44 protein-coding genes and 2 pseudogenes (1 of these 46 running past the window's edge) are annotated in these 57,671 nt (G+C 71.6%); 23 read left to right on the top strand and 23 right to left on the bottom strand.

The genetic code is table 11. The features are described from left to right. Window positions 1–31 carry the 5' portion of a carboxylate--amine ligase gene (locus IE262_RS22165; RefSeq protein WP_189875935.1) on the bottom strand. The gene continues 1,208 nt to the left of window position 1, outside the view, so only the first 31 of its 1,239 coding nucleotides appear in the window; its start codon is at window positions 29–31; its stop codon lies off the left edge, out of view. A gap of 203 nt (window positions 32–234) precedes the next feature. Between IE262_RS22165 and IE262_RS22160 the strand changes: the two genes are divergently transcribed. Continuing rightward, window positions 235–1,593, top strand: coding sequence for a glycoside hydrolase family 26 protein (locus IE262_RS22160; protein WP_189875933.1), 1,359 nt, complete (start codon window positions 235–237; stop codon window positions 1,591–1,593). 15 nt (window positions 1,594–1,608) lie between these two features. On the opposite strand, the pseudogene IE262_RS22155 reads toward IE262_RS22160, so the two are convergent. From IE262_RS22155 to IE262_RS22115, 9 genes and pseudogenes are all read right to left on the bottom strand, one after another. Further along, window positions 1,609–2,700: pseudogene (locus tag IE262_RS22155) on the bottom strand (GNAT family N-acetyltransferase); the annotation flags it as partial. Window positions 2,701–2,750: 50 nt separating this feature from the next. Then, the gene (locus IE262_RS22150) at window positions 2,751–3,353 is read right to left on the bottom strand and encodes a YveK family protein (RefSeq protein ID WP_189876222.1); all 603 of its coding nucleotides are present in this window, start codon (window positions 3,351–3,353) and stop codon (window positions 2,751–2,753) included. A 74-nt stretch (window positions 3,354–3,427) separates the two neighbouring features. Next, on the bottom strand, window positions 3,428–4,618 hold the full coding sequence (locus tag IE262_RS22145) for a glycosyltransferase (RefSeq protein WP_189875930.1): 1,191 nt from the start codon (window positions 4,616–4,618) through the stop codon (window positions 3,428–3,430). Between the two features lie 4 nt (window positions 4,619–4,622). Then, a complete protein-coding gene (locus tag IE262_RS22140; RefSeq protein WP_134044067.1) occupies window positions 4,623–5,315 on the bottom strand; it encodes a polysaccharide deacetylase family protein in 693 nt (230 codons plus the stop codon). Between the two features lie 58 nt (window positions 5,316–5,373). Next, entirely contained in the window at window positions 5,374–7,032 is a 1,659-nt protein-coding gene (gene murJ, locus IE262_RS22135; RefSeq protein ID WP_189875928.1) for a murein biosynthesis integral membrane protein MurJ, read from the bottom strand. Beyond that, window positions 7,029–8,330, bottom strand: a complete 1,302-nt coding sequence (locus tag IE262_RS22130) for an O-antigen ligase family protein (protein ID WP_134044070.1) — start codon at window positions 8,328–8,330, stop codon at window positions 7,029–7,031. Before IE262_RS22130 ends, murJ begins: the two co-directional genes overlap by 4 nt. A gap of 99 nt (window positions 8,331–8,429) precedes the next feature. Next, a complete protein-coding gene (locus IE262_RS22125) occupies window positions 8,430–9,872 on the bottom strand; it encodes an exopolysaccharide biosynthesis polyprenyl glycosylphosphotransferase (protein ID WP_189875926.1) in 1,443 nt (480 codons plus the stop codon). Beyond that, entirely contained in the window at window positions 9,869–11,113 is a 1,245-nt protein-coding gene (locus IE262_RS22120) for a glycosyltransferase (protein WP_189875920.1), read from the bottom strand. Before IE262_RS22120 ends, IE262_RS22125 begins: the two co-directional genes overlap by 4 nt. Before the next feature lie 41 nt (window positions 11,114–11,154). Further along, the gene (locus IE262_RS22115; protein ID WP_189875918.1) at window positions 11,155–12,246 is read right to left on the bottom strand and encodes a DUF3344 domain-containing protein; all 1,092 of its coding nucleotides are present in this window, start codon (window positions 12,244–12,246) and stop codon (window positions 11,155–11,157) included. A gap of 398 nt (window positions 12,247–12,644) precedes the next feature. On the opposite strand from IE262_RS22115, the gene IE262_RS22110 reads away from it, so the two are divergent. Next, on the top strand, window positions 12,645–13,298 hold the full coding sequence (locus tag IE262_RS22110; RefSeq protein WP_189875916.1) for a hypothetical protein: 654 nt from the start codon (window positions 12,645–12,647) through the stop codon (window positions 13,296–13,298). A 777-nt stretch (window positions 13,299–14,075) separates the two neighbouring features. Continuing rightward, entirely contained in the window at window positions 14,076–14,198 is a 123-nt protein-coding gene (locus IE262_RS40210) for a hypothetical protein (RefSeq protein WP_268249577.1), read from the top strand. 145 nt (window positions 14,199–14,343) lie between these two features. On the opposite strand, the gene IE262_RS22105 is transcribed toward IE262_RS40210, so the two are convergent. After that, window positions 14,344–14,649 (bottom strand): chaplin, encoded by a 306-nt coding sequence (locus IE262_RS22105; RefSeq protein WP_134043055.1) that lies wholly within the window; start codon window positions 14,647–14,649, stop codon window positions 14,344–14,346. A 284-nt stretch (window positions 14,650–14,933) separates the two neighbouring features. Here IE262_RS22105 and IE262_RS22100 point away from each other — a divergent pair, with 284 nt between their 5' ends. From IE262_RS22100 to IE262_RS22075, 6 genes are all read left to right on the top strand, one after another. Continuing rightward, window positions 14,934–15,200 (top strand): hypothetical protein, encoded by a 267-nt coding sequence (locus IE262_RS22100; RefSeq protein ID WP_189876262.1) that lies wholly within the window; start codon window positions 14,934–14,936, stop codon window positions 15,198–15,200. Window positions 15,201–15,391: 191 nt separating this feature from the next. After that, window positions 15,392–15,658 (top strand): hypothetical protein, encoded by a 267-nt coding sequence (locus IE262_RS22095; protein WP_189875914.1) that lies wholly within the window; start codon window positions 15,392–15,394, stop codon window positions 15,656–15,658. A 370-nt stretch (window positions 15,659–16,028) separates the two neighbouring features. Next, entirely contained in the window at window positions 16,029–16,295 is a 267-nt protein-coding gene (locus IE262_RS22090; RefSeq protein ID WP_189875912.1) for a hypothetical protein, read from the top strand. A gap of 209 nt (window positions 16,296–16,504) precedes the next feature. Continuing rightward, window positions 16,505–16,780, top strand: coding sequence for a hypothetical protein (locus tag IE262_RS22085; protein ID WP_189875910.1), 276 nt, complete (start codon window positions 16,505–16,507; stop codon window positions 16,778–16,780). A 92-nt stretch (window positions 16,781–16,872) separates the two neighbouring features. Beyond that, entirely contained in the window at window positions 16,873–17,148 is a 276-nt protein-coding gene (locus IE262_RS22080) for a hypothetical protein (protein ID WP_189875908.1), read from the top strand. 299 nt (window positions 17,149–17,447) lie between these two features. Then, entirely contained in the window at window positions 17,448–17,696 is a 249-nt protein-coding gene (locus IE262_RS22075; protein ID WP_134043073.1) for a hypothetical protein, read from the top strand. Window positions 17,697–17,776: 80 nt separating this feature from the next. On the opposite strand, the gene IE262_RS22070 is transcribed toward IE262_RS22075, so the two are convergent. The 7 genes from IE262_RS22070 to IE262_RS22040 form a co-directional block, all read right to left on the bottom strand. After that, window positions 17,777–18,790, bottom strand: coding sequence for an IPT/TIG domain-containing protein (locus IE262_RS22070; protein WP_189875906.1), 1,014 nt, complete (start codon window positions 18,788–18,790; stop codon window positions 17,777–17,779). A 152-nt stretch (window positions 18,791–18,942) separates the two neighbouring features. Then, window positions 18,943–19,743, bottom strand: a complete 801-nt coding sequence (locus tag IE262_RS22065; protein ID WP_189875904.1) for an IPT/TIG domain-containing protein — start codon at window positions 19,741–19,743, stop codon at window positions 18,943–18,945. 489 nt (window positions 19,744–20,232) lie between these two features. After that, window positions 20,233–21,339: a right-handed parallel beta-helix repeat-containing protein gene (locus IE262_RS22060; RefSeq protein WP_189875902.1), complete on the bottom strand. Its 1,107-nt coding sequence runs from the start codon at window positions 21,337–21,339 to the stop codon at window positions 20,233–20,235. 140 nt (window positions 21,340–21,479) lie between these two features. Next, on the bottom strand, window positions 21,480–22,721 hold the full coding sequence (locus tag IE262_RS22055) for a glycosyltransferase (RefSeq protein WP_189875900.1): 1,242 nt from the start codon (window positions 22,719–22,721) through the stop codon (window positions 21,480–21,482). A gap of 2 nt (window positions 22,722–22,723) precedes the next feature. Then, on the bottom strand, window positions 22,724–23,764 hold the full coding sequence (locus tag IE262_RS22050; RefSeq protein ID WP_189875898.1) for an alpha/beta hydrolase: 1,041 nt from the start codon (window positions 23,762–23,764) through the stop codon (window positions 22,724–22,726). 91 nt (window positions 23,765–23,855) lie between these two features. After that, window positions 23,856–30,572 carry a type I polyketide synthase gene (locus tag IE262_RS22045; RefSeq protein WP_189875896.1) on the bottom strand — a complete coding sequence of 2,239 codons (6,717 nt, stop codon included), beginning with the start codon at window positions 30,570–30,572 and terminating at the stop codon, window positions 23,856–23,858. Continuing rightward, the gene (locus IE262_RS22040) at window positions 30,569–32,377 is read right to left on the bottom strand and encodes a fatty acyl-AMP ligase (protein WP_189875894.1); all 1,809 of its coding nucleotides are present in this window, start codon (window positions 32,375–32,377) and stop codon (window positions 30,569–30,571) included. The genes IE262_RS22045 and IE262_RS22040 overlap by 4 nt, the downstream gene beginning before the upstream one ends. 213 nt (window positions 32,378–32,590) lie before the next feature. On the opposite strand from IE262_RS22040, the gene IE262_RS22035 reads away from it, so the two are divergent. Beyond that, on the top strand, window positions 32,591–34,012 hold the full coding sequence (locus tag IE262_RS22035) for an MFS transporter (protein ID WP_189875892.1): 1,422 nt from the start codon (window positions 32,591–32,593) through the stop codon (window positions 34,010–34,012). 85 nt (window positions 34,013–34,097) lie between these two features. Here IE262_RS22035 and IE262_RS22030 read toward each other — a convergent pair whose 3' ends face one another. Continuing rightward, window positions 34,098–35,534: a condensation domain-containing protein gene (locus IE262_RS22030; RefSeq protein WP_189875890.1), complete on the bottom strand. Its 1,437-nt coding sequence runs from the start codon at window positions 35,532–35,534 to the stop codon at window positions 34,098–34,100. Between the two features lie 283 nt (window positions 35,535–35,817). Between IE262_RS22030 and IE262_RS22025 the strand changes: the two genes are divergently transcribed. The 13 genes from IE262_RS22025 (at window position 35,818) to IE262_RS21965 (ending at window position 52,512) form a co-directional block, all read left to right on the top strand. After that, a complete protein-coding gene (locus tag IE262_RS22025) occupies window positions 35,818–37,779 on the top strand; it encodes an HAD-IIIC family phosphatase (RefSeq protein WP_189875888.1) in 1,962 nt (653 codons plus the stop codon). Window positions 37,780–37,792: 13 nt separating this feature from the next. Then, window positions 37,793–38,158 (top strand): DUF6059 family protein, encoded by a 366-nt coding sequence (locus tag IE262_RS22020; protein ID WP_229877388.1) that lies wholly within the window; start codon window positions 37,793–37,795, stop codon window positions 38,156–38,158. A gap of 536 nt (window positions 38,159–38,694) precedes the next feature. Further along, entirely contained in the window at window positions 38,695–40,491 is a 1,797-nt protein-coding gene (locus IE262_RS22015) for a fatty acyl-AMP ligase (protein ID WP_373305098.1), read from the top strand. A gap of 3 nt (window positions 40,492–40,494) precedes the next feature. Beyond that, window positions 40,495–42,411, top strand: a complete 1,917-nt coding sequence (locus tag IE262_RS22010; RefSeq protein WP_189875885.1) for an acyl-CoA dehydrogenase family protein — start codon at window positions 40,495–40,497, stop codon at window positions 42,409–42,411. Further along, a complete protein-coding gene (locus tag IE262_RS22005) occupies window positions 42,405–44,159 on the top strand; it encodes an acyl-CoA dehydrogenase family protein (RefSeq protein WP_189875883.1) in 1,755 nt (584 codons plus the stop codon). Before IE262_RS22010 ends, IE262_RS22005 begins: the two co-directional genes overlap by 7 nt. A gap of 46 nt (window positions 44,160–44,205) precedes the next feature. Continuing rightward, entirely contained in the window at window positions 44,206–44,514 is a 309-nt protein-coding gene (locus IE262_RS22000; RefSeq protein WP_134043115.1) for an acyl carrier protein, read from the top strand. Further along, window positions 44,511–47,564, top strand: a complete 3,054-nt coding sequence (locus IE262_RS21995; RefSeq protein ID WP_189875881.1) for a type I polyketide synthase — start codon at window positions 44,511–44,513, stop codon at window positions 47,562–47,564. The genes IE262_RS22000 and IE262_RS21995 overlap by 4 nt, the downstream gene beginning before the upstream one ends. Window positions 47,565–47,651: 87 nt before the next feature. Beyond that, window positions 47,652–48,695 (top strand): 3-oxoacyl-ACP synthase III family protein, encoded by a 1,044-nt coding sequence (locus tag IE262_RS21990; RefSeq protein ID WP_189875879.1) that lies wholly within the window; start codon window positions 47,652–47,654, stop codon window positions 48,693–48,695. A 117-nt stretch (window positions 48,696–48,812) separates the two neighbouring features. Continuing rightward, on the top strand, window positions 48,813–49,040 hold the full coding sequence (locus IE262_RS21985; RefSeq protein WP_134043124.1) for an acyl carrier protein: 228 nt from the start codon (window positions 48,813–48,815) through the stop codon (window positions 49,038–49,040). Between the two features lie 41 nt (window positions 49,041–49,081). Beyond that, window positions 49,082–49,903 carry a 2-oxo acid dehydrogenase subunit E2 gene (locus IE262_RS21980; RefSeq protein WP_229877387.1) on the top strand — a complete coding sequence of 274 codons (822 nt, stop codon included), beginning with the start codon at window positions 49,082–49,084 and terminating at the stop codon, window positions 49,901–49,903. Beyond that, a complete protein-coding gene (locus IE262_RS21975) occupies window positions 49,884–50,789 on the top strand; it encodes a 4'-phosphopantetheinyl transferase family protein (RefSeq protein WP_189875875.1) in 906 nt (301 codons plus the stop codon). Before IE262_RS21980 ends, IE262_RS21975 begins: the two co-directional genes overlap by 20 nt. Window positions 50,790–51,040: 251 nt before the next feature. Beyond that, complete coding sequence (locus IE262_RS21970) at window positions 51,041–52,114, top strand: alpha/beta fold hydrolase (protein WP_189875874.1); 1,074 nt, start codon at window positions 51,041–51,043, stop codon at window positions 52,112–52,114. A 77-nt stretch (window positions 52,115–52,191) separates the two neighbouring features. Further along, window positions 52,192–52,512 (top strand): hypothetical protein, encoded by a 321-nt coding sequence (locus IE262_RS21965; protein WP_229877386.1) that lies wholly within the window; start codon window positions 52,192–52,194, stop codon window positions 52,510–52,512. A gap of 43 nt (window positions 52,513–52,555) precedes the next feature. Here IE262_RS21965 and IE262_RS21960 read toward each other — a convergent pair whose 3' ends face one another. The 4 genes and pseudogenes from IE262_RS21960 to IE262_RS21945 form a co-directional block, all read right to left on the bottom strand. Next, window positions 52,556–55,660, bottom strand: coding sequence for an AfsR/SARP family transcriptional regulator (locus tag IE262_RS21960; protein WP_373305107.1), 3,105 nt, complete (start codon window positions 55,658–55,660; stop codon window positions 52,556–52,558). Window positions 55,661–55,698: 38 nt separating this feature from the next. Then, entirely contained in the window at window positions 55,699–56,733 is a 1,035-nt protein-coding gene (locus tag IE262_RS21955; protein WP_134043139.1) for an AfsA-related hotdog domain-containing protein, read from the bottom strand. Window positions 56,734–56,944: 211 nt separating this feature from the next. Further along, a complete protein-coding gene (gene fdxA / locus IE262_RS21950) occupies window positions 56,945–57,265 on the bottom strand; it encodes a ferredoxin (protein ID WP_134043142.1) in 321 nt (106 codons plus the stop codon). Between the two features lie 124 nt (window positions 57,266–57,389). Further along, a pseudogene (locus tag IE262_RS21945) lies at window positions 57,390–57,671 on the bottom strand (2-oxoacid:ferredoxin oxidoreductase subunit beta); the annotation flags it as partial.

The following is a 57,671-nucleotide window of genomic DNA, read 5'->3' as shown; positions in this document are numbered from 1 at the left end:
CGGCGGGGACGCGGATGTCGAGCAGGGACACGGACGACTTCCTTTCGGGTCGTTCGGGACGGACCATCTGAGCGGGTGTGGGGACCACCCGTGGGCCGGAGCCCCGGCTGGCGGAGTCCGGCTGGCGGAGTCCGTCTTCATATGACTGGGTGTCAGTAGGACAACGGTGAGAAGCGAAGCGGCGGAAGCGAACAGCAGCAGGCGACAGCCCAGGAGCTGCGGAGAGGAGCGTGCATGGGCCCACAGCGACGGCGACCCCGAAGCGGACGGCTGGCGTGCGTCGCCGGTGTCGCCGCGTCGGTCGTGCTCGTCTCGGGACCCGGGAGCGCCGTCGGCGCCGGGCCCGTGCCGGGCGGCGGCCCCGCGGCATCCGTCCCGACCGTGCCGGTGCCCCCGGCGGGCCAGACGCAGCCGGGCCGGCGGCAGCCGGTCGAGGTGACGCCCCACGTGCCGGAGTCATCCGCTCCGGTCACCCGGGCCGTGCCGCCCGTGCCGCCCTGGCCGCCTGCCCCGGCTGTCCCGCTGTTCCCGCCGGTTGTGCCGTTCCCGGCCGCCCCGATGGTGCCGAACAACCCCGACCGGCGGTTCCCCGCCTTCGGCGCCTATCTCGACTACGGCCCCCGCGGCGTGGAGGCCATCGACCGGTTCAGCGACTGGCTGGGCGGGACCGAACTGCGCGTGGGGCACACGTATCTGCCGGGCGACCGGTGGAGCAACATCGAGGGCGCGCCCGGCTTCCTGGACGTGTGGGCCGAGTGGCGCCGGCAGAAGGCCGACCGGATGTTCGTCCTCAACGTGCCCATGATGGAGCGCAACGAGGAGGGCGTCCCCGACGACGAGGTCCGCCGGCTGCTGCGGCGCGGGGTGGCCGGGGAGTTCGACCACCACTTCCGCAGACTGGCCGAACGGCTCGTCGAGCTGAGGGCACTGGACACCGTCATCGTGCTCGGCTGGGAAATGAACGGCAATGTGTACACCCATCGCTGCGGGCCGGACCCGGAGAACTGGAAGCGGTACTGGAAGCGGATCGTCACGACGATGCGGTCCGTGCCGGGGCAGAGGTTCAGATTCGACTGGGCGCCCAACCGCGGCCGGGACACTGTTCCCTGGACCCAGTGCTATCCGGGGGACGACACGGTCGACATCATCGGCATGGACTCGTACGACCAGCCGAGCGGAATGTCGTTCGACGAGCAGGTGAGGGAGCCCTACGGGCTCCAGGCACACGTGGAGTTCGCCAAGGCCCGCGGAAAGCCCTTCTCGTACCCCGAATGGGGGCTGTTCCGCAACGGTGACAACCCGGAGTACATGAGGGGCATGCTCGGCTGGATGCACCGGCACAAGCCGCTGTACCAGACGATCACCGACTACTGCCCGCACGGTGTGTGGCAGTGCACGGCCAACCCGAAGGCATCCCAGGTCTACCGCTCCATGCTCTCCGGCCGCACCGACCCCATGCCGGAACTGCCGCCCGTCACCCCCACCCCGGTGCGCCCGCCCCACTGCACGCCGGTGGACCTGGGCGACTGGATCGAGAACTGGCTCGGCGACAAGCTCTGCCTGCGCGCCGGCTGGTGGCCGCGCGACGACTGACCCGGAGGCGGCGGGCCGGTCACGGCCCGCCGCCCGCTGCCTGCGACGGCGGACCAGCTTCCTGCCCCAGCCGCGCGCGGCCGCCGCGCAGACGACCGCCGACAGCAGCGGTGCCGTACGCCGCCGGGCGAGCAGGAGCCGCTGGTTGACCACGGTTTCCGGGCGCCAGTGAAGCTTGTACGGCTCGGCCCCGCGCAGCATGCTCAGCACCTGGTGGCCGCCGCCGCTCGCGTGCTCGGCGCAGGCCCGCAGCAGCATCGTGGCGACGTCCGCCTTCCGCTCCCGCAGCCGGGGATGGGCGCCGTACAGATAGCCGCACGCCAACTGCCGCGACAGCAGGGTCACGTCGACGGCCAGGACATCACCGCCGAGCCGGAACTCGGTCACCACGGCGTCCCCGGACCTGACCATCGGGCCGAGCGAGCGCACCAGGTGCTCATGGAACCGGGGCCGGAGATGCTCGGCGGTCACCGTACGGCCCTGCCACTGCAACCGGTGCAGGTCCAGCATCGTGCGCAGGGCCGTGGCCACCTCGTCGTGCGGTACGGCACGCGCCTCGACGCCGAGAAGGGCGAGCTTGCGGAGCTTGGCCCGGACACGCTGGGCGCGGGCGGCCGGCAGCCGCGTCAGCAACTCCTCCATCGGCCGGGCGGGCAACTCCAGGCACACCGAGTCGGCGACCCGCCGCCGGGGACCGCGCCACAGGTCGTACACGCGTTCCACGGCGGCACCGGGCCGCACCTCGCGGAAGTCGATCAGCGCGGTACGGGCCAGGGCGGACAGCCGCGCGGTCAGTGCACCGGCCGCGAGGTCGGCCCGCTCGTCGTCGATGAGGACGTCCGCGTGGTCGGAGATCGCGCCGCCCAGGGGGACCAGGGCGGGCAGCGGCGACCGTACGAGCGTGAGGGGAGCGGCGGCGAGCAGTTCGCCGCCCTCACGCACCAGCACGATCCTCAGCCGCCCGCGCCTGCCGTACGACAGCCACCACGAGTGCAGCCAGGCGTGGCTCTGGAACGGTGTGGCGGCGGAGCACCGCCCGTGCAGGCGGGCCCAGGCAGGGCCCAGACCGGCGAACTCGCGCTCGTCGGTGCAGAGTTCCGCGTACAGGGCACCACGAGGGCGATCGGTGCCCTCGTCCACGGCCCGGAGCGTGCCGGTCACAGCTTTCGCTGCGCGTCGGCGGCGGTGGCCGGGCCCGGCACGGACGCGGCCGGACCGGCGTCGGCCGCGCGCCGGGGGCGGACCAGCAGGAGCAGGCCCCCGAGCAGCCCGCCCACGCTGGCCCCCACCGGGCCCGTCACCGCCGCCGAGGCCGAGGACGCCTCCATGGGCCGGGTGGCACGCGCGAACTGATGGAGCGTGACGTGCGTGCTGTCCTCGGCGTGGTTCGCGTGCCGCGTCAGGGCACGCGAGACGGCGTTGGCCATGTCGGCGGCCAGGTCGCGGCGCGTGGAGGTGGCCGAGACGGAGACCATGGGCGCGCTCGGCGAGGTCGCCGTCCGTACGCTGTCCCGCAGCGTCCCGACCGGCACTCCGGCCCACACCTGCGCGTCCCCGAGCACCGCGAGCTGCGTGGCCACACGCCCGTAGGCCTGCGCGAAGCCCAGCGCGGCCTGGGTGTCCGACTGTTTCGCGGGCACGGCGACGACATAGCTCGTGGCCGTGTACGCCGGAGGCCGGACGGCGCCGTACGCGCCCCCGGCCACCCCGCCGATCACCACGCCGGCCACCAGGAGGCACCAGGAAGGCAGGGCCTTCATACGGGCGAGGGCGGCGGTCGCCTGGGAGGTCACGGGCGTACGTTCGGTCTTGTCTGTGATGTCGGCGGTGTCGGTCATGCGGAACTCACTCCCAAAGACGGGCTTGCGGAAGGCGGGCTGAGCGGCTGCGGGGGCGTGCCTGAACTTCCCCGGGGTCGCTTGGAGACGGCGGCCGCGTACACGTCCATGAGCTGGGCGGCGCTGCGGGTGATGCAGTAGTGCCGGGCGGCGGCGGGGACGGCCCGGGACCGTGAGCCCTCGGCGCGGGCGTCCAGGAGGGCGCGTACGAAAGAGTCCGCGTCGCCCGCCACGCGCCGGGAGCCGGGCGCCGCGGACGGGGCCAGGTCCTCGACCGCGGGGCAGGAGACGTAGAGCACGGGCAGCCCGGCCGCCATGGCCTCCACGACGGCCAGCCCGAAGGCCTCCTCCGCGCTGGGCGAGGCGAGGACGTCCATGGCGGACAGCAGCGACGGCAGGTCGGCGCCCGGGCTGCCGCCGGCCGGCCGTTCGCCGGTGAGCAGCACCCGGCCGGCGGTCCCCGCCTGATGGGCGGCCCGCCGCAGCACGCTCTCCTGCGGGCCGCCACCGACCAGCAACAGCCAGACATCCTCGGGGAGCCGGGCCAGTGCCCGGACGAGGACGTCGAAGCGTTTGCCCGCCGTGAGCCGTCCGACGCCCCCGACGACGTACGCGCCCTCCGGCAGCCCGAGCCGTCTGCGGGTGCGTTCGCGCAGCGCGGGGTCGAAGCGGAAGCGGGCCAGATCGATGCCGTTCGGTACGACCTCGATGCGCGGGCCCGGCACGCCCCACCGCCTCAGCCGGTCGGCGACCGTGGGGGAGACGGCGACGGTGGCGTGGCCCAGACGCTCACTGGCGAGATACAGGGCGCGGACCCCGGCGGAGAGCCGGCGGCCCTCCATCTGCGAGGTGCCCAGGGAGTGTTCGGTGGCGACGACGGCCCGCACACCGGCCAGACGGGCGGCGAGCCTGCCGTACACGCAGGCCCGGTACAGGTGTGTGTGGACGAGGTCGTAGCGGCCCGCGCGGATCAGCCGCACCAGGCGCGGCAGGGCCGTGAGGTCGCGGTTGCCGTTCATGCCGAGATGGGTGACGCGCACCCCGTCCGCGGTGAGGCCGGCGGCGACCGGGCCCGGGGCGGTGAGCGTCACCACATCGCAGTCGACCGGCAGATGGCGCAGCAGCAGCCGGAGTTGCTGCTCCGCGCCGCCGACACCGAGGCCGGTGATGATGTGCAGGGCCTTCACGTCGTCAGGCCCCCTTGACGGGGCGGCGGCGCAGCCGGTGCAGCCGGTGCTTGAGGAAGAGGCGTACGGAGGTGTCGTTCTCCCCGATGTGGATGCGGGGCAGGGCGTGCACGCCGTTCAGCGGGCCGGGGTCGACGGCGCAGGCGTAGCGGTACCCGGCGTCCCGTACGGCGTCCATGACGCGCTGGTCGAGGTACCCGTACGGATAGCAGAAGCCCTGGATGTCGGTGCCCGTCAGCTCGGAGAGCAGCGCCCTGCTGTCGGCGACCTCGGCGCGCAGCGTCTCGGCGTCGGCCCGGGTGAGGTCGATGTGTGTGAGCCCGTGCGAGCCGACCTCGATGCCGTCCGTGGCGGCGGCCACCCGGATGCCCTGCTTGCCGAGGAGGCGTTTGCGCGGGCCGAGAGCGTCCCAGGCGTTCTCGCCGTCCAGCCGCCCGGGGAGGACGAACACGGTGGCCCCGAAGCCGTGCCGGCGCAGCAGCGGCACGGCCAGGTCGACGAAGTCCGTGTACCCGTCGTCGAAGGTGAGCCCCACCAGGTTCCGCCCCCCGCCACGGGCGCGGGCGGCGAGCAGGTCGGCCATGCTCACCCCGCGCAGCCCCCGGCGGCGCAGCCAGCCCAGCTGCCGGGCGAGGCGGCCGGGGGAGACGGTGAGGCGGTAGGGGTCGTCGGTGGTGTCGCCCACGGAGTGGTACATCGCCACCCACAGGCAGGTGCCGAAAGCGGGTCTGGTGCGGGCGGTGGGCTCGGTCGGATCAGCGATGACGGGCATGTGGGAGCCTTCGTGTGACGGAACGGAGTGCGGGTGTGATGCCGCCGGCCCCAGTCCAGGCCAGCGCGACGAAGACGAGGGACACGACCGCGCAGCCCACGGCGAGCCCGAGCACGGGTGAGTCCACGGTGCTCGCGCAGATCAGCCCCGCCGCGCCGGCGAGCACGGCCGCCCGCACGGGCCTGCCGATACCGGCCACCACCTGCCGGACCCGGATGGGCACTCCCCGGCCGCGGGCGCCGTGCAGCAGCAGCGACGCCGTGACGGTGATCCCGGCGGCGTTGGCGGCGGCGAGCCCGCACACGCCCCAGCTGCCGGCGGTGAGGGCCCCGATCACGGAGGTCACGAGGATCCCGGCGGCCATCGCGGCGAGCGGATACCAGGTGGGCCGCCGGGACGAGAAGTACGAGCGGATGAGCGCGCCCACCATCGAGTGGCCCAGCAGCCCGAGGGCGTACACGCGCATCACGGCGGCGGTGGCGGCGGTGTCCTGGGCGGTGAACGCACCGCGCTGGAAGAGGAGTTCGGTGATCTGCGGGGCACACGCGACGATCGCCGCCGCGCCGAGCAGCACGATGGAGGCGACCAGCGTCAGGTCCTTCTCCACCCTCTTGCGCGCCCGTTCGGTGTCGCCCTCGGCCAGCGCCTGCGCCACCACCGGGAAGGTGACGGTGCACAGCATCAGCGAGAACGTCATCGGGATCTGGGCCACCTTCTGCGCGTAGTTGAGGTGCGAGATGGCCCCGGCCGGGAGCGTGGAGCCGAGGAAGCGCTCGATGAGCACCTGGGACTGACGGCACAGCGCGAAGAGGAGGACCGTGCTGACGAGGGCGAGGCCGAGCGGGCGCTCCGGCTGGGCCACCGCCGCCGCGGACGCGGACGACTTGTGCCTCAACTCCCGCAGCAGGGAGGGAAGCTGGGCCAGGATCATCAGTGCGCCGCCCACCGCGACCCCGACCGCGGCCGCACGCACTCCCCAGGTCTCGCCGAGGGCGAACATCGCCGTGATGATCCCCGCGTTGTACGCCACGTAGATCGCCGCGGGTGCCGTGAACCGGCGGTGGGCCCGCAGCGCGGCGCTGCAGTAACCGGCGAGACCGAAGGTGAACACACAGGTGGCGGTCAGCCGGGTGCAGTGCACGGCGAGCCCGGGATCGGACAGCCCCGGCGCGAGCACCGCCACCACGTACGGTGCTCCGGCGATCAGCAGGGCGGCCACCGCCGCGAAGGCCAGCGAAAGCCGGGGCAGTGTGGTGGCGACCAGCGAGCGCACCGGATCACCGGGGGCGCCCTGTGCGCGGCGGGCCACGGCCACACTGAGCATGGGCACCAGGACGATGGCCATCCCGTCCTCGATGAGCAGGGTGGCCGCGAACTCCGGGATGGTCCAGGCCACCAGGAAGGCGTCCGTCTCCGAGCCCGCTCCGAACAGATACGACAGCGCCTGGTCGCGGCCGAGGCCCAGCATCGACCCGAGGGCCGTGAGCACGGCGGTGACGAGGGTCGCCCGGGCGAGGAACCGGCGGCTCGGCGGGGCGGCAGCCGCGGACTCGGCGGCGGTCCGGGCGGCGGGCACCGGTACGGACCCGGGCTCGGGTGCCGGTGCCGCACTGTCGGTCACCGGGGGAGGCGTCGAGGTCATGACGCTGCCGCCCCCTCCGGCTCGGGGGCGGCGACCGGCTCCTGACCGGTCGTGCGTGAGGAGAGCGCCGTGTCCGCGAGGGCCCACCACGCCACGAGACCCAGGACCACACCGGTCAGCACGGTCGAGGGCCCGCCGATGTCGGCGTACGCGAAGTCGACGAGCTGCCATACGATCAGGCCGCACGCGACGAGGGCGCAGTCGAGCCCCCCGGACCCGTCCGGGGTCCCGCCGCCCGCGCGCCGTGCCCGTGCCAGCCGCAGCAGGGCGCAGACCAGCAGCGCCAGCCAGCTCCCCGCCAGCCCCAGCAACCCGATGAGCCCCTGCTCGCTCAGCACGAGCAGGTACATGTTGTGCGGCGACAGCAGCGGCTGCTTCCGGTACGCGACCCCGGCACCCGCGGTCTCGCTGCCGGAGGACAGCGCCAGCGAGGCGCGCCCGTCCCGGTACTCGGGGAAGGACTTCAACCCCACGCCGGTCAGCGGCTGTTCGCGCCACATGTCGACGGCCGCCGCCCACATCGTGTACCGGTCGTTGACCGACTGGTCGGGGGCGTCCGTGACCTGCGTGATGCTGCTCATCCGCTCCTGGAGCAGCGCCGAGCCGACGCCGAGCCCGCCCACGAGGATCACCCCGACGGCGGCCACCGCCGCGAAGACCCCCACGGCCCGCCGCAGCCCCGCCAGCACCACCTGGAGTCCGCACGCGAGCGCCGTGGCGATCCAGGCTCCCCGGCTGAACGACAGCGCGAGCGGCGCCACCAGCGCCACCGCGCACAGCGCGGCGGCCGTCCGCTGCCGCACGGTGCCATGACCGAGTGCCAGCCCCACCGCGCACACCAGCCCGAACGCCACGACCGTCGCCATTCCCATGACGTCCGTGGCCCCGAAGGTGCCCACCGCCCGGATGTCCTCACCCACGTAACTGGCCCCGGTCCCGGTGACGTACTGGTGCACGCCGACGGCCCCCTGCCACAGCGCCAGCCCGACGAACGACCAGGCCAGCAACCGGAAGTCCGCCCGGCCCCGCACGCTCAGCAGGACCGCCGCCGGCACCAGCACGAAGATCTGCAGGTACCGGACGAGCCCGGTGAGCCCGGTCCCGGGCGTCACGGCCCCGACCGTCCCCACCGCGAGCCCCACGACGGGCAGCCCCAGCACCACCGCGGCCGTCCGGGTCAGCGGCCGCCGGCGGTCCCGTACGAGACGGACCCCGCACCACAGCACCAGCAGCCCCGACACGGCGTCGGCCGCGTTCGCCCCGCCCTCACCGCCGGGGGCGACGGGCAGCGCCAGCATGGCGATCACCGCCACCGCAGGCAGGGCGGGCGACGCGGCAACACGAGGGAGGTACCACCCCGGCCGTACGGGGCCGAGAGCTTGGGGGAGGGCCACGGCTCAGCTCCCCGTGGGACGGACGAGCGCGACCGCCGTGCGCAGCAGGATGCAGACGTCCTGCCACAGCGACCAGTCGTCGATGTACGCGTTGTCGAACCGCGAACGGTCCTCGATGGAGGTGTCGCCGCGCAGCCCGTGGACCTGGGCGAGGCCCGTGATGCCGGTCCGCATCCGGTGGCGCTGCGCGTAACCCGGGTGGATGTCGCTGAACTTGCCGACGAAGTAAGGCCGTTCGGGACGCGGCCCGACCAGGCTCATATCGCCCCGCAGGACGTTCCACAGCTGGAGCAGCTCGTCCAGGGACGTCCTGCGCAGGAAGCGGCAGAACCAGCGCATCTCGTGCTCGTTCGCCACGCTCCACCGGGTCGCGGCCTCGTGCGCGTCGACGGGGCGGTGCGTGCGGAACTTCAGCAGCGTGAACGGCCGCCCGCCCTTGCCGATCCGCTCCTGCCGGAACACCACGCCGGGCCCCTCGCTCAGCCGCAGCACCACCGCGGTGGTGAGCAGCAGCGGGCTGACCAGAAGCAGCAGGGTCCCGGAGACAACGATGTCCAGCGCCCGCTTGTGCACACCCTCACGACGTGCCGTCAGCTCCAGGCGACGGCACGTGAACCCGGCGAGGCGCTCACCTGCCCGGTCGTAGGACGGCGACTCCGCGTCCACCTGCCACAGCGCGCACCCCGCGGCGGCCAGCGCCGTCAGCAGCGGCCCGTGGCCGGTGCGGGGGCCCACGACGAGGACGGCCTGGACACCGTTCTGGACGATCGCCCGCCGCACCTCCTCGTCGGTGGTGAGCACCGGCAGCCCCTCGTCCCCGGCCGGCTGGCCGGCGACCACGCCCACCGGCCGCAGCCCGCAGCCGGGGTGGCGCAGGAACGCGGCGGCCACGCGTTGCGCGGTCGCCGCGGGCCCGACCACCAGAGCCGCGCAGGGCCTGCGCACCAGCGCCCGGCGCCGCTGCCAGTGCACCGCGCCCCGGCCCGCGCAGCTCGCCGCCGACTGCAGGGCGCAGCCGAGGGCGAGGGTGCCGGCGGACAGCACATGGTCCGGGGAGTACGCCGCGACCGCCGCCGCGAGCACGGCCCAGCCGACGGCGATCCGCGCGCAGACGGCGGGCAGTTCGTCCAGCACGGCGGGCACGGCGGGCGGCCGGTACAGCAGTGCCCGCGCGTTCAGGCACACGACGGCCAGCAGCATCCCGGCCACCAGCAGCGGGCGCCACGGTGTCCGGGCGTCGGTGAGCGCGAGGGCGACGAGGAGCGCCGCACCCGCGTCCACCGTGAGCAGTGCCAGCCGCGCGACGTGCCGGTGCAGGGCGGGACGTCGCGCGGCCGGGAACCCGGTGCCACCGGTGGTCCCGCGCGGAGCGATGACCGAGACAGTCGAGGATCCGTACTCCCTGGACTCTGTGCCGGGGGAGGGAACGGTGCTTTCCGCAGTCACGAGTGGATGGACTCCCTGTACTCGGTGGATTCCCCGCAGGGGGTGTGCTCGACGGACGTGGCGCGCGGCGCGCGACCGGAGCGGGCCGCGCCTTCGCCTCCCGCACCGCTTCCGTCACCCAGCAGTTCGAGGTAGACGTCCGTCACGGCACCTGCCGTGTGCCGCACGTCGTGGTGGGTCAGAACGTGACGGCGCCCCAGGTGGCCCAGGGACTCGCGCAGCGGCGGATCGAGCAGCAGCCGGGTCACCGTGCGGGCCAGCGCCGTCGGATCCTCGGCGGGCACGGGTTCCTGACCGGACGGAAGGCTCTCGCGGGCCCCGTCCACATCGGTCGTCACGACGGGACGGCCGCACGCCATGGCCTCCAGCGGCGCCAGCGCCATGCCCTCCCAGCGGGACGGCAGGACCACGAGATCGGCGGCCTGGTACCAGGGCACGGCATCGCGGGCGGCGCCGGCGAACAGCACGCCGTCGGGCGCGAGTGCCCGCAGCGCCTCGGCGTCCGGCCCGTCACCGACCAGCACGAGCCGGGCCCCCGGCACCTGCCGGACCACCGACCGCCACGCCGTCAGCAGGATGTCCTGCCCCTTCTGCCGGCACAGCCGCCCCACGCACACGACGAGCGGCGTGTCCGTGCCGAGCCCGGCGAGCAGCGGAATCCCGGCCCGTACGGCACCGAGTGCCGCGGGACGGAAGCGCCCCGGATCGACTCCGTTCGCGATCACCCGCCACGGGGCCCGTACCCCGGCCCGCTCCCCGGTGACCCGCTCCGCCTCGCTCACGCACACCACCCGGTCGGCCCAGCGGGCGCCCCACCGTTCCCACCTGAGGGCGAGTGAGGCGGTGACCCCGCCGACGGCCTCGAACGACCAGGCGTGCGGCTGGAACACGGTGGGAATCCGCCCGCGTACGGCGAGCCGCGCGGCCAGCCCCGCCTTGGCGCTGTGGGCGTGGACCAGGTCGGGCCGTACGTCGGCGAGGACGCGCCGCAGGTTCCGTACTTCCCGCGCGAGCGTCGGCCCCGGCGAACGCGTCGCGTGCCAGTGCCGGACGTCCGCGCCGAGGGCCGTCAGGGCGGAGCCGAGACCACCGTCGGGGCAGGCGACGGTGACGTGCAGTCCGTCGTCGAGCTGGGCCCGCGTCAGGTCCGTCACGACGCGGGCCACCCCGCCGTCCACGGGCTGGGTGATGTGCAGGATGCGCAAAGGACGCGAAGGAGCGACCGACGGTGACAGGTTCACGGAGGTTCCTTGTTCATGGACACGGTGCGGGACGGCGTGCGTCACGGCCTGGCGTCCACGGCGACGAAGAGGGCTCCGACCCAGGCGGGGGACCGCCGCGAGGCGACCCGGAACGTCAGGCGGTCACCGCCGCGCCGGATTCCCTCCCGCAGGTCGAGGACGTCGGAGTCGTAGCCGAACGTGTTCGGATGGGCGGGCGCACGATCCGGGCCGGCCTCGCCGAACTCGCTGATCGTCGAGTTCAGCACGTCGTCCTGGGGGTTGGCCCCGTCGCCCAGCGCGCTCGCGCCCTGGTCGCCCGCGGCCACGGAGAACGCGTCGCCCGGAGAGCCGCGGTCCCCGTTGTAGGCGACCAGACCGACCCGCCCGCCCGCGCCCTCCGGGAACGGCATCTCCGCCATCCGGACCTCCAGGTCCCGGTCGGCCGTGAGGGCGTCGAAGCCGTCCCAGATCCCCAGGTGCCGCAGCGGCTCCGACTCCTTCTCGTACGCCACCACCAGCGTCCAGCCGCCCCAGGAGCCCACGGCGGAGCGGCCCCTGGCCACGTTGACCTGCGCCACGGTGTAGAGCCCCGGACCGGTGGACCGCACCAGCGACGTGACGTCCGCGGAGGCCTGGAAGGCATCCGCGCCGTGCTCCGCCTGGTGCCCGACGACCGAGTCCGCGAGCACTTCCTTGTACGCGCCGCCGGACTCCGCGATCAGCACCCGCCCGTTGTCCTCCGGCGGCTTCTGCTCCCCGACCCGCAGGTTGCCGCCCCAGTACAGGCGCGCGTACGTCACGCGTGCCTCCTTGGGCAGACGGAGCTCGCCGTGGCTGGAGTTGTAGGTGTTCGGGTCGCTGTCCACGTCGACGTACGTCATCTCGAAGTCGCCGTTCGCCGCCGCACGGCTGCCGTCGCGGGCGCCGCCACAGGACGACGCGGCCGTTTCGCAGGTGACGGAGGAGTTGGCCGCGCGCACGATCCCGCCGTGCTGCACCGCGCGGTAGCGCTGGGTGAACGGGACGCTGCGGGACTCCGGTGCGGGCGGTGCGGTCGGCGCGGCAGCGGAGCTGCCGGGTGCCCACATCGCGGTAAGGGCGAGGACGCCCACGGCCGCACGGGGAAGCAGCGGACCCAAGGAATGGCGCATGACCGGCGGTGCCCTTTCGAACGGGTGACGGTGGCAGCAGCGGCACGCGTAAGGGGTGTCCGTGCTGAGGAGTGCGTTGGGCGGTTCGCAACTCTAGTCACCAACCGGACAAACACGGTGATATTCGATGAAAGCTGATAAGTGTGTCGGAATCATTCAATCTGAACGCCCGGGAGTTCCCTGGCGGAGAAGCGGCCGATGAAGCGGCCGATGAAGCGGCCGAGGGTGTTCCCTCGAACGGGGGCCGGGGTGCTGCAACCTTGACTTATCGTCTGATCAGGCAGGACGCGGCGGCAGAGGGCAACGCGGGATCACGGAGAAGTACGTGATCGGTTGCGGGACGGCGTGGGCGCTTTCACGGTGGGCTCAAGACTCAGCGCCCGCCGAAGGGAAGACCCATGCCTGCTCTGTCCGCACGGCACATCGCGTCCAGCGCGCTGTGCGCCGCCCTCCTGGTCGGGATCACCGGCCCCGCCGCCGTGGCGGCCGACTCGGCCCGCGAGACCAGCCCCGCGGCGTCGGCCGATGCGCGGCCGGTGCGCGCGGACGTGCTTCTCGCAAAGGTCAGGACCATCAACGGGGGCGAACTCGCCCCGGTCGCCGACCTGCTGGACGCCGTACTCAAGGCGGACAACGGCCGGCTGTCCCCCGACGAGACCAGGACACTGGGAGATGCCGCGAAGCGCGCCCTGGCCGACGTGTCCGACACGGACGAGGTGGCGGACGCGCTGGACGACGCAGTGGACGACGTGCTGGACGACACGGAGGACGTGCTGGACGACGTTGAAGAGGACGTCGACAGCCTCCTGGAGGCGCTCACCTCCGACGCCGGCGACACGCTTCCGGAAGCCGACGACCTGCTGGCGTCGCTGGAAAGCCTCGTCAAGGCGCTGCTCGGCATCGGTGCGAACGAGGCGATCACGTCCGATGCGGCGGTCCCGTCCGACGCGGTGGCGTCCAGCACGCAGACAACGACCGTCGTGCCCTCGGCGCCGCCCGTCACAGTTCCCGTGATCGCTCCGCTGCTGCAGGGGCTGATGTCGATCCTGTGAGCGTCGTACAGTACGCCCGCGCTCGTCCAGTCGTGGTGCCGCCCTCCAAGGGCGGCACCACGACTGCTGTTCTTCCCGCGCTCCTCCCGGATCCTTTCCCTTCCCCGGGCCCGGTTTTCGGAGATCTCATATGAGGAATTCGTAATTTCCGGCACTCCGGTTTCCGCCCCGGCCAGGGCTCGTTAGGCACGGCGACAGAATTCTGCTCCGGCGACCTGCGTTGCCGAAGAAAGGAACACGATGAAGTCCCTGAAGGCTGCTGCCGCCGTCGTTACCGGGTCCCTGCTCGCCGCCGGTGCCGCCACACCCGCGTTGGCGGCCACCGCACCCGAGCAGTCGCCCACCTACAGTGCTCCCGACCAGGCGCCGGCTGGCTTCAGTGCTCCGGCTCAGACGCCGGCTGCGAATGCTGCTCCTGCTCAGGCCGCCACTGCTGCTCCGGCTCAGGCGAGTGCTCCGGCTCAGGCCCCGGCCGCTGACCCTGCTCCGGCTCAGGCCGCCCCTGCTGCTCCGGCTGCCAACGCTGCTCCGGCTCAGGCGAGTGCTCCGGCTCAGGCTCCGGCTCAGGCTCCGGCCGCTGACCCTGCTCCGGCTCAGGCTCCGGCTGCCCATGCTGCTCCGGCTCCGGCTCCGGCCGCCAACCCTGCTCCGGCTCCGGCTCAGGCTCCGGCTGCGAATGCTGCTCCGGCTCAGGCGCCCGCCGCTAACGCTGCCCCGGCTCAGGCGCCTGTCGGCAACGCTGTCCCCGACCTGGCGTCCACGGACCTCAGCGGCGGCATGACCACCAGGATCCCCAGCGGCGTGACCGGCGGGGCCAAGGGCTCGCTGATCCCCACGGTGAAGGAGACCGCGGCCGCACTGAACGAGGTCAAGCCGGTGCACGGCAACCTGTGGATGTAGAACGGAGCTCATCCGTACAGAGGGACGGCCCTCGGTGAAATCCGAGGGCCGTCCCTCTGTCTGTGTACCGGGTCAATGACATCCGGTTCATGAGGAGAGCCCCGGCGTTCGAGAACGTCGGGGCTCCGCGGCAGGACGAAAGACGTCAGAGGCCGTACCGGTGGTGGGCCTTCTTGCCGCTCTTGACGCTCTTTTTGGCGTCCTTCTTGTCGGCGCCGTTCTTGCAGGCGTTGCCGAGGGCGGGGTTGAGACCGCCGAGCCCGGTGACGGTGTTTCCGCACAGGTTGATGGGCACGTGGATCGGGAGCTGGACCACATTGCCGGACGCGATGCCCTGCGAGCCGACCGCAACGGCCTTCGCGCCGGCGTCCGCCCCGGCGAGACCGGACCCGCTGAGCACCACGGCGCCCGTGCCGAGAGCGACAGCGCCAACTTTCGCGATGCGAGACATCAAACGTTCTCCTTGCTGACTCGGGGAGTGCGGAAGCAGAACACGCGGCCGCACTTCCCCTTCAACGCGACGCCTGCCAACCGGTCACGGCGAACATCTCCGGATCACCCGTGCCACCCCGATTCGGCCACCCGGCGTATGCACAACACTGCTGAGCCATGCATTTGTCAGAAAATCTTCTTGGTTGGGCGTTGCTCATAGCAAAAGCCGGAAAGATCACCTACGTTGAAGCAGTCGGTGACCGGGCCATCACGGTCTGTGTCGACACGAGAAACGGAGAGGTAATGCGTAAGTACCAGAGGGCCGCGGTCGTCGTGGCCATGCTTGGCAGCGTTGGTTTCCTGGGTGCTGGCGTCGGTCAGGCTCACGAGGGCGGAGGGTTCGATCTCGACAGCGCCCAGCGCCAGCAGTGCTCGGCGAACGAATTCAACCTCACGGGCACTCTGACGGCCCCCGCCTTCGCTCCCGTGAACGGCGCCGGCCTCCAGATCATCGACCAGAGCGACCGCCACGTGGCGGACTGCGACCAGGTCGCCATCTTCGGCAAGTGATCGCCGGATAGGTGATTCAGGCGGGCCCCGGGGCTCGGACCACGCGTCCGGGCCCCGGGGCCCGCCGTTCTTTTTGAGAAACCTGCACTCTTTGGCGTTTCGTTCGCCAAAAGTCGTAAACGTCCCCTACGGTAAGCAACTGTCAGTGACCGGGCCGTCGCGGTCCGTGTTGGCATGAGAACGGAGAGGTAATGCGCAAGTACCAGAAGGCCGCGGTCGTCGTGGCCATGCTTGGCAGTGTTGGTTTCCTGGGCGCCGGCGTCGGCCACGCCGACGGGGACGCGAAGGTCAAGCTCAGCAACAAGCAGAGCCAGGAGTGCTCGGCGGACGAGACCAACATCACGGGCAGCGAGGTGCTTGGTGCCTTCGCTCCGATCAACGGTGCCGGCCTCCAGTACGTCGACCAGAGCGAGCGCAAGTCGGTGAAGTGCGACCAGCTCTTCCTGCTTGGGAAGTGATCACCAGTTAGGTGATTCAGGTATGCCCCGGGGCTCGAATCCGAGCCCCGGGGCAGCTGTTTGTGCGCCCTTGCGGCGGCCCGTGTGAGTTGTCTCCCCGGCGGGAGCCGCTCGGCCATTCGGCGGAGCCTTCGGGCGGTATCAGGTCCACCGGTCGCCGCCGTCCGGGCCTTGCGGACCAGGGCAGTTGGGAAGTCCTCGCGCGGTTCCGGTCGTGCTGGGTCACGAAGAGAGTTGGTCAACGTGCAGTTTTTACTGATGTGTGCATAGTTGGGCGTTTCTCGTAGCAAAAGTCCGAAAGATCACCTAAGTTGAACATGTCAGTGACCAGGCCGTAGCGGTCTGTGTTGACGTGAGAAACGGAGAGGTAATGCGCAAGTACCAGAAGGCCGCAGTCGTCGTGGCCATGCTTGGCAGTGTCAGCTTCCTGGGCGCTGGCGCCGGTCACGCCGACGGGGGCGCGAAGGTCAAGCTCGACAACCAGCAGAGCCAGGGGTGCTCGGCGGACGAAACCACCATCATGGGTAGTGAGACGGGCAGTGTCTTCGCTCCGGTCAACGGTGCTGGCCTCCAGGGCATCGACCAGAGCGAGCGCACGTCGGTGGCCTGCACTCAGCTCTTCGGCATCGGTAAGTGATCACCGGTTAGGTGATTCAGGTGTGCCCCGGGGCTCGAACCGAGCCCCGGGGCAACCTTTTTGTGTGAATAAGTACTGGATCATAGTTTTTTTAAGACATTTACGCGTCTGGGTGTTTCATCCACCAATCGCCGCAAACATCACCTACAGTTGGCGACTGTCGGTGGCCAGCCCGTTATGAGCTGTGTCAACGCGAGAACGGAGAGGTAATGCGCAAGTACCAGAAGGCCGCAGTCGCCGTGGCCATGCTCGGCAGCGTCAGTTTGCTGGGTGCCGGCGTTGGCCACGCTGCGGGCGGCGACCCGAAGCCCAAGGCCGACACCCCCCAGCAGAACCAGAAGTGCTCGGCGGACGAGGTGAATTGGGGCGTTATCAACATCGGCGACATCAATCTCGCGGTCAACGTCCTCGGCATCCAGGTCCAAGACCAGAGCGAGCACAAGACCGTGAAGTGCACTCAGGTCGCCGCCCCCGCCGCCAAGTAAGCGCTCATCAGGCGTAGACGGCCCTCAAGGCTCGACGCATCCGGAACGACTCCGCAGTCAAGTCACGGGGCCGACTGTAAAGGAAAAGACAGATGCTCAATTCGAAGAAGATCGTCGCGGCTGTGGGCGTCCTGGGGAGCTTTGCTCTGATCGGTGCCGGCGCCGTCCAGGCGTTCGCCGGTGATGCCGGCAGGTGCGCCGACGACGGCAACGGCACCACGCGCTGCTCCCAGGTGCGTGAGCGCCAGGTCACCACCGACAAGCAGGGAAACATCACCATCATCAACGACACGACGCAGGACTGCCCGACTTCGGGCGGTCAGGTCAACTGCGTCAGCACCTTCACCGTTCCAGGCAAGGCGTCCTGACTACCGACCGAGACGGCCGAGGCGCCCGTGTGCCGTCGGCGCCCGTCGTGTAAGTCCACCCGCGCGTACAGGATGGCCGGGACCCGATATCGGGTCCCGGCCATCCTGTACGCGTGAGTGGAAGGAGTTGCCGTCATGACGGCAACAGGTCCTTTCGTATGAGTTCCTGGCGCTGGGCCTGGGAGGAGTTTCCAAGCCGATTGGCTGTCGTTAGCCACGGCGAAGTGCGGCCGGGCATGCGATGCCTGGAAACCGAATTCCCCTCTGGTGACCATGTGTTGCCGAAGAAAGGAGCCCTCATGAAGCAGCTGAAGGTTGCCGCTGTCCTCGCCGGGTCCGTTGTCGTCGCCGGTGCAGCTTCGCCCGCTTTCGCTGCTCAGTCCGCGGACCGGGGGTCGCTGCTCGACGGCCTCGGCGACGTCACCGCCCGGACGCAGAAAGGCGTTGGCGCCCACCCGGTCGGCCGGACGAAGCACGGCAAGGGCACGGCCAACCTGACTCAGACGGTGTCCCGCGGAGTCCTGAAGGGGCTCGGAGCCGTCAAGTAGCGATTCGCTCCCGTCACGCAATCAGGGCCCCGCACTGAGCGGGGCCCTCGGTCTGTGGGTGCGAGGCTTCTCGCAAGGGGTCAGGACGGGTCGTAGGTGAAGAGGAGGGTGTTGCTGTTCCCGGCAGGGGTGTGGAGCTGGACGTTGACCGTTCCGGCCGCGTGGGCCGGAGTCGTCGCGACGACCACGGTGTCCGAGACCACGGTGAAGGAAGCCGCGACTCCCCCGAAGGTCACGGAGTCGGTGTACGTGAGGTTGGAGCCGTCGATCGTGATGGAGTCACCGCCGGAGGCCAGGCCGTGGTTCGGAACAAGCGTCGTGATCACGGGGGCACCCAGATAGGTGTAGTACGGGTTCCCGAGGCCCACTGTGCTGGTGCCGCCCGGTGTGGTCACGGTGACCACGACCGTGCCGGTTCCGGGAGGGGCGGTCACCGTCAACTGGCTGTCGGAGACCACCGTGAGGGCGGTGGCGAGGTTGGGGCCGAAGTGGACGGCGCTGGCCAGGGACAGGTTGCTGCCGGTGATGGTGACGGTGTTACCGCCGGAGCTCGGACCGAACTGCGGGCTCACACCGCTGACGGTCGGGGCGGTGACGTAGACGTACGGCAGGGGGTTGCTGATGCCGCCCGGCGTGGTGACGGTCACGTTCACCGCGGACGGCGGCCCTGCCGGGGCGGTGACGGTGATTTGAGTGCCGGTGTTGCTGATGATGGTGGCGGGATTGCAGCCGAAGAGAACCTGGGTGGCGCCGGTGAGGTTGGTGCCGTTGATGATGACGCTGTTGCCGCCCGAGGTGGGTCCGCCGGCCGGGACCAGGCTGGTGATGGTGGGGGCGGTGACGGTGGTGTAGGTGAAGAACACGTTGTCCGTGCTGGTCCCCGATGGCCCCGTGACCGTGACCTTGACGGTGCCGCTGCCTGAGGGAGTCTTGGCCGTGATCTGCGTGTCGCTCACCACCACCACGTTGGTGGCGAGGTTGGAGCCGAACCTGACCGCGACGGCACCGGTGAAACCGGAACCGGTGATCGTGACGGGGGTGCCCCCCGCCGGAGTGCCCTGGGTGGGACTGACGCTCGTCACTACAGGGGCCATGACGCTTTTCTCCTTCTCGTGCCGTGAGGGCGACCGCGCCCTGACCGGTGACTGCCGGTCAGGGCGCGGGGAGGGGAGCCGCCGCCGGCCGCGTCACATGACGCGGTCGGCGACGGCCGTGGGTCGTGCCATCGGTCACCCGTCGGGCTCTGTCAGGTGGTGATGGTGAACGGGGTGGTGGTCGAGCCGCCGCAGGTGGTGACGGTGATGGTGCCCGGGGTCGCGTTGTCCGGGACCAGCGTGTTGTCGGGCACGGTGCTGAGCACGAAGGTGCCGAAGCTGGCGGCGGTGGTGTCGGTCTCCGTGTTCCCCGTCGAGTCGGTGTACGTCACCGAGATGAGGTTGTCGAAGCACGAGCCGTTGATCGTGACCGAGGTTCCGATGGGGCCCGAGGCCGGAGAAGTGCCGGTGATGGTCGGCGCCTTCTGGTAGGTGACGAACGCGGTGCCCGTCGTGCCGGTGCCGCCGGGTGTGGTGACCGTGATCGGCTGGGAGTCCGAGCAGCCGGTCGGGGTGTGAGCCGGAGCGGTGACGGTGAGCGTGGTGTTGCTGCCGCCGGCGGCGAACGTCACCGGAGTGAGCGTGCCCACGTTGACCTGACCACCGGACGCGAATCCGGTGCCCGTGATCGTCAGCGCGCCCCCGGTGGTGGGCAGGCACGTCGGGCTCGCCGTGGCGGTGCTGGGCGAGGAGACGATGAAGAACGGCAGCGCGTTGCTCTTGGTTCCGTTGGAGAGGTTGACGCTGACCTGGACCTGGCCCGCGCAGGGGGCCGTGGAGGGGATCACGAAGGTGACCAGAGTGGCGGAGACGGACGTCGGGGTGACGGTGGTCCCGCCGAAGTTCACCGAGGTGGTGGTGCCCAGCGCGGTGCCGTTGATGTTGACGGTGTCGCCGACCTTGCCCTGGTTGGTGGTGGTCGTCGTGTCCACCAGCGAGGTGATGGTTGCCATGAGCTTTCTCCTGTCGATCGGGTTGTGCTGCGGAGGGGGCGCGGGGAGCGGACGGACTGAGGCCCGCGGCCGCTGACGCGCCGGTTCCCGTGGGTGCGGAGAGGAGGGAGTGGCATCGCGGGGTGGGAGGACGTGGACCCTTTCGGGCCCGGGTCGCCACGGCGCTCAGCGAAAACCGCGTGAGGGGGTGGCGACTTGAGAGGACTCGTTGCCTCGGGGCCGGCTGCAGGAGGGCGAGTCGTGCGTGGAACGGGAGGGGCACCTAACCCATCGTGGTGCCGGATCCCTCGCTCTATTCGAGTGAACCAAAAGGGTGATAAGTGCGGTAGTGGCGAAAAGGTATTTCAGGGAGCTTGTGTGACCATATGTAAAAGCTTCTCCTGCATGTCCTGTACGCCGGAGTGCGCCGGACAAACGCCCGAGCCCCTGGAAGGTCATTCCAGGGGCTCGGGGGGAGAGGGAGGCGGGCTCAGGCAGTTACACCGCGGCTCACCCGGTGCAGCCGGCGAGCGTCGGGACGCAGTTGTTCGGGGTGTTCGCGGTGACCGTGGTCCCGCTGAGCGACACCGTTCCGCCGTCGGAGAAGATTCCGCCGCCCTGGCCGCCGTTGGCCGTGTTTCCGGTGACGCTGCCTCCGATCAGTTGCGTGGTGCCCGCGTGGCTGAACAGGCCGCCGCCGTTGAGTGTGGCGGTGTTTCCCGACACGGAGGTGGTCTGCACCTGCAGAGTGCTTCCGAGATTCGCGATACCGCCGCCGAAACTCCCCGCCTTGTTGCCGGTGACCTGGCTCGCGTTGACGGTGAGGTTCCCGGCTCCGCCGAAGACACCGCCGCCCTCGAAGTTGGTCGTCGTGTTGTTCTGGATCGTGGCGCTGCTCAGCAGCGTCGTTCCGTAGCTCGCCACACCGCCGCCCGTACTGTCCCCGGTATTGCCGGAGATCGTGCCGGAGTTGTAGGTGACCGAGGCGGACGTGTTGACGTGGAGGGCGCCGCCGTCCCCCGCCGTGTTCTGGGTGAGACCGGTGGTCGAGAAGGTCGCCGTGCCGCCCGGGGCGACCGCGACGCCGCCGCCGTCGTTGCTCGCGGTGTTGCCGGTGACGGTGGACTGGCTCATGTTGAGTGTGCCCAGGTCGAGGATGCCGCCGCCGTCGGTGCCCGCCGTCGGGGTCGTCGCCCGGCCGCCGGACAGGGTGACCCCGCTGACCGTGAGAGTTCCGCCCGGGGCGACCTCCGCGATCCGGAAGTCCGCTGCCGTGGCACTGCGGTTGATGGTGGATCGGATACCGCTGAGGGTCACGTTGCCGGTGATGATCGGCAGTCCGTCGGGGCCGTGGGAGCCGGTCGCGGCCGCGGAGGTCAGCGTGTACGTGCACCCCGTGGCCAGTGAGACGGTCCCGCCTCCCGGGGTGGTGTTGGCGGTGCTGATCGCCGTGACCAGTGCGGCCGAGTCCCCGCAGGGCACGGAGGCCGCGGCGGACTTCTTGCCGCCGCCCCGCTTCTGGTGCTCGTCGGCCAACGCGGGAAGGGAGAACGCCCCCGTGGATACGGCCAGCGCCATCACGGGGACAAAACCGCGCATCGCAGTCGCGAGTCGCACGAAGTACCTCCTTGAGTCTGATCCTGGAGAGAAGCCAGGATCAGACTCTGCGGCGGGACAGCGATCGGCATCCGCAGAGGCGCTGGACGAGTGACGGAGTTCGCGGAACGAGGAGTCACCACCGGTGACCCGTCCGGGTGTTACCCGACAAGCTGGTTCAGGACGTGGCAGGCACGCGCGGCACCGTCCTCGGCCGTCAGCGCGCGGCCCAGCCGACGGGCCGCCTCGGTATGACCTTCGTCCCCGGTGACGGCTCGCAGCCGGTCGGCGAGAGCGGGGACGGTGAGCTGCCGGGACGGCAAGGGCTCCGGTCCCGCCCCGAGGCTGTGCACCCGGTCCGCCCAGTAGGGCTGGTCACCGAAGAACGGGCAGACCAGGGACGGGACTCCGGCACGCAGTGCGGAGGCGGTGGTGCCCGCACCTCCGTGGTGGACCACCGCGGCCATGCGGGGGAACAGCCAGCTGTGAGGGGTGTCCCCGACCACGAACATGTCGGCGTCACTCGTGGCGGGGTCTCCGGCCAGCACTCCGCGCAGTCCCGCGCGCCGCAGCGCGGCTCGTACGACGCGGTCGGTGGCCTCGGGGTCGCCGGTCTTCATGCTGCCGAAGCCCACGTATACGGGCGGAGGTCCGTCGTCCAGGAAGTCGAGCAAACGCCGCGGCGGTTTCCACAGTGGCTGTTCGTGGTGCCAGAAACCGGTCATGTGGACGTGGGGTCCCCAGTCGGGCGGCCGGGGTACGACCGCCTCGCTGAACGCGCACAGCACGGGGGCCCGGCGGACGCGGCGCAAGGGGGCGAGCGGGGAGAGGGCGGGAACGCCGAGTCCCTCCCTGCGCCAGGTGTTGATGAACCGACGGCACATCAGCCACGATCCCAGGTCCACCGCCTCGAAGCTGAGGCGGTTTCCGAAGGCCCCGAGGAACCGCGCGGCCGGCGCGAACGGGTGGGGGAACGCACCGGTGGGCTGACTGGGCTGGAAGTGGATGATCGCGTGCGGGACGCGCAGATACTGGCTGAGGTGGACGCCGAGGAAGCCGAAGGTGGGCGCCAGGACGAGATCGGCTCCCTCGGCACCCGCCTGGGTCTCCGCGAGCAAGCGGGAGAACAGGGGCCGCACGATCCGGTCGATGCCGCGGATGAACGCCACCGGATTGCGCTTCCCGGCCAGCAGTTCCTGTCCTTCGGGCGAGTCGATGATCGCACTGGGGTCCGCCGGGAGGGCGTGGAACTGGAGCCCCGCCGCGGTGATCAGTTGCTCGTAGCGGCTGCTGGCCAGCAGCCGGACGGCGTCGCCCTGGCGGGTCAGTGCCCTGCCCAGCGCCAGGCACGGCTGGACGTCCCCACGCGACCCCGCGGCGAAGATCACTACCGTGCGGCCCATCGCTACCTGAGTACCTTCATCACCGTGGGCCAGATGCGGTGCAGTTCACGGTCCCAGTAGGGCCAGGAATGCGTCCCGGGTTTGTAGAAGTCCGTCGAGACGGTGACACCCGCCTCACGGAGCGATTCAGCGAATTTCCTCAGCGAAGCCGGAAGCATTCTTTCGGCCAGCATGCCTGCCGCGATCACACGGGTCTCATGGGCCGCGTCCAGTGGTCCGGGTGTTCCGTTTCCCGAGGAGAGGTGGACCCTCGTTCCCCGGAAGGCGCCCGGTCGGGCGGCCGGGTTGTGGGCCTGCCAGTTGTCGTCGTCTTGTTCCGGGTCGCCCCAGACGTCCTTGATGTCGATGCCGTCCACGGTGGAGCCGAGACGGATGAAATCACGCACCTCGGGTTCATTGAGGTCGACGTACGAGCTCATGGAGGCCGCGTACCGGAACATCCGCGGGTGACGCGACGCGTAGTTGAGCGCGCCGAAGCCCCCCATGGACAGGCCGACGACGGCACGGGAGGAGTTGGTGCGAAAAGTCCTCTCCATGAGCCGGACCAGCTCGACGGTGTGGAACGTCTCCCACAGGGGCGCGCCGACATACCAGTCGGAGTAGTAGCCGTGCTTGCCGCCGTCGGGCATCACGATGACGACGTCGGAGTCCTCCGCCAGTTCCTCGACGTCCGTCTCGCGCGTCCAGGAGGTGTAGTCGTCGTCTCCGCCGTGCAGCATGTAGAGCACGGGGTACGTGCGTCGTCCCTCGCTCGTCCAGCTCTTGGGGAGGATGACGCGGACCGGCACGGAGCCTTCCATGGCCCGTGACCGGACGGTCAGGTCCAGCGTGCGGTCGTCGAGTTCCCTGACGGCTGTGATCCGGGCGCCGGTGCCGGCCGGTCGGGGCGCCCGGTCCGCGCCGTCGATGGCGGCAGCGGTCGCGGTGCCGTACAGCGACGACGCGAGGAGCAGGAGACAGGCGAGGAATGAGCGGCGGGTGAGGCGTGCCCGGCCAGTGCACAGGGCGTTCCGGCGGAGCATCTGAACAAGATCGACATTCACGTGCAGACCATGCCGAAATACTTCATTCGGTACCAGTCGGCACGCCGATTTTATGCCGATGTGATCGGCGGACCGGGTGACGCACCCTGTGTCAGTTGCCTTGTCTGTCAAGGCATGGGGTGAGGTGCCGCGCGATGACCTCGACATGAGGCGGGTCGATGAGCGACAAGTGGTCGCCCGGCACGGGGACGACCTCAAGTGACGGGCACAACGGCGCCCATCCGAGGTCTGCCTCGCCGCGCACGTACCGGGGGTCGAGCGCCGTGGTCAGCTGCTGTGCTTCCTGGGCGCGATAGAGCACGACGTGACCCGGATAGGGCTGAGGCCGGTACCGCTCTCCCACGCGTGCGTCGACGTACGACGTCCGCTGGTGCTCCATGATTCCGGGGCTCATGTCGAGGCCGGCTTCGGCGACGAGCCGCATGACCACGTCGATCCGCTGCTCGTCAGGCGTGGCAGCCAGTTCCTCGTAGGGCAGGTCGAGTCGGCGTCCGTAGGTCCGCTCGATGTATGCGGCGAAGCGGCCGAACCGTTCGACGATCATGTCCTTGGATTCGAGGCCGGGGAGAGCGGCCTGGAGGATCGTGTCGACGAGTCCGAGGAAGCCCACGGCCCGGTCTGTCTCGCGGAGCCGGCGGGCGACCTCGTAGGCGAGACAGCCGCCGAAGGACCAGCCGAGCAGGTGGTACGGCCCCTGCGGCTGGAGCTCCAGGAGGAGATCGACGTAGTGGGCGGCCTTCTCCTCCACCGTCCGCAGCGAGTCCACGCGGTCGAATCCGTAGACGGGCTGTGTGCTCGGAAGCAACTGGACCAGGGGCCGGTAGACCGATGTCGGCCCGCCGGCGGGGTGAAAGGTGAACAGGGCGGGGCGGTGGGTGCCGGGCTGGACGTCGCGGAGGACACGGACGACGGACTCTCCGGTCCTGTTCACCACGGGCCGGATCAGTTCGGCGAGGGCGGCGACGGTGGAGTGGGCGAGAACACGCTCCGCGGTGAGGCCCGGGACAGTGGTGTCCAGCCGCCGGCGGATGCCCTCCGCCAGGTCATGAGCGGTGCGCCGGTCACCACCCGCGGCAAGGAAGTCCTGGTTGACGTCTTCCGGCCGCCGTCCGAGGACGTCCCTCCAGACGCCGGCCACCAGGCGTTCGGCGGCATCGCGAGGATCCAGCGTGGTCGGCAGCGCCGGGGTCGCTTCGGTGCTTGTGCTGACGGGCTCCGGCTCGGTGTTCTCGGGGTGCACGGCTGCCGTCGCGTCACCCGGATCAGCCCGCGTCAGGCCCAGTTCCTTCAGAACCGCGTCGCCGAGCGCACGAAGACTGGCACCCCGCAGAAGGAAGGGGGCGGGCAACGCGACGGCGAAGTCCTGCTTGGCGGCGTTCTGGATCCGCACGGTCATGAGGGAGTCGAGGCCGAGGTCGGTCAGTGGAATGTTCTCGTCCAGGTCCTGGACAGCGCGTCCCATGACGGCGGCCGTACGCTTGGCGAGCCGTTCGTAGACCCTGGCGGGCGCCGCTTCGCCGAGCGTTGTGATGCCTTCCGGGCCGTCCCAGTCGTGGTCGGGGAGACCACTGCCGCGCAGAACCCCCGAGAAGAACGGGATCGCGTCCAGGCCGGGGAAGGCTTCCAGAGCCCGACGGGCGTCCAGACGCACCACGCCGGTGTGTGCCCTGCCACGGGTGACCAGCGCTTGCAGGGCGTCCAATCCGTCCTTCACGGCGATGGGTTCGAGGGCGATGGCGGAGTTCGTGGTGAGGTCCCGGGGTGCCGCACCCACCTCGGCCCAGGGGCCCCACGCGATGGCGGTGGCCGGCAGGCCCACGGCCCGGCGACGGTGAGCGTGCGCGTCCAGCCAGGCGTTGGCCGCGGCGTAGGCCGCCTGTCCGGGGGAGCCGAGGAGCGCGGCGGCGGAGCTGTACGACAGCCACCAGTCGAGTTCGTGCCCCGAGGTGGCCGCCTCCAGGTGGAGGGATCCCGTGACCTTCGGCTGGAAGACAGCGTGGATGTCGGACGACCGCAGATCGCTGATGACGCGGTCGTGGATCACGGCTGCGGCGTGGGCGACCCCGCCCAGGGAATGCCCTTCGGACAGGGCCGCCTCGACCAGACGTGTGGCCACACCGGGCTCGGCGACATCTCCCCGCACCACGACGACAGAGGTGCCGAGTTCGCCGAGTTCGGTGAGGACGGCCCGCGTCGCGGGGCCCGGAGCACGGCGGCCGTTGAGGACGATGCGGCCCGCTCCCTGCTCGGCCAGCCGTCGAGCCGTCGCCAGGCCGAGGCCGGTCAGTCCGCCCGTCACGATGTAGGCGCCGTCGGGACGGGCGAAGGGCACCCTGACGGATGCGTCATCCGAGTCCACTGCGGCCAGCCGGGCGACGAAACGCGTACCCGCGCGCCAGGCGACCTCGTCGGCCTCGCCGTCGCACAGCAGTTCCTGGGCCAGGTTGTCGACGAGACCGGGTTGGGGATCGATGTCCACCAGGGTGGTACGCAGCGCGGGATGCTCCAGGGCCAGGGCGCGCACGAGACCGCGAAGCGAGGCCAGGTCGGGGTTTCCCGTCTCCCCGGGTACCACTGACTGGGCCCGCTCGGTCACCAGCCACAGCCGGGGAAGCGGCAGGTGACGAGGGTCGGTGACCAGACGGCGGGCGAGGTCCGCGGCGGTGTGCAGCCCTCGGCACGCTCCGGGTGGCTCGGGGCCGTCGGCCAGGAGCAGGACCAGCGCGGCCCGTCCGTCGTGTGTCGTCTCGCGCCAGGTGTCCAGCAGGCTGTCGAAGGCATCAGCCCGGCGGTCCGCGACCGCCACCTCAACGCCTTGTTCCTGGAGCGCCGACTTGAGGTGGGAGGCATGGGGGTTCCTGCTGCCGTCGGACTGGTCCGTCAGCAGCAGGACGCGGGCCGGAGGGGAAGGGAGGGAGACGGAGGCTTTCTCCCACTCGATTTCATAGGTTGTCTCGTCGAGCGGTTGCGGGACCTCGCCCGGTTCGACGGCCCGGAGCCGCACGTCCTGGGCCACGAGCAGCTCGCGTCCCCCGGCGTCCTGGGCATGGATGTCCCACGGGCCGCGGTGGGGTGGTCGGCCAGGGGCGTCGCCCATGGCCGGCTCGCCGGTGCCCGGCAGGCACCGGACCCGGCATTCGGCGTGGCCAGGAGGCTTCAGCCGTACCTGAAGAGACCGTACGGAGACCGGAACGTCTTCCGTGGCGGACGGTGTGTGCAGGACGGCGTGCAGGAGCCTGCCGTGCGGTCGCCGGTCCGGCGCGGGTTCCTCAGCGGCGGGTACGGCGAAGCCGACCTCGAAAGGAGCGGTCCCTCCCGATCCACGACCCGTCAGCGGTTCGGGTTTGGTGTGCACGCGGGCGGAGGCGTGGCACAGCCAGGCGCCGGAGGCGGATCGTGCGTGGATGCCGACGGTTGCCTGATCGCGTCCCTCCGGCTCCCAGACGGTCGTGACGGGCGTTCTGGCGGACACCGGCAGCCAGTGATGGACTGTCAGGTTCTCGATGCGTACCGTCTCGACGGCCGTGGCGCTCGTGGCGGTCGCCGCGGCGATCACGAGCTCGGCGCAGACGGGCAGCGAAAGGACGGGCCTGCCGTGCAGGGTGGCCGGCCGCTGGTTCCAGCCGTCGGTGCCGATGTCCCCCTGCCACAGGACACGGTCCGTGCCGGGGTCCTCCACCCGCACGCCCAGCAGGGAGTGGTCGCCCGCGCCGGACGGCTGCTGTGAGGGGCCCCTTCCACGGAACCAGTGAGGGACATGACGCCAGGGAGGACTCGGCACGGTCACCCGCTCGCCGTCCGGCCACAGGTGCCGGGCCGGTCCCTCCACGCCGGCCAGGTGAAGCTCCGCGAGGGCGATGCGCAGATGCACGCTCTCATCGCTGTTGCGGTGCACCGTCGGCAGCACGCGGCCGCGCCCCGGGGCCACCGCGCCCAGCGTCTCCGTGATCGGGACGACAGCGACGGGGTGAGGTGAGATCTCCAGGAAGAGGTCGTGGCCGTCGGCCGCCGCGGCGGCCACCGCCTGCTGGAAGCGAACAGGGCGGCGGGCGTTGGCGCACCAGTAGTCCGCGTCCGCGTGGATGTCGGCGCGGGCGTCGTCCAGGACCGTCCCGTACCAGGGGATGGCCGCGTCGCGTGGGCTGATACCGCCGAGGGCGTCGCGCAGCGCCGTGAGGACCGGATCGACGGCTGGTGAGTGTGCGGCGGCCGCGATGGGGAGGAGGCGGGCGAGGCGCCCCTGCGCCTCGACTTCCGCGACGATACGTGCGATGGGGTCGCTGGGACCCGTGACGGTGCAACGCTGCGGCGAGGCGTACACCGCGATGCTGACATCCGGATAGCGGCCGAGGAGGTCCGCGCGGGACTCCTCCGGAAGTTCCACGACAGCCATCGCGCCGGCTTGTTCCTGGTCGATGGCGGCGAGCCGGGTGGAACGGTTGAGCATCACCCGCAGGCCGTCGCGGGGGTCGAGAGCGCCGGCGACCACGGCCGCGGTCACCTCTCCCATCGAGTGCCCGATGACAGCGGCGGGCTCGACCCCCGAGGCGCGCACCGTGTTCGCCAGGGCGAGTTGCAGGCCGAAGAGGAGCGGCTGTGTGCGGTCGACGCTCGTGTCCTGGTCCGTGCGGGAGAGCAGGTTCGTGAGGGAACTGCCCGTCTCCGCCTCGAAGACCGGATCCAGTTCGCCGACCGAGGCGGCGAAGACGGGATCGTCGCGCAGCAGCCGGTGCCCCATCCCGTCCCACTGCGAACCGTAACCGGAGAAGACGAGCACCGGCCGGCGTGGCGTCTTCTCGTCCGTTTCCAGGTCCTGTGCTGTCCGTGGTGGCACGACGCACGAGGGGGTCTCGCCCTTGGCGAGCGCCACGAGTGCCGCGGTGAGGTCGGCGCGCCCCCGGCCGACGACGGCGGCGCTTGCCGGTCCCCGGCGTTGGTGGGCCAGCGTGTGGCAGACATCTGTGAGGGACAGGGCACCGCCCTGCGTGCTCAGCCAACGGGCGAGACCGGTGGCGACGTCGCCGAGCCGGTCCTGGGAACGCGCGGTGACCATCAGGACGTGGGGGACACCCTCGGCACCCTCGACACCTTCGACTCCCTCGGCACTCTCGGCACTCTCGGCGGGCGACGGGACCGGCTGGGGTGCCTGCTCCAGGATGGCGTGAGCGTTGGTGCCCCCGAACCCGAAGGCCGACACACCCGCCAGAGCGGGGCGCCCACGGTCGGCGGGCCACGGAGTGGGCTCAGCGACGACGCGCAGGCCCAGCTCGGTGAAGTCGATGTGGGGGTTGGGGCTGTGGAAGTGGAGGGTGGCAGGCAGCTTTCCGTGGTGGAGCGAGAGCACCGTCTTGATCAGGCCGACGATTCCCGCCGCGCCCTCCAGATGTCCCAGATTGCTCTTGACCGAGCCGATCAGCAGCGGTTGGCCGGCCGGGCGGTCACGGCCCAGGACGGCGCCCAGGGCTCCCGCCTCGATGGGATCACCCAGCAGCGTCCCGGTGCCGTGCGCTTCGACATAGCCGATGTGGGCTGCTTCCGCGCCGGCGTCCCGCAGGGCGCTGCGCAGCAGGGCTTCCTGGGCGTTCGGGTTGGGTGCCATGAGCCCGGCCGAGCGGCCGTCCGAGTTGACCGCCGTGCCGCGGATGACCGCCAGAACCCTGTCGCCGTCCCGCTGGGCGTCGGTGAGTCGTTTGAGGACGACGACGCCGCATCCTTCCCCGCGCACGATGCCGTCGGCCCTCGCGTCGAACGGCTTGCATCTGCCGTCCGGTGCCAACGCGCCGACCTGTGCGAAGTTGGCGGTGACGGCCGGTGAGAGCAGTACGTTGACCCCGGCGGCCAGGGCGGTGTCGGATTCGCCGTCGCGGAGACTGCGGCATGCCTGGTGCACGGCCACGAGGGACGAGGAACAGGCGGTATCGATCGTCATGCTGGGGCCGCGCAGGTCGAGCAGGTAGGACATGCGGTTCGCGGCGATGCTGCCTGCCGCCCCGGTGTTCGTCCACGGTGTGACCCCTGGCAGGCCGGCCGTGGTCAGATGCCCGTACTCAAGCGCGCTGAGACCGACGAACACGCCGGTGGCACTGCCCTGGAGGTGCGAGAGCGGAATTCCCGCGTGGTCCAGGGCCTCGCATCCCACTTCGAGCAGGAGTCTTTGCTGAGGGTCCATGACGTCGGCTTCCGCGGGCTCGATCCCGAAGAAGTCCGCGTCGAAGCCCTGGACGTCGTCCAGGAAGGCACCCCAGTGAGGGGTACGCGCGAGCACGGCCGCGGTCTCGGACGCCCCGTCGTCGAAGTCCTGCCAGCGTGCGTCGGGGACCTGGCCCACGACGTCCCTGCCCGCGAGCAGTGCCTCCCAGAAGGCGTCGGGCCCCTGGACACCACCCGGGAGACGGCATCCGACGCCGATCACCGCGACCGCGTCGGGACCGGTGTCGTCCCTGCCTCCGGCTGCTGTCGGGGCACAGGTGGTGGTCTGCTCGGCCGGGTTCACCGGAGCCAGGCTGCGCACCAGTTGCTCGATGCTGGGGTTCTCCCACACCAAGGTGGCGGGAAGTGCCCTGTCGAGCGTCTGTTCCAGCCGTCCACTGAGCCCGACGGCCTGGCGCGAGGTGAGTCCGTAGTCGGTCAGGGGACGTTCGCCGTCGATCTCGTCGGCGGGTACGCCGCACAGGTCCGCGACCAGATGGCGCAGGAGGGAGCGGATCTCGGTGGCGGTCGGCGCGTCGGCGCCCGTGGGCCCGGTGAGAGGTGTGTGATCAGCGTTCGATGGCCCTGCTGCCGGGTCCTCTCCGGGCGGGGTGGTCATGCCGTACCAGTCCTCAGGGCCGTGTTCCTCGTGGCCGCCCAGGTGCCGGCGAGGTACTGCGCCCGGCAGGCGCTGCGGGCGACCTTGCCGCTGGTGGTACGGGGTACGGTGCCGGGCGGGGCGTGGACGAAGTCGTGAACGGCGATTCCGTGGGCGCTCGCGACAGCCCCGCGTACGGCCCGGGTCACCTCGTCGCGAGCGGTGTGCGGGTCGGTGACACCGGGGGCGTGCTCGGCGACCACGACCAGCCTTTCACCTTCGTCGGTGGACACGGCGAACGCGGCCGTGTGGTGGCGCCGGATGGCGGGGTGGGCGTCCTGCACGGTGAGTTCGATGTCGTGCGGATAGTGGTTGGTGCCGTCGATGATCACCAGGTCCTTGAGCCGGCCGGTGACGTAGAGCTGCTTGTCGTGCCACATTCCCAGGTCGCCCGTGCGGAGCCAGCGCTGTGCCGGATCGGCCGCGTCTTCGCCGTCCATGACGGCACCGAAGGATTCCCCGTCATGGGGGCGGCCCCAGTACCCGCGTCCGATGTTCGGGCCCCGCAGCCAGATCTCCCCGACCGTCCCGTCCTCCCGCCGACGGCCGGTCGCCGGATCGACGACGGCCACTTCCTGGTTCGTCGGCCGGCCGCAGGCGACCAGTTCGGTGATGGAGCCGCCTTCGGTGGGTTCAGCGACCCGCGCGGTGCCCTGCGCCAGCAGGCTCCGGTCGAAGGGGGTGACGGTCGGTTCCTCCCCGGCGGGCGATGCCGCGACGAACACGGTGGCCTCCGCGAGGCCGTACGAGGGGCGCATGGTGGTCCTGCGGACGCCGAACGGCGCGAACGCTTCATGGAAGCGGTCGAGGGTCGCCGGATTGATGGGCTCGCTGCCGTTGACCAGGGAGGCGACCGATCCGAGGGACAGGCCGATCCGTTCCTCGGGCGGCACTCGCTGAACGCAGTAGTCGTAGGCGAAGTTGGGGGCGGCCGTGCAGGCGCCGCCGTAGCGGCTGAGCAGGCGGAGCCATCGGACGGGCTGCTGGACGAAGGCCAACGGATCCATGATGACGGACTGCATGCGGCCCACGATCGGCAGGGCGATCGTCAGTACGAGACCCATGTCGTGATACAGCGGGAGCCAGCCGACGGTGCAGTTCTGCCCTCTGCGGAGGTCGTACGCTTCCAGCGCCTGGCGTGCGTTGGCGCACACGTTGGCGTGGGTGATCTCCACCCCGGACGGCATCCTCGTCGACCCGGACGTGTACTGGAGATAGGCGCAGTCCTCGGGCTGTGGCTCCGGGGCCTGTGGCTCGGGGGCTCGTGTCTCCGGGGCCGTCGAAGCCTCGGCGGCCGCGGTTCCCGCGGCCCGCACCAGCTCCTCCACGCTCATGACGCGCAGACGTGAGGCGATCCCGTGGCCGGTGCAGAAATCGGCCACCGCTTCCCGCTGCTCCGGCGCGGCGATGGCCAGCGCGGGTGCCGCATCGGCCAGCACGGCCGCCAGTTTGTCGCCGTGGCCGGGCAGGCCGGGCGGGAAGAGCGGTACGGCCATCGCGCCCGCGCATACGGCGCCCAGGAATCCGACCACGTAGTCGAGGCCCTGCGGCGCGACGACGGCCACGCGCTCGCCTGCCGCGCCCGCCCGGCCCAGCCCGGCTGCCACCGTCCGTACCCGTGCGTCCAGCTCGCCCCACGTCAGCTCGACGGATGTCCCGTCCCTGTCGGTGCCGAAGTCCACGAAGGTGAACGCCACCTCATCGGGTGCCTGCTGGGCGGAAAGAGCCAGATGGGTGCTGAGCGTTTCGCCCTTGGGTGACGGCATTGGATCACCATGCCTTCATTGAGGTCGGACAGCATTCTCATTCCGGCCATGCCTGAGAAGCCCGTATTCAGGGTCAGCGAAACATGAAAACAAGATCATTATCGTACGACACGCCGTTTCCGTTGACTCGGATGCCGTGCGTGGCGTGTCAGCTTGATTCGGCCGACCGGCTCCGTACGATGATTCACTCCCATCAATTCCGAGGCATGGTTGATGAGCCGACTGCGCGGACTCGGCATTCTGGTGGCAGTCATCCTTCCGTCCTTCATGACGGCGCTCGACAACACCATTGTCACCGTTGCCTTTCCGCACATTCAGGAAGAGCTGACGCTCAGCGACCCCGGTCTCAAGTGGGTTGCCGCGATGTACCCCCTGGCGTTTTCCAGCTTCCTCCTGCTGGGGGGCCGTTGCGCCGACTCCAGAGGGCGGCGCCCCACACTGCTGTGGGGCATCAGCCTCTTCACGGTCTCCTCACTGCTGTGCGGCCTGTCCACCAGCGGGCCGGCGCTGATCGCCTGCCGGGGTCTGCAAGGGGTCGGAGCGGCTCTCATCACGCCCGCCTCCCTCGCGGTGCTGTCCCACGACCTGCTTCCCCGCGCGCGCAACACCGGCGTCAGCGCACTGACCGCGGCGCTGTCCACCGCACTGGCCTGCGGGCCCGTGATCTCCGGCCTCATCACCGAACACCTGGGATGGACCTGGCTGTTCGCCATCAACGTGCCGCTCGGGGTCCTCTCGCTCCTCGTGGCGGTCGCGGCGATTCCTCAATCCTCCCCACGCGACGGCGCTGCCGATGCCGTGCGTGAGGCCCCCCGCTCCACTGTTCCCCTTCCCACGTTGGCGATGGCCTGTCTCTTCTTCGGCGGATTCGCCTACTGTCTGATCGAGGGGCCCCGCTTCGGTTTCACGGCCATGAGAATCGTCGTGCCAGGGATGATGGCCCTCATCTGTGCGACTGCCGTCGTCGTGACGGTGTCATCGGACAGGAATGCACCCCTTGTCGAGCTGCTTCGCCGACGGGCGTTCGCGGGAGGAATCGTCACCCAGTTGCTGTGGGGTCTGGGAGTCACGGGCGTTTTCTTCTTCACTTCGCAGTTCCTGCAGAACGTGCTTGATTTCAGCCCGACATTCGCCGGTCTGGCCCTCACGCCCGTGGCGTCAGCCCTCCTGGTGACCGCCGTACTGGTCCCGAGAATGTCCCGGCGGTGGGGCGACGACCGGGTATCGGCCGGGGGACTGCTTCTCGTGGCCCTGGGGCTGTTGCTCGTGGCCCGTGGCAGCGCGGCCGGCGGCTTCGCCGACCTGCTGCCCGGGCTGACAGCCATCGGCATCGGCTCCGCCATGGCCGTTCCGTTGACGACCCGGGCCCTGGAGTCCGCTCCTGTGCACACATCGGGTATGGCCGCCGGCCTGTTCAGCGCCACCCGCGAGGCTTCGGGCGTCCTCGGCATCGCCGTGGTCGGTGTGATCGTCACGTACGGGCAGCACGCGGCGGCCGCCACGGGAGCCGACGCCGACGGGGCGTTTCTCGCCGGGTACCAGGCCGGGCTCTGTACCGCTGCCGTGCTGGTGGCGATCGGCGCACCGGTGGCCCTGTGCGGGTTGCGACGTCCGCGACCACGGACGGGAGTCTGACGACAGGGCCCAGGACGGGGCCGAGTGTGCATCGCCCTGGCAGGCAAGGAGCGGCACACCCGGCGGTTTCCCCGGTGCTCCGCGTTCAGCCGACGGTGATCGGCTCGGGCTTCCGGTCGGCCAACCGCTTCTCGTGGGCCACCGAGACGATGATGTCGCGCAGCCGCTCGGTGTACCGCCGCATGTTGTGGTACGCGATGTCGGTGTCGGGGTAGCGGCAGGCGAACCACAGGCCCTCGTGGAGCCGGTTGAGCCACACGCACACCTGGTCCCCGTACGACACCCTCATCAGCCCGTAGACCGACAGTTCGGCCCAGCGGTCGGAGCCGGGCAGGGCACGCGCGTCGACGTACGAGACGATCGAGTACAGGTCGGGTGAGGTCGGGCGGAAGTCGGCGCCGAGCAGGCGCAGCACACGGGCCAGCGGAATGCGCGCCAGGGACCGGTTGGCCCGCAACTCGGCGTGCACGGCCCGCAGGGCGCTCGCGAAGTCGGGTGCGCGGGTGGCGGGAACCTCAAGCGGTGCGCCGCCGACGTACCAGCCCACGGAGTCCGACCACCGGGACTTCACCCGGGTGTGGAACGGCACCACCGTGCGGTAGACGGGCCCACCGCCGAGCTGGTGGACGATGAGGCTCGTGGCGGCCAGGATGCCGGCCGGACCTCCGCCGAAGGGCCGGCAGTACGCCTCGAAGGCGGCGGCGTCGTCCGCGTCCACGAGCATCTCGTTCATCAGCCGCTGGGAGGGGAGGGGCCCGCCGGGGGCCAGGCCGAGGTCGAGGGGGAAGTCCGGCAGCCGCCCGCCGCAGCGGCGGATGAACTCCCGCCAGCGGCCCACGACCTCGTGGTCGGCGTCGATCCGGTCCGCGTCCGCCCGCTCGATCTCGCAGAAGTCGACGTAACTGCCGGGCGGTGTCTGCTCCACGCGGCGGCCCTCGACGCCCGCCGTGTAGAGCTCGTGGATGTCGGCCGGGAGGCGCTGGACGGAGTACGAGTCGACGTTGCTGTGGTCGAAGGCCAGATACACGCTGGTGGAGTCGTCCCGGACCACCGCCGCGTAGAGGAAGTTCGGCCAGCGCAGCGCGTCCGCCGTGACGTCGAAGCGGTCCTGGAGGTACTGGGCGACCTCCGTCGCGTCGGAGAAGTCGCCGATGACCTCGCGGTGCAGGGACACCGCGTCCGCGTCGAGCGTGAACCGGCGCATCTCGTCGTCGGACTCGCCGGTCCAGCGGAAGCCGCTGCGCAGCGTCTCGTGCCGGAGCGTCCAGCCGCGCAGGGCCTCCTGAAGGATGTCGAGATCGACCGTGCCCGGGATGTCGAACGCCGCGCCCACCCAGGTCGGTACGAACAGCCCGTCCTCCCGCACCGAGCGGACCGTCCTGATGTGCGACTCCTGGATGTACGCCGGCGGCCGCGAGTCCTCCGGCAGGCTCGCCGCCGCCTCGACCGTCGCCGGACTGAGCGTCCACTCGACGAGCCGTCCGGGGCGGATCTCGCAGCGATGCATGTCGGTGATGCGCACGGGTGTCTCCGTTCACGGGTGGGGCAGATCCGGTCGGCCGGATCAGTCAAGGGAATGCCGCGCCCGCGACGGAAACCCACCGACACGTGCGGTATCCCGGCTTTTCAATGGATCGGGTGGCATGTCGAACAATGATGCGGCTGCCGGTGCAGGAGTGGCGGCCCTGGACCCCGGGGGTGCGCTTCCGGTCCGCTCAAGGGCCCCTTAAGACGTGCCGGGCAGGGTCGGTGCGGCCACCGGCAGGGGTGGTGAGCGACGCGCGATTCTGTGAAGGGGAGACACCATGGGCACGGTTGCGAGCACCGCCGTGGGCGAGCGGACCGGACCGCTGGACCGGCTGCGCGCCCTCCATGCCGAAGGACGCCTCGCCGGCGCGTACGACGAGGTGCCCGGTCTGCTGGCCGAGCTGGCCGCCACGGGGAATCCGGCCGGGCCGCCCGCGCCCGACCTGGTGCGCGCCGGACAGCTGCTCTCCCGCCTCGACGCGGAGGAGGTGCTGCGCGAGCACCCCGGCACCGACACGTTCTCCGTCGCCGTCACCGGCCATTCCACCCTCAGCGGGCTCAAAGCCCCGCTGACCGCCGAACTCGCCCGCCACGGAATGCTGCTGAAGCTGCACGAGGGCGACTACGACTCGTGGTACCGCGATCTCCAGGACACCGGCAGCGAGCTGTACGCCTCGGGTGCCGATCTGGCGCTGTGCGTGCTCGATCCGGACATTGTTTTTGACGAACTGCCGCATCCCTGGCTGGTGGAGGATGTGGAGCGGGTCACCGTCGCGAAGCTGGGGCTGATCCGGCAGCTCGCGGAGCGGTACGTCACGCACGGAGGCGGCACCCTGGTGCTCAACACCGTGCCGCTGCTGCGCACCCGGCTGCGCAGCCTGGTCGACTCCCGGTCGCGGGCCCGGCTCGGGGTCGTCTGGCGGGAGTTCAACGCGGGGCTGCTGCGGCTGGCGGCCGAGCACGACCGCGTCCACGTCGTCGACCTCGATCCGCTGATCGCCTCCTCCGGCCCGGTCAACGAGCCGCGGCTCGCCGCCTACGCCAAGGTGCAGCTCGGTGAGGAACTGCTGGCCGGTTACGCCCGCGAGGCCGGCCACCTCGCGCGTGCCCTGCGCGGACGCACCAAGAAGGTGCTGGTGGTGGATCTCGACAACACCCTGTGGGACGGCATCCTCGGCGACGACGGCCCCGACGGCATCGCCGCCGCCACCACCTACCGCGGTGAGGCGTTCGGCCGCTTCCAGAAGGCCGTCGGCCAGATCGGCGCCCAGGGCGTCCTGCTCGCGGTGTGCAGCAAGAACGACATCGAGCCGGTCCGCGCCGTGCTGCGCGACCACCCCGACATGGTGCTGCGCGACGGCGACTTCGTGCAGATCGTCGCCAACTGGGAGCCCAAGGACGGCAATCTGCTGGCCATCGCCCGCAAGCTCAACCTCGGTGTGGACAGCTTCGTCTTCGCCGACGACTCGCCGTTCGAGTGCGGGCTGGTGGCCCGCGGCCTGCCCGGTGTCGCCGTGGTCCGGCTCGACGAGGAACCCGCCCTGCACATCGAACGGCTGCTCGCCGATGGCTGGTTCGACCTGCGGGAGCTGACCGCCGAGGACCGCGCCCGGGCGACGCAGTACCGCACCGAGGCCGCCCGCCAGGACCTCATGGAGAGCGCGGGCTCCATGGAGGAGTACCTCGCGGAACTCGGCGTCGAGGTCACCCTCTCGCCCGTGGCGGACCACGAGATCGCCCGGGTCTCCCAGGTGACGCTGCGCACCAACCAGTTCAACCTCACGACCGAGCGGCTCCAGCAGGCCGACGTACGGGCCCGTCGCGACTCCGACGACGGGCTGGTGCTGGCGATCCGCTCCGCCGACCGGTTCGGTGACAACGGGCTGGTGGGGGTGGTCCTGGTGAGCGGCGTCGGCGCGGACGGTGCCGCGGACGGCGGCTGGCACATCGACAACATGCTGCTGAGCTGCCGGGTGTTCGCCCGCGGCATCGAAGAGGCCTGCCTGGCCGCCGTGCTGCGCGAGGCCGCGGAGCGCGGGGCCGGGGCCGTGCACGCCCGCTACCGTCCGACCGCGAAGAACCACCGGGTGCGCACCCTGTACCCGTCCGTGGGCTTCGCGGAGACGGGCGAGGACACGGACGGCACCGTGTCGTTCCGCCACGACCTGACCGGGGAGCAGCTGCCCACGCTGCCGGCACACGTCCGCCTGACGGCGGACTTCGGCCGGCGGGCGTCCTGAGGCGGGCGGCGGCATGGTGATGCGGCCCGGCATGCGGGGGCCGGGCATGCGGTGGCCCGGCATGTGGTGGTGGACCGTGCGCCGGGCGGCGTGGCGGGTCTGGCGGGGGACCGCCACGTTCCTGGCGGACGGCTTCGGCGCGCTCGCCGTCATGTTCGGCATGGTCCCGCCGGTCTCCGTGGACCAGGCCAAGCAGTGGTGGCTCGGTGACGGCGATCCCAGGGCTCTGGGCGGCATCCGCCCACTCGACGCGCCGCCGCGCGCCCATCCGGAGCGACTGGTCGCCGACACACCGCTCTCCCCGGGCGAACGGGAGTTGTGGGCGCAACTGGAGGGCCGCCCCGGGCGCGTGGGGAAGGAGCCCGGACGGCGGGAGTGACGGGAGCCGAGGGGTTGCGTTGCTGACGGAGCTGCCGGAGAAGCCGGTGAGGGAGCCGTGGGAGGGGTCGGTGACGGAACCTTGCGCGGGGGCTGGTGACGGCCCCCGCGTGGGGCCCGGTGACGGAGCCCTGCCTGGGGCTGGTGACGGAGTTGCCGGAGAAGCCGGTCACGGAGCCGTGAGCGGGGTCGGTGACGGAGCCCACGGGCTGGTGACGGAGCCCACGGGCTGGTGACGGAGCCCGGTGCACGGGCTGATCCCCGAGCCGCCAGAGAAGTCGGTGAGGGAGCCGTAGGAAGGGTCGGTGAACGGAACCCTGCTCGGGGGTCGGTGACGGAGGCCCCGCGTGGGGCCCCGGTGACGGAGCCCTGCGCGGGGCTCGTGGTCGAGCCGCAAGAGGGGCTTTAGAGGCGGGTCCGACCATCGGCACGACAGCTCCGGCAGGCAGTGCGGCCTGCCGGTCGGTCAGCCGTTCGGCCGGTGGGTTCAACCGGTTTCAACGCGATACGAGGCGCTTCGAGGCAAGGGGAATGACGGTGGCGGAATTCGGTTCATTCGCGGAGCTCGTGCTGACACGGTCGGACGAACGCGGCGACGGCGACGCGTTCCTGTTCCTCGCGGACGGAGTCAAGGGCAAGGAACCCGAACGGCTGTCCTATCTGGGCCTGGACCGCACGGCCAGGGACATCGCGTCCTGGCTCCAGGAACGCGGGCTGGCGGGACGTCAGATCCTGCTGCTGTACCCGTCCGGCCTGGACTTCGTCAAGGCGTTCGTGGGCTGCCTCTACGCCGGGGCCGTCGCGGTGCCCGCCCCGCTGCCCTCCGAGCAGGGCCAGCACTTCCGCCGGGTGTCCGGGATCGTCCGTGACGCCCGGGTCGGCGCGGTGCTGACCCTCGCCGAGCAGGCCCCCGAGGTGGAGGCGTGGCTGGCGGCCGAGGGCTTCTCGGACGTGGCCTGCCTGGCCACCGACCAGAGAACCGTCGGCGACGCGGACGCCTGGCGCGACCCGGGGCTGCGCCCGGACGACCTGGCCTTCCTCCAGTACACCTCGGGCTCCACCAGCGAGCCCAAGGGTGTGATGGTGACGCACGGCAACCTGCTCGCCAACGAGGCGGCCATCGCCCGCTCCACCGGCAACAACTCCGAGTCGACCGTCGGCGGCTGGCTGCCCTTCTACCACGACATGGGGCTCATGGGGCATGTGCTACAGCCGCTGTGGCTGGGCACCACCGGCGTCCTGATCCCTCCGGTGTCGTTCCTGCGCAAGCCCGTCCGCTGGCTGGAACTGGTCAGCGAGTACGGCGTGAACGCCAGCGCCGGACCCAACTTCTCCTTCGACCTGTGCGTCCGGCGCATCACCGACGCACAGCTGGAAGGGCTGGACCTGTCGTCGTGGCGCACGGCCTGCAACGGCGCCGAGCCGGTCAGGGCCGAGACCGTCAAGGCGTTCACCGAGCGCTTCGGGCCCTACGGCTTCCGGGCCGAGTCCATGTTCCCCTGCTACGGCATGGCCGAGACCACGCTGCTGGTGACCGGCATCCCCAGGAACCGCGGTGCGCTGCTGCGTGAGGTGGACGCCGCCGGTCTGGAGCGCGGTGTCGTCGAGGGCCCGTACCTGGGCGCCCCGCGGCGGACCCTGGTCAGCAGCGGTGTGGCACGGGCCGAGGACTTCGAGGTGCGCGTCGTCGACCCCGAGACCTTGGCCGAGCGTCCCGAGGGACAGGTCGGGGAGGTCTGGGTGCGCGGCGCCAGCGTGTCCTTGGGCTACTGGGAGCGGCCGGAGGTGAACGCGGAGATCTTCGGCGCGCGGATCGCGGGCCAGGAGGACCTCGGCACCTGGCTGCGCACCGGCGACCTGGGCGTCCTGGGCGACGGGGAGCTCTTCGTGACCGGCCGGCTGAAGGAAATGGTCCTCATCAACGGCCGCAACATCTACCCGTACGACGTGGAGGGCGCCGTCCGCGCCGTGAACCCGGCGATCGGCACCGGGGCCGTCTTCGCCGTCGACACCGGCGGCCAGGAGCACCTCGTGGTGATCCACGAGATCCGGGCCGCCGCGGCGGGCGCGGACCTGGAGACCGTCACCGCCGAGGTGCAGCGGCGCATCGCCAGGGAGTTCGCCGTGCCGGTCGGCACCGTGCTGTTCGTCCGCCCCGGCACCGTACGCAAGACCACCAGCGGCAAGATCCAGCGGACGCTGATGCGGAAGCTGTTCCTCGAAGGCGCGGTCACCGCGCTGCACTCCGTGCTGGACCCGGCGGTGGCGGCGCTCGTCGAGGCGGGCGCGCAGACCGCTCAGGCCGACGGCGCGGCGCCGGCTCTGGTGGGCTGAGGCATGGAGCATCCTCCCTACCGCGTCGCGCAGGAGCTGGAGTCGCTGCTCGGCGATCCCGAGGATCCCGGCACGGACTTCTCCCACGCCCGCTGCCTGGAACTGGACGAGAACGAGGAGTTCCCGGCGGACATCTGCCGGGTGCTGGAGAACTGGGGCCTCCAGGAGTTCTACATCCCGGCCGAGCACGGCGGACGGCTCACCGACTACGAGACCCTCATGCAGGTCATGCGGGTGGTGGCCCGCCGTGATCTGACCGTCGCCGTCGGGCACGGCAAGACCTATCTGGGCGGGGTGTGCGTCTGGATCTCCGGCACCCCCGAGCAGGGCCGCCGACTCGCCGAAGACATCCGGGCGGGCGTGCCCGTCTCGCTGGCCCTCACCGAGCGCGCCCACGGCAGCGACCTGCTCGCCGGGGACGTGCGGGGCGAGCCCGACGGTGAGCCCCACGGCGGGGGCGACGGCGAGCGCGACGGCGGGGGCGGTTGGCGCATCAGCGGCGAGAAGTGGCTGATCAACAACGCGACGCGGGGCAGTCTGCTCTCCGTCCTCACCCGCACCAGCCCGGACGGCGGGCCGCGCGGATTCACCGTCCTGCTGGTCGACAAGCGGCGCATGACCGAGGGCGAGCACTACCGCTGCCTGGACAAGATCCGCACCCACGGCATCCGGGGCGCCGACATCAGCGGGATCGCCTTCGACGGTGCCCCGGTGCCGGCGGACGCGGCGGTCGGCGGCGAGGGCGGCGGCGTCGAGACCGTGCTCAAGGCGTTGCAGCTCACCCGCACCATGTGCGCCTCGCTGTCGCTGGGCGCGGCCGACCACGCGCTGCGTATCGCGCTGGACTTCGCCGAGCGGCGCGAGCTGTTCGGGCGGCGTCTGGTGGACCTGCCGCAGGCCCGGCACGTACTCGCCCGCGCCGCGGCCGACGTACTGGCCGGGGAGGCGCTCGCCACGGTGGCCGCGCGGTCGGTGCACACCGTGCCCGACGAGCTGAGCGTGGTCGCCGCGGCCACCAAGTACCTGGTGCCCACCGGCACCGAGGCCCTGATCGGCGAGCTGACCCGGCTGCTCGGGGCGCGGGCCTTCCTGAAGGACGTCCACGCCCGGGGGATGTTCCAGAAGGTCGACCGCGACCACCGTATCGTCGGCCTCTTCGACGGCAACACCCTCGTCAACCTCAACTCCCTGGTCAACCAGTTCCGTTCGTTCGCCCGCGGCTGGCAGCGGGGCAGCGGTGACACGGCCGGTGCGGCGCAGGCGTTCGACCTGTCCGCGCCGCTGCCCCCGCTGGACCCGGCTCGGTTGTCGCTGGTGGCCAGGCGTGGCTCCGGCATCATGGCCACGCTGCCGGACTCGGTGGAGGCGCTGCGCTCCGAGGCCGCCCGGCGGCCGGAACTCAAGGGCGCGCTGGCCGCGGCGGAACGGTTCCTCGCCGTCACCGGCCGGGTCCACGAGGCCATGGACGCCCACCGCGCGGTGGTCTCCGACGTCCCGCCCGCCGCCTTCGACGTCGCCCGGCAGTACAGCCTGTGCCTGGCGGGCGCCGCCTCCCTCGGCCTGTGGGCGCACAACCACCGTGCCGCGAGCACCGGACGCACCGGACCGCTCTGGAACGACGGGGTGTGGCTGTGGCCCGTACTCGACCGTCTAATGACACGTCTGGGCGAGCCCGACGCGGGAGAGCCCGACGCCTACCCGGAACTGCTGGAGCAGCTGCGGGCGACCCGCACCGCGGGCGAACTGTTCTCGCTGCTGCCGTTCCGGTTGCCCGGGGGCACCCACGCGCCCACCGACGTGTCTGACCCGTCCGACGCATCCGGTGTATCGGACGCGTCTGACCGATCCGACGCATCCGCACACACCGACACCCGGGCCGCCGCGGGCGGTACCCGGACCTCCGAGGGGACGTCATGCTGAGTGAGCCCGCGGTCGACCCGGCCGCGCACGAGGCGCAGGAGAGCGCGGTCCAGGCCCGGGTCGCCGAGCTGGAGAGCCGTTTCGGCGACCCCGACGACCCGGCCAACCCGCTCGGCACCGCCGGGCTGCTGGCCGCCGACGAGGCCGGGGAACTGCCCGCCGCCGGTGAGCGGCTCCTGGACGACATCGTCCTCAACGCCGAGTTCGTGCCCGGCGAGTTCGGTGGGCGACTGGACCGGCTGGACTCCCTCGCACGCGTGATGCGGCAGGTGTTCCGGCGCGATGTGGCGCTGGGCCTCGGCTACGGCATCACATCCTTCATGGCCGCCGCCAACGTGTGGACGGCCGGGAGCGAGGAGCAGCGGCGCAGGCTCGCCGAGCTGCTGCTGGGCGGCTCCAAGGTCTCCGTCGCCTACCACGAACTGGCCCACGGCAACGACTTCGTCCGCAACGAGTTCCGGGCCGACCCGGTGGCCGGCGGCTTCCGGCTGCACGGCCGCAAGGAAGTCATCAACAACGCGGACCGGGCCGACGCCTTCGCCCTGTTCGGCCGCACCGACGACAGCCCCGGCAGCCGCAGCCACTCGGTGCTGCTGGCCGAACGGGACCAGCTCGACGCCGACCGCTTCAAGGTCCTGCCCCGCTACACCGCCGTCGGCGTACGCGGCTGCCGGCTGTCCGGGCTGGACTTCACCGACTGCCCCGTACCCGACAGCGCCCTGGTCGGCGCCCGCGGCCAGGGCGTCGAACTGGCCCTGCGCTCCTTCCAGATCACCCGCAGCGCGGTGCCCGGCATGGCCATCGGCGCCCTCGACAGCAGCCTGCGCACGGTGGTGCGGTTCGCCGTCGGACGCCGGCTCTACCGGCGGTCGGTCATGGAGATCCCGCACGCCTCCGCGACCCTCACCGGGGCCTTCCTCGACCTGCTCACCTGCGACAGCCTGGCGCTGGTCGGCACCCGTGCGGTGCACCTGCTGCCCGACGAGACCAGCGTGTACGCGGCGGCGGTCAAGTACCTGGTGCCCAAGATGCTCACGGACACCATGTACGACCTGTCGATCGTGCTCGGGGCGCGGTTCTACGTCCGCGAGGGCGAGTTCGGCATCTTCCAGAAGCACGTCCGTGACCTGCCGGTGCTCAGCCTCGGCCACGCCGGTTCCGCCGCCTGCCAGGCCACCATCATCCCGCAGCTGTCCCGGCTCGCCCGGCGCGCCTGGTTCTCCGGGGACGAGGCACCGCGGAGCCTGTTCCGCCCCCGGGAGCCCCTGCCCGGCGGCATCCCCTTCGACCGGCTCGCCCTGGCCAGTGGCCGGGACAGCCTGAGTGCCTCCCTCGTCGCCGCCGCCGACGACCTGCCCAGCGGCTCCCCCGAGGAACTCGCGGTGCAGGGACTCGTCCTGCGGATGCTGGACGAGCTGCGGCAGCTCCAGGAGGACAGCCTGAACCTGTCCCCCCAGGACCGCACCGCACTCGCCGGCCCGGCGAGCTTCGCGCTCGCCGACCGCTACACGGTGGTCCTCGCGGCGGCGTCCGTCCTGGGCGTCTGGCGCGGGGCACGCGACGGCGACGACCCCTTCCTGGCCGACCCCGCCTGGGCGGCCGCCGCACTGCACCGGCTGGCCCGCCGGCTCGGGCAGCGCCCGGCCGACCTGCCGCCCGGGTGCGAGGGCCGGGTGCACGAAGAAGTGCTCCGGCGCTTCCACGAACGCCGCAGCTACGACCTCTACGACACCCCGCTGTCCGGCTGACCGCCGGCCGGCCGGACCCGACGCGCCTTCACCGAGGAGTTGCACCATGTCCGTTCCCGCGACCGACCCCACCGCGAACACCGAGGCCACCGCTCCCACCGCCGAGTCGCTGAGCAGCTGGCTCGCCGACCGGATCGCCCTGTACCTCAAGCGGTCGCCGTCCGAGATCGAGCCCACCGTGCCGCTGGCCGAGTACGGGCTGGACTCCGTGGCCGCGCTGAGCCTGTGCGGTGACATCGAGGAGGACTTCGACCTCGTCCTCGAACCCACGGTGGCCTGGGACTACCCGACCATCGAGGCGCTGGCCGGTCACCTCGTCGAGGAACTCCAGTCCACGGAAGGCGGGAGCCGATGAGGCCGGTCGCCATCGTCGGCATCGACTGCCGCTTCCCGGGGGCGCCCGACGCGGGCGCCTACTGGGACATGTTGATGCGGTCCGGCGACGGGGTCGACAAGGTGCCCGGGCAGCGCTGGAACGCCCGCGAGTTCCACTCGCCCACCGGCGAGGACGGACACTCCAACACCACCGAGGGCGGCTTCATCTCCGACCCGGACGCCTTCGACAACGAGTTCTTCACCGTCTCCCCGCGCGAGGCGGCGGCGATGGACCCCCAGCAGCGGCTGCTGTTGCAGTGCGCCTGGCGTGCCGTCGAGGACTCCGGCGTCGCCCCGCAGCGGCTGGCCGGCACCGACACCGGCGTCTTCGTCGGCATCATGGGCAACGAGTGGGCGCAGCTCCACATGACCGACTACGCCCGGGTCACCGCCCAGCTCGGCTCCGGCAACGGCTACTGCATGACCGCCAACCGGATCTCGTACCACCTCGACCTCAAGGGGCCCAGCCTGGCGGTGGACACCGCCTGCTCCTCCTCGCTGGTCGCCGTCCACCTCGCCTGCAACGCCCTGCTGGCGGAGGAGTGCGACACCGCGATCGCCGCGGGCGTCAACGTGGCGCTCACCCCGGCACTCGGCATCTTCTACACCCAGGCCGGGCTGTCCTCCCCCGACGGACGGTGCAAGCCCTTCAGCGCCGACGCCGACGGCATCGGCCGGGGCGAGGGCGTCGGCGCGGTGGTGCTGCGCCGGCTGGAGGACGCCATCGCCGACGGCCAGCCGGTGTACGCGGTGATCCGCGGCACCGCCGTCAACCAGGACGGCCGCAGCAACGGCATCACCGCCCCCAACCGCTGGTCGCAGCAGGAGGTGGTGTCCGCCGCCTACCGCCGGGCCGGAGTCGAGCCGTCCGAGGTCGCCTTCACCGAGGCCCACGGCACCGGCACCGTCCTCGGCGACATGATCGAGGTCAAGGCCCTCGGCCATCTGCACGCCGGCCGCTCCGGCCGCCCGCTGGCCATCGGCTCCGTCAAGGGCAACATCGGGCACACCGAGGGCGCGGCGGGCATCGCGGGCCTCATCAAGGTCGCCCTGTCGCTGCACCACAAGGTGGTCCCCGCCAGCCGGTTCGCGGCCAAGGAGAACCCGGCCCTGAAACTGGCCCAGCAGGGGCTACGGCTCCTCAAGGCCCCGCTGCGCCTGCGTTCCGGGCCCACGATCGGGGGCCTGAGCAGCTTCGGGATGGGCGGCACCAACGCCCACGCCCTCCTGGAGTCGGCGCCCGCGCACGCCGCACGTCCCGAGGCGGCCGGCCCCGAGTCCGGATCCACCGGCCAGGGGAACGCCGCGGGTCTGGGCACCGGGGTCTTCACCCTGACCGCCCCTTCCCTGGAGGCGCTGCGCCGCAACCTGCTGGTGCAGGCCGACGCCGTACAGCGGCGCAGAACGCCGGTCGGGCCGCTGTGCTGGAGCAGCAACCGGGCCAAGACGGGTCACCGTCACCGCTTCGCGCTGCCCGCCACGGACACCGGCGAACTGGCCGCGGGACTGCGCGAGGCCGCCGCCGACGACGACCTGCTGGCCCGGCTCTCCGGCCGGCCCACGGGAAAGCCGCGGGTGGCGCTGCTGTTCACCGGGCAGGGCTCGCAGTACCCGGCGATGACCGCGCGGCTGTACCGGCAGTCGCCGCTGTACCGGCGGTTCCTGGACGAGGCCGACACGGCACTCGCCCCGCACACCGGTGGCTCGGTGCGCGACCTGCTGCTCTCCGGCGACGAGGCCGTGCACCGCACCGGCTGGACCCAGCCCGCGCTGTTCGCCGTCGAGTACGCCCTGGCGGCGAGCCTCACCGAACTCGGGGTGCGGCCCGCCCTGTTGCTCGGGCACAGCGTCGGTGAGTACGCCGCCGCCGTGCTGGCCGAGGTCTTCCCGCTGGAGCACGCCGCCCGGCTGATCGCCGCAAGGGGCGCCCTCATGGAGGAGCTGCCCGAGGGCGGCGGGATGCTCGCCGTACGGGCTCCGCTCACCGAGCTGACCGAGCTCGTGGACGCGGAACCCCTGGTCGGCGTGGGCGCGGTGAACGGCCCCCAGGCCACCGTGCTCTCCGGGGACATGGCGGCGCTGGAGCGCATCGAGGACAAGCTCGGCGGACGGGGCGTCAGAACCCGGCGTCTGGAGGTCTCCCACGCCTTCCACTCGCCGCTGATGACGCCGATGCTGGACCGGTTCGCCGCGCTCGCGGACGAGGTCGGCGGCGGCGTCCCCCAGCTCCCGGTGTACTCCACCCTGCGCGGACGGGTGCTGGAGGCCGAGCCGATGGACGCCAAGTACTGGACGGAGCACATCGGCGCCCCCGTGCTGTTCGGCGACGCCATGACGCGGCTGCTGGAGGCCGGGCCCACCCACCTGGTGGAGGTCGGCCCCCGTCCCGTGCTCACCGGCATGGCGCGTGCCCTCGGCACCATCGCCGGGGAGGGCGCGCACACCGTGGCTCCGGTGCCGGGCGAGGACGGTGACGGCCGGGCGTTCGCCGAAGCCGTGGCCGAACTCTTCCGCGGCGGGCTCGACCCGCGGTGGGACCAGGCGTACCCGGAGGAGGAGCGGGTGCCGCAGCGGCTGGCGCCGTACGCGTTCTCCGACACCCACCGGTTCTGGACCCGTAACCCCGTACGGGCCGCCGCCTCCGCGGACCTCGGCATCGTGCCCGACGACACCGCGCACACCGTGCGGCCGTACCCGCAGAAGCAGTCGGCCGCCGGTGGGCACGGCGCCGTCCGCACGGCCGTGCTGCCCTCCGCCGGGGCGGACCAGGCGGCGGATCCGGTGGCCCGTACCGTGATCGAGGCCGTCGCGGAGGTCGGCGGATACGCACCGGACGAGGTGTCGGCGCTCTCCCTGCTCTACGAGGACCTCGGCTTCGACTCGGTGATGGTCATGGAGCTGAAGGACCGGATCCAGGAGCGGCTGAGCGGCCTTGAGGAGATGAGCGTGCAGGATCTGCTGCCGCGGTTGTCGTCCGTCGGCGATCTCGTCGGCTATCTCCAGGACCGGACCGACTCGGCCGTGGCCTGACCGCTCCGCGAACCCGCCCCGCGAACCCGCTCCGCGGGCGGGTTCGCTTTCTCCGCCCCGGACCAGGCCCTAGGAAGGACCCCTCCCATGCAGTCACCCGAGCAAGCCTCCTCACCCCCCGTCGCCCACCTCGCCGGGGTCGGTACCGCCCTGCCGGGCGACCCCGTCGACAACGCGATGCTCGCCCGGACGCTCGGCGTCAACGAAGAGTGGATCGACGTGTTCATCGGTACCCGGACCCGGCACTTCGCCCGGGACCTGGTCAGCGGTGAGGTGCGCTGGTCGCTCGCCGACCTGTGTGCGCGGGCCGCCGAGCAGGCGATCAGCGACTCCGGACTCGCCCCCGACGAGATCGACTTCGTGGTCATGGGCACCGCCACCCCGGACCACCTCATGCCCGCCACCGTCAACCACGTCGCCGACCAGCTCGGCCTGGACCAGATCCCCACCTACCAGCTCCAGTCCGGCTGTGCGGGCGCCGTCCAGGCCCTGGAACTGGGCCGCACCCTCGTCACCGGCGGCGGGCACCGGGCCGGTCTGGTGATCGGGGGCGACGTCTGCAGCAAGCACCTGGACCTCGACCGGGACCTGTCCGGGGCGGCCCCCAGCGACCTCGTCAACTACGTGCTGTTCGGGGACGGAGCCGGTGCCGCCGTGGTCACCTCCGAGGCGCGCGGACAGCGGCTCGCCCTGCGCGGCGTGCTGAACCGGTTCACCGGTCTGGGCCGGGAACCCGGCCAGGTCATCGACTGGTTCGGGCTCGCCGACCGGTACGACGACCGGCAGGCCGTACGGGAGGACTACAAGGCCATCGAGGAGTCCGTCCCGGTCATGGCCGTGGAGATCCTCTGGGAGCTGCTGGAGGACCTCGACTGGTCCCCGGAGCAGGTGGACTTCCTGCTGCCGCCGCAGCTGTCCGGCCGGATGACACGACGGATCACCGAGCAGCTCGACCTGCCCGACGCCGTCGAGGTGTCCTGCGTCGCCGACACCGGCAACAACGGCAACGCCCTGCCCTTCCTCCAACTGGAGGCACTGCTGGGGAAGATCGGGCCCGGCCAGCGTGCGCTGGCGGTCGCCGTCGAGTCCAGCAAGTGGATCAAGTCCGGTTTCGCACTCGAAAAGATCTGACGTCGGAATCATCTGATTCAGCCGAATCGGCTCAATCGGCTGAATCAGCGAATCAGCGAAATCAACGGATCTTCCGTATCTGCCGTTCGTACGCACCCGCCCGGGAGGGCCGCACCGATGCACACCATCGACGACTTCGTCCGTCTCGTCAGGGACGAGCTCGGCATGCCGCTGGAGGAGCACCAGGTCTCCGCCGATCTCGACCAACTGCCCGAATGGGACTCGCTGTACCTGCTGAAGCTGGTCACCGCCCTGGAGCAGGCCACTGGTCGTTCGCTGCCCGTCGGCAGACTGCTGGAGGCCCGCAGCCTCGGCGAGATCTACCAGCTGGCGGCGCCGGCGTGAGCGGGTTCCGGGACGGCGGGACCCGTTCGTCCCCCGCTCACGTGCACCCCGAGCGCCGGCGCCGGCACACCCTGTACTTCCTGGAACACGCCGCCCGGCAGCGGCCCGTGCACCTCGACACCGACATCGACATGACCCGGATCGAGGCCCACCGGGCCGCCGCCCGGGCCACCGGTCTGCGCTACTCCGTCGTCACCTATCTGCTGCACGCCACCGGCCGCGTCCTGCACCGCCACCCGGAGGCCAACGCGGCACTGGTCCCGGCGCGGCTGTTCGGGCTGCGCGGACCACGGACCGTACGGTTCGCGGAGGTCACCGCCAAGCTGGCGCTGGACCGCACCGTCGACGGGGAGCGGACCGTGCTGTCCGCGCTGCTGCCCGCCCTGGAGAGCGCCGGCCTGGACGACATCCAGGAGCGCGTCGACCGCTACCGCGGACCCGGCACCGAGCAGCTGCCCGAGTTCCGCGGCGTCCGGTTGCTCGGCCGGCTGCCCGTACCGCTCGGGCGGCTCGCCTTCGCCGCCGTACTGCGTGACCCGCGCCGCCGGCCGGATGTCCTCGGCACCGTCGCCGTCAGCTCGCTGGGCCACCGCCCGGTCGACGGCTTCCACTCCAGCGGCGGCACCGCGGTCACCCTGAACGCGGGCCGCGTCGCGGACCGGCCGGTCGTCCGGGACGGGCAGCTCGCCGTCGCCCCGGTGATGCGGCTCGGACTCACCTTCGACCACCGGGTCATCGACGGCGCCACCGCCGCCGACGTCCTCGGTGACCTCAAGGACGCACTGGAGGGCTTCGATGACGGCGCGGAGGAGGACGGCACCCAGCCCCTCGCTCGGGGAGCCGGTGCGCATCTCCGGCCGTGACGGAGGCTGGGACCGGGTCCGCGCGGACCTGGAGGAGCACGCGGTCGCGGTGCTGCACGCCCGGCTCGCCGACTGGCGGCCGGACGGCGTGGGCGGCCCGCGGCTGCGTGCCCTGCTGGGCCGGGACTGGGACCGGTATCTGGAGCTGGCGCATCCGCACGTGCGGATGCGGTTCGCCGCCTCCCGGGCGCTGCTGAAGTACGCCGCCGCGGTGGCGCTGCGGGTGCCCCCGCACACCGTCGAACTCGGCTACGGCCTCACCGGCCGCCCCTGTCTGCGGGGGTGTGACGCGGTGGACATCAGCCTCAGCCACACCGAGGACCTGCTGCTCGTCGGGCTCTCCACCAGGGGACTGATCGGGGTGGACGCCGAGCGGGCGGACCGCCCCCTCTACACGCGCGGGCTGCACCGTAACGTCTGCACACCCCACGAGACGGCCGCCCTGGAGCAACTCCCGCACCACAGGAGGGGCGCCGAGCTGGTGCGCCTGTGGACGCTCAAGGAGGCCTACAGCAAGGCCATCGGGCAGGGGCTGAGGCTCCGCTTCACCGAGTTCGGCTTCGGCGGCGGCGACGGGCCCGAACCCGTCAGGGTCCTGACCCCCGAGGGGGCACCCGGCACCGGGGACGAATGGCAGTTCCGCACCTTCTCGGTGGATGGCGAACGCGTGGACGGTGAATACGTGGACGGCGGTTACGTCGTCAGCGTCGCCGCGAGCGACGCCGGCTTCGGCGGCACCCGGGACACGGCGGCGCGCACCCTGCTCGATCCGCTCGTGATCGAGGCGGTGACGGAGGCGCTCGGCGACGACGCGGAGCCCGAGGGCGAGGGCGAGGGCGAGGACGAGGCCGGGGCCGGGGGACAGGGCGACCTCCTGGGCTGGTGAGGGGGTGTCGGGGCTGGCGGGGCTGTCGGGGCTGTCGGGGGCAACGGGGCTTAAGCCGTCCGACAAGCGGGGCTTAAGAGACGGCGGGCAGCATCGGGTCCTGAGGCGGGGCGCCCCGCCGGGGAACGTCCCCCGCTCCCGGCGGGCGCCCCGCCTCTCCCCGTACGACCGGACAGCCCGCCCGCAGCCGGTACGACCAGGAAGGCCTCCGAGCCCTCCGGGCCGCATCCCGGAGGAGACGGAGAACAGCCATGGACCATCTCGCGGAACTCAAGGAATTCGCCCGGCTGCACGCCCGTGGCCAAGGGATCAGCGAACGCCAGGTCGCGGCCGTACTGCCCCGGATCACCAACGACGAGCCCGGACACCCCGAGTCCTGGGCGCGGGTGTGGACCGCCGAGGCCGACCGGCTGGCCGCCGCGGGCCGCCCACTCGACGCCTGCCGCCGCTACGCCCTCGCCCGCTTCCCGTACCACGGCGACGACGACCGCAGGGAGGCCCAGGACAACTGTGTGCGGTCCTTCGACGCCTGGCGCCGCCGGCGCGGCATCGACCGAATGGTCCTCAACCACCCGGACGGCACGTTCGCCTGCTGGGCGAGCGGACTCGACGCCCGCCGGCCACGGCCGCTGGTCCTGATCATGGGCGGTATCGTCAGCGTCAAGGAGCAGTGGGCACCCCTCCTGCCCCGGCTCGCCCGCCTCGGGTACGCGGGGGTCGCCACCGAGATGCCGGGCGTCGGCGAGAACACCCTGCGCTACCACGCCGATTCCTGGCGGCTGGTGCCCTTCCTGCTGGACCAGCTGGCCGACCGCGCCCGGGTGACCCGCACCTCCGTTCTCGGCCTCAGCTTCAGCGGCCACCTCGCACTGCGCGCGGCGGCCGAGGACGCGCGCATCCACAGCATCCACACCGTCGGCGCCCCGGTGGCCGGGTTCTTCACCGACCCCGACTGGTGGCCCCGGGTGCCCGGCATCACCGTCGACACGCTGTGCCGGCTCACCGGCGCGCCCGACCACGACGAACTGCGGGCCCGGCTCGCGGGCTTCGCGCTCGGCCCGGAGGTACTGCGCGCCGTCGACGTTCCGGTCGCGTACGTCGTCAGCTCCCGGGACGAGATCATTCCTGCCACGGAACGCCGGCTGCTCGGTTCCCTGCTGCCGCAGGTGCGTTTCAAGGAGTTCGACGACGTCCACGGTTCGCCCGCGCACCTGGGCGCCATGCGGAAGTGGCTGATCGGGTCGCTGCTGCGGGCCCGGATCACGAACCGGGCCGGCCGGACGTCGGGTCCGGCGCGCCGGCCGCGGGTGCCCTCCGCCGAGTGAACGATCCACCCTCGCGCGTACGTCCCTTGCTCGCTTCCGGCGCGTCCCCTCGCAACACCGACCCAAAGGTGGCTGCCATGCCTTTCATGTCCCCTGTGCCGTCTGTGTCGTCCGTGCCGCCCCTGTCGTCCGTGGCCTCGGTGGCCTCCCTGAAGAGCCTCCCTTCCCCCTCCTCCCCGGCCCCGGTGTTCGCGCCCTGGCGCGACACGTCGGCCGGTCAGGCGCTGCCGTGGCGTTCCCTGGCGTCGCTGGGACTCGAACCAGACGCGGGAGCCCGGCGTGCCGCCCCCGCCCCCGCCGCCGTCAGCGGGACGCGGCGCGCACCGGACGTCGTCGAGTCCGCGCCCGTCCCCTCCCGCACCATCTCCGGCCACCGTCCCGTACGGCGGCAGGCCTGACCCGTGGCCCCCGTCACGCGGTGGGCCACGGGCTGACGCGACGTCAGGCGGCGCCCGCCCGGGCGAGGGCGGGGGCGGCGGCAGGGGCCGCCGTTCCGATGAGCCACATGCCCGGCCGGACCTCGACCGCGTGGGCGCTGTGGGCGGGGCGGCGGGGAGTGTCCGTCGTCAGGCGGGCCGCGGTGCGGCGGATGTACTCCGCCCAGCGGCGGTCACCGAGCCGTTCCGCGGCGCGCCGGCCCTGCGCCAGCTGACGGATCGCCGCCTCCTCGCGGCCCTGCCGCAGGTTGACCAGGGCCAGCCCGTTCAGCGCGGCCACCACGCCCCGTGAGTCCCCTCCCGCCGAACACAGGGCCAGGGCCCGCCCGTACCGCCGCGCCGCCGCACCCAGGCGGCCCTGGCCGAGCAGGATGTCCGCCACACCGATACGGCAGCGCGCCGCCCCGATCCGGTCACCGGCCAGCTTGAAGGCGTGCTGGGCGTCGGTGTAGTGCCGCACCGCCCGGTCGGCCTCGCGACGCTGCCAGGCGAGGTCGCCCAGCGAGTACCGGATCGCCGCCTCCGCCTCGGTGTCGCCGGCGCGCACGGCGGCGTCCAGCGCGAGGCGGTGGGTCTCCTCCCAGTCCTCCCAGGCGGCGCAGGCGTGGAAGTACCCCTCGGTGGCCCCCGCGAGCTGCCACACCAGGGGCCAGAGCCCCGCCGCGTGCGTCTGCCGCACCATCTCCACCAGGCCCGTGGCCTCCTCGCGGAACCAGCGCAGAGGGTTGGCCCCGACGATCCTCTCGGCGTCCGGCTCCGTAACCGCGGGTACGGGTTCGGGGCCGGTTCGCCAGTCCCTCCCGGGGGTGAGCCGCCGGTCCGCGTGGCGGGCCAGGGCCGCGTAGGTCCGGCCCAGCCGTTCGACGGCGCCCCGTCGCGTCCGGGCGCTGTCCGCCTCCCCGTCGACCAGGTCCGTGGCCAGCACCCGCAGCAGCGAGTGGAAGGCGTAGCGGACCGTGTTCCCGTCGGTACGGGCCTCCAGCAGCTGGGCCCGTACGAGCTCCTCGGCCGTCTCCTCCGCCACCGAGCGGTCCGTGTCCAGCAGGGCCGCGGCGGTCCACACCGCGAAGTCGGGCGCCGGGGCCAGGGACAGCAGCCGGAACGCCCGTTGCAGCGCCGGACCGACCTCCTGATACCCCGTCAGCAGACTGGAACGGAGGTCGAGGTCGCCCTCGCGCAGCACGCCGAGCCGGGTCCGCTCGTCGCGCAGGCGCCCCGCGAGCGCGGCGGGCGTGGTGTGCGGGCGTGCCGTGAGGGCCGCCGCCGCCACCCGCAGCGCCAGCGGGAAGCAGCCGCACAGCCGGGCGATCTCGGCGACCGCCACCGGATCCCGCGCCATCCGCTCGCCTCCCGCGGCGAGCAGCAGTTCCACGGCCTCGTCCGGCCGCACCGTGTCCAGCAGCAGATGCTCCGCGCCGTCGACCGCGGCGGCACTGCGGCGGCTGGTGAGGATCACCGCGCAGTCCGCGGCGGCCTGGAGCAGCGGCCGTATCTGTTCCACCGACACCGCGCCGTCCAGGACGAGCAGCAGCCGCCGCCCGTGCAGGGCCCGCCGCAGCCGGTCCGTCACCTCCTCGGGATCGGTCGAGGGGGAGCCCGGCGTGTCGTCACCGAGGCGGCGCAACAGGGTCGCCCCGGCCTGTGCGGCGCTCAGCGGGCGGCCCTGCGGTCCGCGCAGCCTCATCAGCAGCTGACCGTCCGGGAACAGGTCGGCGATCCGGTGGGCGAGTTGTAGTGCCAGCGAGGTCTTGCCGACGCCGGCCGGCCCGGACACGGCCAGCACTCGCACCGCCGGGCGCCCGGCGCTGCCGCGCAACGCCCGTTCCCCGTGGGCCAGTTCCTCCTCTCGGCCGACGAATCCGGGGGGCGCGGCGGGCAGCACCGGAGGCGCACCGGGGGCGGGCAGCGGCCTGCCCCCTTCCGGCCCGGCGTGCCCGGCCTGCCGCGCCTGCCCGGCCTGTCGCGGCATCCCGTTCAGTGCGGTCTGCGTGGTCTGCGTGGTCTGCCCCGTCCGCGTGGGTGCGCGCCGGGACGCCTCAGGGTCGCGGGCGGTGCCGCCGTCCCGGCCCGCGCCGCTCGCACCGGTACTGGTACGCGTACCAGCAGCAGGACCAGTACGCGTACCAGCGCCGGCTGCAGTGGGTGCCGTGCTCCTGTCGGCCGCGTCCCGGGGCGGGTGCCAGTCCAGTGACGGGTCCCGGCGCAGGACACGTTCGTGCAGCCGGGAGAGGCCGGGGCTCGGCTCGACACCCAGCTCCTCCACGAGGGAGCGGCGCAACCTGCCGTACACCCGCAGGGCGTCGGATCCGCGGCCGGTCCGGTACAGCGCCACCATGAGGTGCGCGTGGAGGGTCTCCCGCAGGGGGTGCTCGTTGGCGAGGGCCAGCAGTTCCCCGGCGAGCTCCTGGTGACGGCCCAGCCGCAGATCGGCGACGATCCGCTGTTCCAGGACCTCCATCCGCAGCTCGTCCAGACGGATGGCCGCGGACTCCAGCCGTACGCCGTGCGGGATTCCCGACAGGGCGGGCCCCGTCCACAGGGCGAGCGCGTCGTGCAGCAGCCGGGAGGCGCGGCCGAACTCCCCCTCCTGATACGCCGTACGGCCCTCGGTCCGCAGCCGCTCGAAGCGGGGCAGGTCGAACTCCCCCTCGGGAATCTGGAGGAGGTAGCCGGGCGCCCGGGTCAGCAACTCGCCGGCGGACCCTACGTCACGCCTGCCGCCTCTACGCGCGTCACCTCTACGCGCGTCACCTGTGCGCATGTCATCTCTACGCGCGTCACTTGTCCGCATGTCGCCTCTACGCGCGTCACTTGTGCGGATATCGCCTCTACGCGCGTCATGTCTACGCGCGTCATGTTTGTCGAAGGCGTCACCGCCGTCGTCTTCGTCTCTGCCGTCGGCGAGCACCTTGCGCAGCTGGGACACGTACACCTGGAGCGTGGTGGTGGCGGTACGGGGCGGTTCCGTCCCCCAGAGTTCGTCGATCAGGCTGTGCACCGGGACCACTTCGCCGGCGTGCACCAGGAGGGTGGCGAGCAGTGCGCGTGGTTTCGCCGCGGACGGGGTGCGAGGTGACAGGCTCACCGGCCCCAGTACCCGAAAACGCATCATGGGCTCCTTGATCATGGTGGCGCGAGGCCCGTCGGTCAGCAGTCCTGGAGCAGGACGGTCGAGGCGGTGCACAGAACCCGGCTGCCCTGACTGAAGGCGAGCCGGGTGCGGACGGTGGGCCGCCCCGCGTCGTCGCGGGCCGGATCCTGCGAGGTGACCGTGCACGTCACCGGAAGGTCGGAGTCCCCGAAACCGCGGAAGGACACCCGCAACCGGGTCATGACGGCGTGGGCGGGCCGCAGCCCGTGCTGTTCCGCGGCGACGAGCAGCGAGGCCTGCCGGGACGCCTCCAGGAACACCCGGCCGGGGACGTGGTCCTCGGGCGAGGCACCGAAGACCTCGTGGCCGGGCTCCGGAGCCAGGGGCAGTACGAACTCCCCGTGGGTGACCCGCAGCGGCGGGCCCACGAGGACGTTCCGCGGACTGCCCCGCCCCACCAGTTCGGGCCTCACCGCGGGCTGTTCCGTCTCGGCCGCCCCGCCGGGGGAGGTGCGGGACAGTGGGGGCCGGGAGGCCGGTGTGGTGCTCCGGAGGCTCTCCTGGCGGCCGAGCTCGCGGTGCGACCGGTACTCCTCGGGCATCAGGAACTGAAGCCGTGCGGAAGCCCGCCCGCAGCTGACGCCGTCGATCGCCACGTCGCTCCGGCAGTCGAGGACGCGCGGGACCCCGTCCACCACGTCCACGGGGGTCAGGGTGATGTCGAGCGTGATGTGGGCCGGGCGGCCGGTACGACGCCACGGGGCGAGGTCCAGGACGTCGAGCCCGCTGGAGTCGAAGATCGCGCGTCGGTCGGGAGGGACCCGGAAGTACTGGTGGGCGACGAAGTGGATGGCCTGGCACAGGGTCTCCGCGACGAAGAGCAGGTCGTGAAAGGTCCCCGGCCCGTCATTGAACGTCCCGTGCCGGCTCGGCAACTCGGCGGAGAGCGCGAAGTGCTGCTCCACCGGCGCCGTGGCGTCCAGCAGGAAGCCCTCCGGGGTGTTGGGTTTGTGCAGCAGGTGCAGCGGCGCGGTCAGCCCCGTGGGGCCTGGTGCGGACGCTGTGGGCTGAGGCGTGAGAGCGGTGTCCATAGTCAGCTCCTTCTGCGGGTCCCCCGTGGTGCGCGAGGCACAAGGTCGGCGCGCACAACGCCACAGGGCGGTGGCGGGATTCCGCCACCGCCTCCACGGTGTCGTGGACCACTGGTATCGGCCTGTATCTGGCCTGGAGCCGGACTGGATCCCAGCGGAAAACGAGCTGCCCGCGGTCGGACTTCGTGCTGTACGACGCGTTCTACGCGGTCTACGCGACCTGCTCCGCCAAAGCGGAGACCAGGGGGTGGTCACTGGGGAGCGGACCGGCCGCGCTCGCTCCGCCGGGCGACCCGAGGCCGGCGAACACCTCGGCGTCGGCCGTCCGGTACCCACCCCACTCGTCCGGGACGTCGTCGTCGTAGAAGATGGCCTCCACCGGGCAGACGGGTTCACAGGCGCCGCAGTCGACGCATTCGTCCGGGTGGATGTAGAGCTTTCTCGGCCCTTCGTAGATGCAGTCGACCGGGCACTCGTCGATGCAGGCCCGGTCCTTGACGTCGACACAGGGCTGCGCGATCACGTATGTCATGTGGCCCCTCCCCGGGGGTGTGGCGGTGTACGGCGGTTTGCAGCGGTTTGCAGCGGTTTGCAGCGGTTTGCAGAGTTTCACTGCTGTCTATGGCGTATCAGATGGACCTGGCGAATCGGGTGGATCAGCCGACGACTGTCCAGGTGTCTCCGCCGGTCAGCAGTGCGGTGAGGTCTCCCTTGCCGTTCTGTTCGATCGCGGTGTCCAGTTGGTCGGACATCTGGTGGTCGTAGACGGGTCGGGTGACGGAGCGGAGGACGCCGATGGGGGTGTGGTGGAGGGTGTCGGGGTCGGCGAGGCGGGAGAGGGCGAAGGCGGTGGTGGGGGAGGCGGTGTGTGCGTCGTGGGCGAGGAGGTGGGGCTCGTTGTCGGGTGTCACGGTGGTGATGGTGAGGTCGCCGGTGGT

The sequence above is a fragment of the Streptomyces bluensis genome, assembly GCF_014650715.1.
GTDB lineage: Bacteria > Actinomycetota > Actinomycetes > Streptomycetales > Streptomycetaceae > Streptomyces > Streptomyces bluensis.
The sequence above is the reverse complement of the archived record's forward strand: the minus strand, read 5'-3'. Positions and strand labels throughout refer to the sequence as shown.

Excerpts from the sequence above, each read along its gene's own strand:
- IE262_RS22160 (WP_189875933.1), top strand. The coding sequence starts at position 235 with ATGGGCCCACAGCGACGGCGACCCCGAAGCGGACGGCTGGCGTGCGTC.
- IE262_RS22150 (WP_189876222.1), bottom strand. The coding sequence starts at position 3,353 with ATGAAGGCCCTGCCTTCCTGGTGCCTCCTGGTGGCCGGCGTGGTGATC.
- IE262_RS22140 (WP_134044067.1), bottom strand. The coding sequence starts at position 5,315 with ATGTACCACTCCGTGGGCGACACCACCGACGACCCCTACCGCCTCACC.
- murJ (WP_189875928.1), bottom strand. The coding sequence starts at position 7,032 with ATGACCTCGACGCCTCCCCCGGTGACCGACAGTGCGGCACCGGCACCC.
- IE262_RS22130 (WP_134044070.1), bottom strand. The coding sequence starts at position 8,330 with ATGCTGGCGCTGCCCGTCGCCCCCGGCGGTGAGGGCGGGGCGAACGCG.
- IE262_RS22115 (WP_189875918.1), bottom strand. The coding sequence starts at position 12,246 with ATGCGCCATTCCTTGGGTCCGCTGCTTCCCCGTGCGGCCGTGGGCGTC.
- IE262_RS22110 (WP_189875916.1), top strand. The coding sequence starts at position 12,645 with ATGCCTGCTCTGTCCGCACGGCACATCGCGTCCAGCGCGCTGTGCGCC.
- IE262_RS40210 (WP_268249577.1), top strand. The coding sequence starts at position 14,076 with ATGACCACCAGGATCCCCAGCGGCGTGACCGGCGGGGCCAAGGGCTCG.
- IE262_RS22105 (WP_134043055.1), bottom strand. The coding sequence starts at position 14,649 with ATGTCTCGCATCGCGAAAGTTGGCGCTGTCGCTCTCGGCACGGGCGCC.
- IE262_RS22100 (WP_189876262.1), top strand. The coding sequence starts at position 14,934 with ATGCGTAAGTACCAGAGGGCCGCGGTCGTCGTGGCCATGCTTGGCAGC.
- IE262_RS22095 (WP_189875914.1), top strand. The coding sequence starts at position 15,392 with ATGCGCAAGTACCAGAAGGCCGCGGTCGTCGTGGCCATGCTTGGCAGT.
- IE262_RS22090 (WP_189875912.1), top strand. The coding sequence starts at position 16,029 with ATGCGCAAGTACCAGAAGGCCGCAGTCGTCGTGGCCATGCTTGGCAGT.
- IE262_RS22085 (WP_189875910.1), top strand. The coding sequence starts at position 16,505 with ATGCGCAAGTACCAGAAGGCCGCAGTCGCCGTGGCCATGCTCGGCAGC.
- IE262_RS22080 (WP_189875908.1), top strand. The coding sequence starts at position 16,873 with ATGCTCAATTCGAAGAAGATCGTCGCGGCTGTGGGCGTCCTGGGGAGC.
- IE262_RS22075 (WP_134043073.1), top strand. The coding sequence starts at position 17,448 with ATGAAGCAGCTGAAGGTTGCCGCTGTCCTCGCCGGGTCCGTTGTCGTC.
- IE262_RS22070 (WP_189875906.1), bottom strand. The coding sequence starts at position 18,790 with ATGGCCCCTGTAGTGACGAGCGTCAGTCCCACCCAGGGCACTCCGGCG.
- IE262_RS22065 (WP_189875904.1), bottom strand. The coding sequence starts at position 19,743 with ATGGCAACCATCACCTCGCTGGTGGACACGACGACCACCACCAACCAG.
- IE262_RS22055 (WP_189875900.1), bottom strand. The coding sequence starts at position 22,721 with ATGGGCCGCACGGTAGTGATCTTCGCCGCGGGGTCGCGTGGGGACGTC.
- IE262_RS22045 (WP_189875896.1), bottom strand. The coding sequence starts at position 30,572 with ATGACCACCCCGCCCGGAGAGGACCCGGCAGCAGGGCCATCGAACGCT.
- IE262_RS22040 (WP_189875894.1), bottom strand. The coding sequence starts at position 32,377 with ATGCCGTCACCCAAGGGCGAAACGCTCAGCACCCATCTGGCTCTTTCC.
- IE262_RS22035 (WP_189875892.1), top strand. The coding sequence starts at position 32,591 with ATGAGCCGACTGCGCGGACTCGGCATTCTGGTGGCAGTCATCCTTCCG.
- IE262_RS22025 (WP_189875888.1), top strand. The coding sequence starts at position 35,818 with ATGGGCACGGTTGCGAGCACCGCCGTGGGCGAGCGGACCGGACCGCTG.
- IE262_RS22020 (WP_229877388.1), top strand. The coding sequence starts at position 37,793 with ATGGTGATGCGGCCCGGCATGCGGGGGCCGGGCATGCGGTGGCCCGGC.
- IE262_RS22010 (WP_189875885.1), top strand. The coding sequence starts at position 40,495 with ATGGAGCATCCTCCCTACCGCGTCGCGCAGGAGCTGGAGTCGCTGCTC.
- IE262_RS22005 (WP_189875883.1), top strand. The coding sequence starts at position 42,405 with ATGCTGAGTGAGCCCGCGGTCGACCCGGCCGCGCACGAGGCGCAGGAG.
- IE262_RS22000 (WP_134043115.1), top strand. The coding sequence starts at position 44,206 with ATGTCCGTTCCCGCGACCGACCCCACCGCGAACACCGAGGCCACCGCT.
- IE262_RS21995 (WP_189875881.1), top strand. The coding sequence starts at position 44,511 with ATGAGGCCGGTCGCCATCGTCGGCATCGACTGCCGCTTCCCGGGGGCG.
- IE262_RS21990 (WP_189875879.1), top strand. The coding sequence starts at position 47,652 with ATGCAGTCACCCGAGCAAGCCTCCTCACCCCCCGTCGCCCACCTCGCC.
- IE262_RS21985 (WP_134043124.1), top strand. The coding sequence starts at position 48,813 with ATGCACACCATCGACGACTTCGTCCGTCTCGTCAGGGACGAGCTCGGC.
- IE262_RS21970 (WP_189875874.1), top strand. The coding sequence starts at position 51,041 with ATGGACCATCTCGCGGAACTCAAGGAATTCGCCCGGCTGCACGCCCGT.
- IE262_RS21965 (WP_229877386.1), top strand. The coding sequence starts at position 52,192 with ATGCCTTTCATGTCCCCTGTGCCGTCTGTGTCGTCCGTGCCGCCCCTG.
- IE262_RS21960 (WP_373305107.1), bottom strand. The coding sequence starts at position 55,660 with ATGCGTTTTCGGGTACTGGGGCCGGTGAGCCTGTCACCTCGCACCCCG.
- IE262_RS21955 (WP_134043139.1), bottom strand. The coding sequence starts at position 56,733 with ATGGACACCGCTCTCACGCCTCAGCCCACAGCGTCCGCACCAGGCCCC.
- fdxA (WP_134043142.1), bottom strand. The coding sequence starts at position 57,265 with ATGACATACGTGATCGCGCAGCCCTGTGTCGACGTCAAGGACCGGGCC.